General features: G+C 66.3%; 58 protein-coding genes and 1 tRNA gene (1 of these 59 cut by a window edge). 28 read left to right on the forward strand and 31 right to left on the reverse strand.

Features of this window, described 5'->3' with window-relative positions; translation table 11 throughout:
• Positions 1–262: 262 nt before the first annotated feature.
• Both H6G99_RS07680 and H6G99_RS07685 read left to right on the forward strand, forming a co-directional pair.
• On the forward strand, positions 263–1,210 hold the full coding sequence (locus H6G99_RS07680; protein WP_190610856.1) for an HAD family hydrolase: 948 nt from the start codon (positions 263–265) through the stop codon (positions 1,208–1,210).
• 5 nt (positions 1,211–1,215) lie between these two features.
• On the forward strand, positions 1,216–1,953 hold the full coding sequence (locus tag H6G99_RS07685; protein ID WP_190610858.1) for a pentapeptide repeat-containing protein: 738 nt from the start codon (positions 1,216–1,218) through the stop codon (positions 1,951–1,953).
• Between the two features lie 7 nt (positions 1,954–1,960).
• Here the strand turns inward: H6G99_RS07685 and H6G99_RS07690 are convergent, their stop codons facing one another.
• Positions 1,961–2,299, reverse strand: coding sequence for a PilZ domain-containing protein (locus tag H6G99_RS07690; RefSeq protein ID WP_190610860.1), 339 nt, complete (start codon positions 2,297–2,299; stop codon positions 1,961–1,963).
• Positions 2,300–2,639: 340 nt separating this feature from the next.
• Between H6G99_RS07690 and H6G99_RS07695 the strand changes: the two genes are divergently transcribed.
• Complete coding sequence (locus H6G99_RS07695; RefSeq protein ID WP_190610862.1) at positions 2,640–2,810, forward strand: hypothetical protein; 171 nt, start codon at positions 2,640–2,642, stop codon at positions 2,808–2,810.
• 29 nt (positions 2,811–2,839) lie between these two features.
• On the opposite strand, the gene H6G99_RS07700 is transcribed toward H6G99_RS07695, so the two are convergent.
• The 5 genes from H6G99_RS07700 to H6G99_RS07720 all read right to left on the reverse strand — a co-directional run bounded on the left by H6G99_RS07700 (position 2,840) and on the right by H6G99_RS07720 (position 7,243).
• Positions 2,840–3,376, reverse strand: coding sequence for a hypothetical protein (locus tag H6G99_RS07700; RefSeq protein ID WP_190610863.1), 537 nt, complete (start codon positions 3,374–3,376; stop codon positions 2,840–2,842).
• Positions 3,377–3,420: 44 nt separating this feature from the next.
• Positions 3,421–4,386, reverse strand: a complete 966-nt coding sequence (locus H6G99_RS07705) for a histone deacetylase family protein (RefSeq protein WP_190610865.1) — start codon at positions 4,384–4,386, stop codon at positions 3,421–3,423.
• Positions 4,386–4,832 carry a DUF3598 family protein gene (locus H6G99_RS07710; protein WP_190610866.1) on the reverse strand — a complete coding sequence of 149 codons (447 nt, stop codon included), beginning with the start codon at positions 4,830–4,832 and terminating at the stop codon, positions 4,386–4,388. The genes H6G99_RS07705 and H6G99_RS07710 overlap by 1 nt, the downstream gene beginning before the upstream one ends.
• A gap of 79 nt (positions 4,833–4,911) precedes the next feature.
• Complete coding sequence (gene arsJ / locus H6G99_RS07715; RefSeq protein ID WP_190610868.1) at positions 4,912–6,195, reverse strand: organoarsenical effux MFS transporter ArsJ; 1,284 nt, start codon at positions 6,193–6,195, stop codon at positions 4,912–4,914.
• Positions 6,196–6,202: 7 nt separating this feature from the next.
• Positions 6,203–7,243 carry an ArsJ-associated glyceraldehyde-3-phosphate dehydrogenase gene (locus tag H6G99_RS07720; protein ID WP_190610870.1) on the reverse strand — a complete coding sequence of 347 codons (1,041 nt, stop codon included), beginning with the start codon at positions 7,241–7,243 and terminating at the stop codon, positions 6,203–6,205.
• A gap of 52 nt (positions 7,244–7,295) precedes the next feature.
• Between H6G99_RS07720 and H6G99_RS07725 the strand changes: the two genes are divergently transcribed.
• Both H6G99_RS07725 and H6G99_RS07730 read left to right on the forward strand, forming a co-directional pair.
• Entirely contained in the window at positions 7,296–7,670 is a 375-nt protein-coding gene (locus H6G99_RS07725; RefSeq protein ID WP_190610872.1) for an ArsR/SmtB family transcription factor, read from the forward strand.
• Positions 7,671–7,714: 44 nt separating this feature from the next.
• Positions 7,715–8,119 (forward strand): YccF domain-containing protein, encoded by a 405-nt coding sequence (locus H6G99_RS07730; protein ID WP_190610873.1) that lies wholly within the window; start codon positions 7,715–7,717, stop codon positions 8,117–8,119.
• Between the two features lie 41 nt (positions 8,120–8,160).
• Here the strand turns inward: H6G99_RS07730 and H6G99_RS07735 are convergent, their stop codons facing one another.
• The 5 genes from H6G99_RS07735 to H6G99_RS07755 all read right to left on the reverse strand — a co-directional run bounded on the left by H6G99_RS07735 (position 8,161) and on the right by H6G99_RS07755 (position 13,021).
• The gene (locus H6G99_RS07735; protein ID WP_190610875.1) at positions 8,161–9,300 is read right to left on the reverse strand and encodes a hypothetical protein; all 1,140 of its coding nucleotides are present in this window, start codon (positions 9,298–9,300) and stop codon (positions 8,161–8,163) included.
• 36 nt (positions 9,301–9,336) lie between these two features.
• Complete coding sequence (locus H6G99_RS07740) at positions 9,337–11,451, reverse strand: MAC/perforin domain-containing protein (RefSeq protein ID WP_190610877.1); 2,115 nt, start codon at positions 11,449–11,451, stop codon at positions 9,337–9,339.
• A gap of 652 nt (positions 11,452–12,103) precedes the next feature.
• Positions 12,104–12,622, reverse strand: coding sequence for a type II toxin-antitoxin system VapC family toxin (locus H6G99_RS07745; protein ID WP_199297067.1), 519 nt, complete (start codon positions 12,620–12,622; stop codon positions 12,104–12,106).
• 4 nt (positions 12,623–12,626) lie between these two features.
• Entirely contained in the window at positions 12,627–12,860 is a 234-nt protein-coding gene (locus tag H6G99_RS07750; protein WP_190610879.1) for a hypothetical protein, read from the reverse strand.
• A gap of 87 nt (positions 12,861–12,947) precedes the next feature.
• Positions 12,948–13,021 (reverse strand) — tRNA-Arg (locus H6G99_RS07755).
• A gap of 83 nt (positions 13,022–13,104) precedes the next feature.
• Here H6G99_RS07755 and H6G99_RS07760 point away from each other — a divergent pair.
• On the forward strand, positions 13,105–14,004 hold the full coding sequence (locus tag H6G99_RS07760) for a hypothetical protein (RefSeq protein WP_190610880.1): 900 nt from the start codon (positions 13,105–13,107) through the stop codon (positions 14,002–14,004).
• Between the two features lie 4 nt (positions 14,005–14,008).
• Here the strand turns inward: H6G99_RS07760 and H6G99_RS07765 are convergent, their stop codons facing one another.
• A complete protein-coding gene (locus H6G99_RS07765) occupies positions 14,009–14,248 on the reverse strand; it encodes a hypothetical protein (RefSeq protein ID WP_094586156.1) in 240 nt (79 codons plus the stop codon).
• Between the two features lie 24 nt (positions 14,249–14,272).
• Positions 14,273–15,127, reverse strand: a complete 855-nt coding sequence (rsmI, locus tag H6G99_RS07770) for a 16S rRNA (cytidine(1402)-2'-O)-methyltransferase (RefSeq protein WP_353617196.1) — start codon at positions 15,125–15,127, stop codon at positions 14,273–14,275.
• Positions 15,128–15,159: 32 nt separating this feature from the next.
• Here rsmI and H6G99_RS07775 point away from each other — a divergent pair, with 32 nt between their 5' ends.
• The gene (locus H6G99_RS07775; RefSeq protein WP_190610884.1) at positions 15,160–16,092 is read left to right on the forward strand and encodes a 3'(2'),5'-bisphosphate nucleotidase CysQ family protein; all 933 of its coding nucleotides are present in this window, start codon (positions 15,160–15,162) and stop codon (positions 16,090–16,092) included.
• Between the two features lie 37 nt (positions 16,093–16,129).
• Here the strand turns inward: H6G99_RS07775 and H6G99_RS07780 are convergent, their stop codons facing one another.
• The 4 genes from H6G99_RS07780 to rseP form a co-directional block, all read right to left on the reverse strand.
• On the reverse strand, positions 16,130–18,259 hold the full coding sequence (locus tag H6G99_RS07780; protein WP_094586153.1) for a polyribonucleotide nucleotidyltransferase: 2,130 nt from the start codon (positions 18,257–18,259) through the stop codon (positions 16,130–16,132).
• A 130-nt stretch (positions 18,260–18,389) separates the two neighbouring features.
• Positions 18,390–18,692, reverse strand: coding sequence for a 30S ribosomal protein S14 (rpsN, locus tag H6G99_RS07785; RefSeq protein WP_043325519.1), 303 nt, complete (start codon positions 18,690–18,692; stop codon positions 18,390–18,392).
• Between the two features lie 75 nt (positions 18,693–18,767).
• Positions 18,768–19,415, reverse strand: a complete 648-nt coding sequence (gene nth / locus H6G99_RS07790; RefSeq protein ID WP_190610886.1) for an endonuclease III — start codon at positions 19,413–19,415, stop codon at positions 18,768–18,770.
• A gap of 1 nt (position 19,416) precedes the next feature.
• Positions 19,417–20,505 carry an RIP metalloprotease RseP gene (gene rseP, locus H6G99_RS07795; protein WP_190610888.1) on the reverse strand — a complete coding sequence of 363 codons (1,089 nt, stop codon included), beginning with the start codon at positions 20,503–20,505 and terminating at the stop codon, positions 19,417–19,419.
• Positions 20,506–20,619: 114 nt separating this feature from the next.
• Between rseP and H6G99_RS07800 the strand changes: the two genes are divergently transcribed.
• From H6G99_RS07800 to H6G99_RS07825, 6 genes are all read left to right on the forward strand, one after another.
• A complete protein-coding gene (locus tag H6G99_RS07800; protein ID WP_158219557.1) occupies positions 20,620–21,033 on the forward strand; it encodes a PilZ domain-containing protein in 414 nt (137 codons plus the stop codon).
• A gap of 84 nt (positions 21,034–21,117) precedes the next feature.
• A complete protein-coding gene (locus H6G99_RS07805; protein ID WP_190610889.1) occupies positions 21,118–23,850 on the forward strand; it encodes a type IV pilus modification PilV family protein in 2,733 nt (910 codons plus the stop codon).
• The gene (locus tag H6G99_RS07810; protein WP_190610891.1) at positions 23,850–24,470 is read left to right on the forward strand and encodes a hypothetical protein; all 621 of its coding nucleotides are present in this window, start codon (positions 23,850–23,852) and stop codon (positions 24,468–24,470) included. The genes H6G99_RS07805 and H6G99_RS07810 overlap by 1 nt, the downstream gene beginning before the upstream one ends.
• Complete coding sequence (locus H6G99_RS07815; RefSeq protein ID WP_190610892.1) at positions 24,467–25,072, forward strand: type IV pilin protein; 606 nt, start codon at positions 24,467–24,469, stop codon at positions 25,070–25,072. Before H6G99_RS07810 ends, H6G99_RS07815 begins: the two co-directional genes overlap by 4 nt.
• Position 25,073: 1 nt before the next feature.
• Positions 25,074–25,706 (forward strand): prepilin-type N-terminal cleavage/methylation domain-containing protein, encoded by a 633-nt coding sequence (locus H6G99_RS07820; protein ID WP_190610893.1) that lies wholly within the window; start codon positions 25,074–25,076, stop codon positions 25,704–25,706.
• An 11-nt stretch (positions 25,707–25,717) separates the two neighbouring features.
• Entirely contained in the window at positions 25,718–27,310 is a 1,593-nt protein-coding gene (locus H6G99_RS07825) for a class I SAM-dependent methyltransferase (RefSeq protein ID WP_190610895.1), read from the forward strand.
• Here the strand turns inward: H6G99_RS07825 and serS are convergent.
• Positions 27,258–28,583 carry a serine--tRNA ligase gene (gene serS / locus H6G99_RS07830; protein ID WP_190610896.1) on the reverse strand — a complete coding sequence of 442 codons (1,326 nt, stop codon included), beginning with the start codon at positions 28,581–28,583 and terminating at the stop codon, positions 27,258–27,260. The two genes, H6G99_RS07825 and serS, sit on opposite strands and share 53 nt — an antisense overlap.
• A 91-nt stretch (positions 28,584–28,674) precedes the next feature.
• Between serS and H6G99_RS07835 the strand changes: the two genes are divergently transcribed.
• Together H6G99_RS07835 and H6G99_RS07840 are read left to right on the forward strand one after the other, a co-directional pair.
• Positions 28,675–28,926, forward strand: a complete 252-nt coding sequence (locus H6G99_RS07835) for a type II toxin-antitoxin system Phd/YefM family antitoxin (RefSeq protein WP_094586143.1) — start codon at positions 28,675–28,677, stop codon at positions 28,924–28,926.
• Positions 28,923–29,390 (forward strand): type II toxin-antitoxin system VapC family toxin, encoded by a 468-nt coding sequence (locus tag H6G99_RS07840; RefSeq protein WP_190610897.1) that lies wholly within the window; start codon positions 28,923–28,925, stop codon positions 29,388–29,390. Before H6G99_RS07835 ends, H6G99_RS07840 begins: the two co-directional genes overlap by 4 nt.
• 2 nt (positions 29,391–29,392) lie before the next feature.
• Here the strand turns inward: H6G99_RS07840 and H6G99_RS07845 are convergent, their stop codons facing one another.
• From H6G99_RS07845 to H6G99_RS07870, 6 genes are all read right to left on the reverse strand, one after another.
• Positions 29,393–29,953: a hypothetical protein gene (locus H6G99_RS07845; protein WP_190610899.1), complete on the reverse strand. Its 561-nt coding sequence runs from the start codon at positions 29,951–29,953 to the stop codon at positions 29,393–29,395.
• 11 nt (positions 29,954–29,964) lie between these two features.
• Positions 29,965–30,522, reverse strand: a complete 558-nt coding sequence (locus H6G99_RS07850) for a PulJ/GspJ family protein (protein WP_190610900.1) — start codon at positions 30,520–30,522, stop codon at positions 29,965–29,967.
• 4 nt (positions 30,523–30,526) lie between these two features.
• A complete protein-coding gene (locus H6G99_RS07855; protein ID WP_190610902.1) occupies positions 30,527–31,117 on the reverse strand; it encodes a pilus assembly FimT family protein in 591 nt (196 codons plus the stop codon).
• Positions 31,117–31,737 carry a type IV pilus modification PilV family protein gene (locus H6G99_RS07860; protein ID WP_190610904.1) on the reverse strand — a complete coding sequence of 207 codons (621 nt, stop codon included), beginning with the start codon at positions 31,735–31,737 and terminating at the stop codon, positions 31,117–31,119. Before H6G99_RS07860 ends, H6G99_RS07855 begins: the two co-directional genes overlap by 1 nt.
• A gap of 6 nt (positions 31,738–31,743) precedes the next feature.
• The gene (locus H6G99_RS07865) at positions 31,744–33,354 is read right to left on the reverse strand and encodes a hypothetical protein (RefSeq protein WP_190610905.1); all 1,611 of its coding nucleotides are present in this window, start codon (positions 33,352–33,354) and stop codon (positions 31,744–31,746) included.
• Between the two features lie 200 nt (positions 33,355–33,554).
• A complete protein-coding gene (locus tag H6G99_RS07870) occupies positions 33,555–33,812 on the reverse strand; it encodes a NifU family protein (protein WP_199297077.1) in 258 nt (85 codons plus the stop codon).
• 257 nt (positions 33,813–34,069) lie between these two features.
• Here H6G99_RS07870 and H6G99_RS07875 point away from each other — a divergent pair, with 257 nt between their 5' ends.
• Positions 34,070–35,545: a class I SAM-dependent methyltransferase gene (locus H6G99_RS07875; protein ID WP_286191076.1), complete on the forward strand. Its 1,476-nt coding sequence runs from the start codon at positions 34,070–34,072 to the stop codon at positions 35,543–35,545.
• Positions 35,546–35,621: 76 nt separating this feature from the next.
• On the forward strand, positions 35,622–37,430 hold the full coding sequence (gene lepA, locus H6G99_RS07880; protein WP_094586135.1) for a translation elongation factor 4: 1,809 nt from the start codon (positions 35,622–35,624) through the stop codon (positions 37,428–37,430).
• 187 nt (positions 37,431–37,617) lie between these two features.
• Here lepA and H6G99_RS07885 read toward each other — a convergent pair whose 3' ends face one another.
• From H6G99_RS07885 to H6G99_RS07895, 3 genes are read right to left on the reverse strand one after another with little or no spacing between them, the layout of a single operon-like run.
• On the reverse strand, positions 37,618–38,220 hold the full coding sequence (locus H6G99_RS07885) for a hypothetical protein (RefSeq protein WP_190610909.1): 603 nt from the start codon (positions 38,218–38,220) through the stop codon (positions 37,618–37,620).
• A 50-nt stretch (positions 38,221–38,270) separates the two neighbouring features.
• The gene (locus H6G99_RS07890) at positions 38,271–38,693 is read right to left on the reverse strand and encodes a putative toxin-antitoxin system toxin component, PIN family (RefSeq protein WP_199297068.1); all 423 of its coding nucleotides are present in this window, start codon (positions 38,691–38,693) and stop codon (positions 38,271–38,273) included.
• Positions 38,690–38,914: an AbrB/MazE/SpoVT family DNA-binding domain-containing protein gene (locus H6G99_RS07895; protein WP_094586133.1), complete on the reverse strand. Its 225-nt coding sequence runs from the start codon at positions 38,912–38,914 to the stop codon at positions 38,690–38,692. Before H6G99_RS07895 ends, H6G99_RS07890 begins: the two co-directional genes overlap by 4 nt.
• A gap of 103 nt (positions 38,915–39,017) precedes the next feature.
• On the opposite strand from H6G99_RS07895, the gene H6G99_RS07900 reads away from it, so the two are divergent.
• The 6 genes from H6G99_RS07900 (at position 39,018) to H6G99_RS07925 (ending at position 43,412) form a co-directional block, all read left to right on the forward strand.
• Positions 39,018–39,530 (forward strand): hypothetical protein, encoded by a 513-nt coding sequence (locus H6G99_RS07900; RefSeq protein WP_190610912.1) that lies wholly within the window; start codon positions 39,018–39,020, stop codon positions 39,528–39,530.
• A 75-nt stretch (positions 39,531–39,605) separates the two neighbouring features.
• Positions 39,606–40,757 (forward strand): ATP-binding protein, encoded by a 1,152-nt coding sequence (locus H6G99_RS07905; protein WP_353617197.1) that lies wholly within the window; start codon positions 39,606–39,608, stop codon positions 40,755–40,757.
• 154 nt (positions 40,758–40,911) lie between these two features.
• Positions 40,912–41,316, forward strand: a complete 405-nt coding sequence (locus H6G99_RS07910; RefSeq protein WP_190610914.1) for a hypothetical protein — start codon at positions 40,912–40,914, stop codon at positions 41,314–41,316.
• A complete protein-coding gene (locus tag H6G99_RS07915; RefSeq protein WP_190610916.1) occupies positions 41,303–41,797 on the forward strand; it encodes a GspH/FimT family protein in 495 nt (164 codons plus the stop codon). The genes H6G99_RS07910 and H6G99_RS07915 overlap by 14 nt, the downstream gene beginning before the upstream one ends.
• Positions 41,798–41,828: 31 nt before the next feature.
• On the forward strand, positions 41,829–42,407 hold the full coding sequence (locus tag H6G99_RS07920; RefSeq protein WP_190610918.1) for a PulJ/GspJ family protein: 579 nt from the start codon (positions 41,829–41,831) through the stop codon (positions 42,405–42,407).
• A 261-nt stretch (positions 42,408–42,668) separates the two neighbouring features.
• A complete protein-coding gene (locus H6G99_RS07925) occupies positions 42,669–43,412 on the forward strand; it encodes a hypothetical protein (RefSeq protein ID WP_190610919.1) in 744 nt (247 codons plus the stop codon).
• A gap of 74 nt (positions 43,413–43,486) precedes the next feature.
• On the opposite strand, the gene H6G99_RS07930 is transcribed toward H6G99_RS07925, so the two are convergent.
• Entirely contained in the window at positions 43,487–45,706 is a 2,220-nt protein-coding gene (locus H6G99_RS07930; RefSeq protein WP_190610921.1) for an O-linked N-acetylglucosamine transferase, SPINDLY family protein, read from the reverse strand.
• A gap of 247 nt (positions 45,707–45,953) precedes the next feature.
• Here H6G99_RS07930 and H6G99_RS07935 point away from each other — a divergent pair, with 247 nt between their 5' ends.
• Both H6G99_RS07935 and H6G99_RS07940 read left to right on the forward strand, forming a co-directional pair.
• A complete protein-coding gene (locus H6G99_RS07935) occupies positions 45,954–47,432 on the forward strand; it encodes an FkbM family methyltransferase (protein ID WP_190610922.1) in 1,479 nt (492 codons plus the stop codon).
• An 88-nt stretch (positions 47,433–47,520) separates the two neighbouring features.
• A complete protein-coding gene (locus H6G99_RS07940) occupies positions 47,521–49,707 on the forward strand; it encodes an O-linked N-acetylglucosamine transferase, SPINDLY family protein (protein WP_190610924.1) in 2,187 nt (728 codons plus the stop codon).
• 21 nt (positions 49,708–49,728) lie between these two features.
• Here the strand turns inward: H6G99_RS07940 and H6G99_RS16340 are convergent, their stop codons facing one another.
• Positions 49,729–50,160: a pilin gene (locus tag H6G99_RS16340; RefSeq protein WP_286191063.1), complete on the reverse strand. Its 432-nt coding sequence runs from the start codon at positions 50,158–50,160 to the stop codon at positions 49,729–49,731.
• Between the two features lie 301 nt (positions 50,161–50,461).
• On the opposite strand from H6G99_RS16340, the gene H6G99_RS07950 reads away from it, so the two are divergent.
• Positions 50,462–51,853 (forward strand): sensor histidine kinase, encoded by a 1,392-nt coding sequence (locus H6G99_RS07950; RefSeq protein ID WP_190610925.1) that lies wholly within the window; start codon positions 50,462–50,464, stop codon positions 51,851–51,853.
• Here the strand turns inward: H6G99_RS07950 and H6G99_RS07955 are convergent.
• Positions 51,822–52,538 (reverse strand): response regulator transcription factor, encoded by a 717-nt coding sequence (locus H6G99_RS07955; protein ID WP_190610927.1) that lies wholly within the window; start codon positions 52,536–52,538, stop codon positions 51,822–51,824. The genes H6G99_RS07950 and H6G99_RS07955 overlap by 32 nt on opposite strands.
• Before the next feature lie 2 nt (positions 52,539–52,540).
• Positions 52,541–53,236: a response regulator transcription factor gene (locus tag H6G99_RS07960; protein ID WP_094586123.1), complete on the reverse strand. Its 696-nt coding sequence runs from the start codon at positions 53,234–53,236 to the stop codon at positions 52,541–52,543.
• A gap of 442 nt (positions 53,237–53,678) precedes the next feature.
• On the opposite strand from H6G99_RS07960, the gene H6G99_RS07965 reads away from it, so the two are divergent.
• Positions 53,679–54,542 (forward strand): ABC transporter permease, encoded by an 864-nt coding sequence (locus H6G99_RS07965; protein ID WP_190610928.1) that lies wholly within the window; start codon positions 53,679–53,681, stop codon positions 54,540–54,542.
• A gap of 228 nt (positions 54,543–54,770) precedes the next feature.
• A protein-coding gene (locus H6G99_RS07970; protein ID WP_353617200.1) for an O-linked N-acetylglucosamine transferase family protein crosses the window boundary here: on the forward strand, positions 54,771–54,880 show its start. It continues 2,305 nt past the right edge of the window; only the first 110 of its 2,415 coding nucleotides appear in the window; the start codon lies at positions 54,771–54,773; its stop codon lies off the right edge, out of view.

Raw genomic sequence — 54,880 nt, forward strand, 5'->3', positions numbered from 1 at the left:
AGTGATGCACGAGCGCAACGCTCACAACTTCCCCCTCGACCTGGCTGCTGCCAGCGCCACCCCCGTGGCCCTGACCGCCCCGGCGATCGGCTGATCCAGCCCCTCCGGTTTTCCGTATACGGCGAACCCTCTGCGTAAGCAGGGGGTTTTTTCATGGCGACGCGATCCGGCTGCGCGAGGCTGGGCTTCTCCGTCGCTGTGCCAGCGTGGGCCGGCGGAACTCCGCTGCCGGCGGTTTCCCTCCAGCCCCAGCCTTCGCCCCATGACCGCTGACGCTGGCCCCGATCCCCTGCCCTCCTGGCGCGAGGGCAGCGTCAAGCGACGCCTGCTCGCGTTCGCCCTGGCGGTCAGCACCCCCGGGGACCCCGCCTGGGTGGCGCCCCAGGAGAGGATCGCCGTGTTCGACAACGACGGCACGCTCTGGTCGGAGCAGCCGATGTACGTGCAGCTGGCCTTCGCCCTCCAGCGCGTACGGACTCTGGTGGCGGACCGCCCCGAGCTGGCCCGCCATCCCCTGGTGGCGGCGGCCCTGGACGACGACATCAAGGCCCTGATGGGCCACGGCCTGGAAGGGCTGCTGGAGCTGGCGGCGATCACCCACGCCGGCATGACCGACGCGGCCTTCAGCGACCTGGCCCGCGCCTGGCTGCGGCAGGCCCTCCATCCCCGGCTGGGGGTGCCCTACACCGGGCTCGTCTACCAGCCGATGCTGGAACTGCTGGCGCTCCTGCGGGCCAGGGGGTTCCGCAGCTGGATCGTGACCGGTGGCGGTGTCGAGTTCGTGCGGGTGTTCGCCGAGGAGACCTACGGCATCCCTCCGGAGCGGGTGATCGGCTCGACGCTGCAGCTGCGCTACGGCGAGGAGAACGGCCAGCCGACGGTCTGGCGCGAAGCCATGGTCGATTCCATCAACGACGGGGAGGCCAAGCCGGTGGGGATCGCACGGGCCATCGGCCGGCGCCCGATCGCGGCCTTCGGCAACTCCGACGGCGACCTGGCGATGCTGCGCTGGACCACCGCCGGTCCCGGCCAGCGGCTGGGGTTGCTGCTGCACCACGATGACGGCGAGCGGGAGGTGGCCTACGACCGCGCCTCCCCCTTCGGCCGCCTGGATCAGGGCCTGGAGCTGGCCGGGCGCCACGACTGGAGCCTGGTCAGCCTGCGGCGTGACTGGGACCGGATCTTCCCCTCACCTCCAACCCAGGACTGACCCGGATGCGCAGGCCCTCCTCCACCTGGTACGCACGCCAGAAGCGGCGGCGTGAATCGCCGTTCTTCCGGCTGCTGGACCGCTCCTTCGGTTTCCGGGTCCTGATGGCCGCCGCGCTGTCCTTTGCGTTGCTGGCCGTGGTCAACCGTTTTGAGAACTGCTATGCCAAGGCCGGCCAGGCCGATTGCCTGACCAGCAATTTCCTGGAGATCATCAGCGTCGGCACGGTCGAATCGTTCAGCATCGTCACGGCGGCGATCTTCTATCTGCTCGAAGCCGGGCAGCGCAAGGAGAAAGAGCACCAGGAGATGTTCGAGCTGCTGCTGGCCCAGCGTCAGGCCGGGGCCTCCAACAGCCTGGGCCGCCTGCGGGCCCTGGAGATGCTCTCCGCCGATGGCCTCTGGCAGGACGGCTTCGATCTGGGGGGCGTGGATCTCGAAGGTCTGAGGATCCCGTTCAGCCGTTGGCGCGGTGCCAACTTCTCCGGCACGGTGCTGCGCAACGCCGATTGCCACGGCGCTGATCTGGCCGAGGCGGATTTCAGCCGCGCCGATCTGAGCGGGGCCAATTTTCGTGGCGCCGATCTGCGCGGGGCCAACTTCACCGGGGCCGATCTGAGCCGGACGGATCTGCGGGGCGCCAGGGTCGATGGCGCGGAGTTTCGGGGCGCCCAGCTCAGCCGGACGCTCACGGACGGTCCGCTACCGGGTCAGGAGGCTGAAGCGGGCGCCGAGGAGGGCTGATCCTGGTTCAGGCGACCAGCCTGGTGAGGGCGTCCTGGGGGAGCGAGGCGTTGAGGAAGGAAAGGCCCACGTAGGTGTTGAAGCCGGTGTTTCGCACCCAGCGAACCTTGGAGCGCAGGGTCACCTTCGAGCCGGCGTCGTAGTTGCGGGCTTCGAAGATGACGGTGTCGTCCTCCTGAACGTCCAGGCTGCCCTGACGCAGCACGCAGGCCCCCTGCTCGCTGACATCGCGGAGATTGACGAACACCGATTGCTTCGTGGCCAGGGTGAGGCTCACCGAGACGCCGACAGGGACGTGGTGCCGTGTGCTGGCACGCTTCCCTTCGGGATGCTGATCCTGTGGCATGAAACGGGCACGGCACGCCCCTGCCATGAAGCGCGAACAGGGGTAGTGCCAATTCTAGGTCCGGTTGTTGTCTGCGTCACCACCTCTTCGCCTGGTTTCTGCGATCTGCCGCGATGGGGCCGCCAGAGCATCGGCTAGGGTGAAACGATCCGGCAGAAGCCGGCGAACCTGTTGTTCGCCTTCGTCGGAGCCAGCACCGAGCCGCCCCGCGCTTCCTGGGGTCGGTCCACCAGGTCCAACGTCGGTCCATAAGGTCCAACATCGACTGCCGTGTGCGATTCCCCGCGGGGGATCGGCAGTCTCCCGGTGCGAGATCCATATCCCCCTGTCCACCTTTCCGATGAACACCCTCTCCAGGCGGCCCTCCGCCGCGACCCGCCCCATCCCCGGCCCCGCCGTCTCCGGCCGCGGTCCCCATGCCTACCCCTGCTGCCCTTTGGCGGCCAGGCCGCACCGCCACGACCCGGCCCAGCATCCCCTCACCTGGGAGGACCTGCTCGGCCGCCGCTGAGTCGGGCGGCGGCCACGGCCGGCGCTGACTCAATCGTCGTCGTCGTCACTGTCGCGCCGCTTCTCCAGCACGTAGACGCGGCCGTCGGGCGTCACCAGCCGTTTCCCCTGCTCACGGGAGGCACGCCAGCGATCGCGTGCCTCCGCGGCGCGCCGGGCCTGCCGGGCCGCCTGCCGGGCCTGCCTGGCCTGGGCCGCCCGCACCTTCGGCGCATAGGTGTTGCGGTACCAGTCGTCCTGGACGAACAGGACCGGCACGTTGCAGGCCTGGTACAGCGCGCAGTAGCGGCCCCAGTCGCGGGCCTGCTGGGGGGGCACCCTCAGATAGATGGGCTCGATCGCGGACGGGTTCCAGCGGTCGCTGCCCAAGGGCTGCCAGCCGATCACTGGGCCGTAGCCGAGCACCGGCGGTGGGGCCTGGTTGCCGATGCTGATCCGGCCGTAGTACCCGGACTGCCCCAGGGGCACGGTCAGGGAGGTCTGGGCCTGGACCGGGGCGTAGACGATTCCGGCGCCGCAGACCACCACCAGGGCGGCGTGGAGCAGGCGGGAGGAACGGCTGATCATGGTCGAAGCTCCGTGGCCCCACCAGGAAACCGCCCCCGTATGACTCAGCCCTGACCGGGGCGGGGGCCATCTGTGACCGGACGTGACAGCTCCATGCCGGTGGCGTGGATCCGGGCGAGCCCAGCGGCGGCCCTCACCACCAGGGTGTGGCGCTCCACCAGGGCCGCCAGGTCGTCGTAGCCCCCGCCGATGACGGTGGCCACCGGCAGGCGGCGCCGCAGGGCGGCATCGATCACCAGTCGGTCGCGCCGGTACAGGCCGTCGTCGCTCAGCTCCAGCCGGCCGAGGCGGTCGTCCCGGTGGGGATCGACGCCGGCGTTGTAGAGCACCAGATCCGGACGCACCTGATCCAGCAGATCCGGCAGGGTCCGCTCCAGGGTCCGCAGGTAGGCGTCATCCCCGACGCCGTCCTCCAGGGCCAGGTCGAGGTCGCCCGTCTGCTTGTGCAGGGGGAAGTTGCTGGCGGCGTGCATCGAGAAGGTGAACACCCGGGGGTCGCCGGTGAAGATCGCCGCCGTGCCGTCGCCCTGGTGCACGTCCAGATCCACCACCAGCACCTGCCGCACCAGGCCCTCGTCCAGCAGCACCCGGGCCGCCACGGCGCAGTCGTTGAAGATGCAGAAGCCGCTGCCGTGCAGGGGGAAGGCGTGGTGGGTGCCGCCCGCCAGGTGGCAGGCCAGACCGTGGCGCAGGGCCAGCCGGGCCGTGAGCACGGTGCCCCCCACCGCCAGCCAGCTGCGCCGCACCAGGGGCTCCGACACGGGCAGGCCGATGCGGCGCACCTCCTGGGGGGTCAGCAGCCCCCGGGAAAAGGCCTCGTGGTACTGGCGGCCATGCACCTGCTCCAGCCAGCGGCGCGGCGCCGGCAGGGGCTGGTGGATCTGCTCCGGGCGGGCCAGCTCCAGCTGCTCCAGCCGCTCCTTCAGCAGCCGGAACTTCTGCATCGGGAAGCGATGGCCGCTGGGCAGGGGGACCGCGTAGGCCGGGTGGTAAACCAGCGGAGGCCCCATCAGTCCGGCGACAGCGGCTCCAGCAGACCGTAGGGGGTGTAGCGACGCTCGATCCGGCAGAGGGGGCCGCCGGCGTCCCCCGATTCGATGCTCTCGGATCCGAGGCTCTCCACGCCATGGCGCAGCACCACGCGCCGGCGCCGCTCGCCGTGGACGACGCACAGCTCGGCGATCCAGGGCCACGGTCCCATTCGGTCCATGCCCAGGCTCCAGTGGCCGGAATCGCTGATCTGCATCGCCGCCGGCGGCTCGCTGAAGCGCATCGGCACGACGCGGCCGGTGTTCAGGTAGGTGAGGGCGGCTTCGATCGTGCCGTCCTCATCGCTCACCCGCAGCCGGGTGGGGAAGCGCTCGATCTCGCGGCCGTCGGGGTCGAGCCGGTGGAACAGGCCCTCCCAGCAGCCGCCGTTCGCCTCCAGCAACCTCTGGCGGGGCGGGGCGCTCAAGGGCATGGCCGACGGGACAACGGGATCCAGCATGGCGACAACAGCCCCGCCGGCGCGGGCTGCGCTCGGGGGTCAGCGCTCAGCCGATGGCCAGGGGTCGGCTCTGGGCCTGCCGTGGCGGCGCCGGCAGCCGGGTGCTCACCAGCCAGGCCAGACCCACCAGCAGGGCCGAGCTCCACAGGCAGGCCTGCAGGCCGCCCACCAGGAACAGGGCACCCGAGAGCACCGTGCCGAGCAGGCGGCCGCCGGCGTTGGCCATGTAATAGAAGCCCACGTTCAGGCTCACCGATTCGGCATCGGTGTAGGCCAGGATCATGTAGCTGTGGATCGAGGAATTCATGGCGAACACCACCCCGAAGGCCGCCAGTCCCACCACCACGGCCACACCGGGATTCCCCACCTCGCGCCAGAGGGCGATGGCGATCAGGGCCGGAATGGCGGTGAGCAGTCCGCTCCAGAAGGTCACGGCGGAGACGCCCGGCGGCGCGGTCTGGCCCCAGCGGCGCCGCAGGGCCGGGGCCGATCCCTGCACGAGGCCGTAGCCGATCACCCACAGGCCCATGAAGCCGCCCACCTCCCAGTAGCGCCAGCCGAGGGTGGTCTGCAGGAACACCGGCAGGGCCACCACGAACCAGACATCCCTGGCGCCGAAGAGAAAGAACCGGGCCAGGGAGATGCGATTGATGCCGGGGGACTTGGAGAACAGGGAGCGGAAGGCGGGCTTCTGCTTCATCTGGCCGATCTCCCCGGGCAGCACCAGGGTCAGCAGGAAGGCCAGGAACAGTCCCGCCGCCATGGCGCCCACGGCGGCGTTGAAGCCGATCGTGGCCAGCAGCAGGCCGCCGAGGAAGAAGCCCACCCCCTTGAGGGCGTTCTTGGAGCCGGTGAGGATCGCCACCCACTGGAACAGCTGGCTCTCGCCCTTGTCGTGGTCGTCGGGGGTTTCCGGAACCACGGACTTGATGGCGCTTTTGGCGCTCATCTTGTTGAGATCCTTGGCGATGCCGCTGAGCGCCTGGGCCACCATCACGTAGGCCACGCTCCACCATTTCGGCCAGCTGTCGGCGACGGGCACCAGCATCAGCAGGGCCGCCACCTGCATCAGGGTGCCGGTCCAGAGGGTGAGGCGCAGGCCGAAGCGGGCCCCCAGCCAGCCGCCGCAGAGGTTGGTGATGATGCCGAAGAACTCGTAGAAGAGAAACAGAAAGGCGATCTCCAGCGTGCTGTAGCCCAGCGAGCGGAAGTGGAACACCACCAGCATCCGCAGGGCGCCGTCGGTGAGGGTGAAGCACCAGTAGTTGGCCGTGACGATGGCGTACTGCTGCAGGGCCGTGAGCGGCCGGCCGGAGAGGGTCGGAAGCATCGGCCCCTCACTCCGCCCCGGCGGCGTCCAGGGCGACCACATGGCAAGCCAGATCCGCCATCCGGCAGCTGTAGCCCCACTCGTTGTCGTACCAGGCGTACACCTTCAGCTGGGTGCCGTTGATCACCATCGTCGAGAGGGCATCGACGATCGAACTGCGGCTGTCGTTGAGATAATCCACCGACACCAGGGGCCGCTCCTCGTAGCCCAGGATGCCCAGCAGGGGGCCCGCCGCCGCCGCTGCGAAGGCGCCGTTCACCTCCTCCACCGTCACCTGGCGCTCCAGCTCGAACACCGCATCGGTGAGCGAGGCATTGAGCAGGGGCACGCGCACGGCGTGGCCGTTGAGCTTGCCCTGCAGCGCGGGGAAGATCATCCCGATCGCCTTGGCCGAGCCGGTGGTGGTGGGGATCAGGCTCTGGCTGCAGGAGCGGGCCCGGCGCAGATCGCTCTTGAAGCTGTCGATCACCACCTGGGTGTTGGTGATGTTGTGCAGGGTGGTGATCGAGCCATGGCGGATGCCGAAGCTCTCGTGCACCACCTTCACCACCGGCGCCAGGCAGTTGGTGGTGCAGGAGGCGGCGGTGAGGATCCGGTGCCGTTCCGGCACGTAGGTGCCGTGGTTGATCCCGAAGACGATGTTGGGGATTTCGATGCCGTCCAGCTCGCCCTTCACCGGGCAGGCCACGATCACCCGCTTCACGCCGACCTGGTGCAGGTAGGGGGCGAGGGTTTCGGGGGTCTTGACCTTGCCGCTGCACTCGAGCACCAGCTGCACCCCCGCTTCCTGCCAGGGCACCAGCGCCGGATCGCTGCCCCGCGACCAGCCAACGCGGCTCCCGTCGACCGTGAAGCCGCCGCCGTCGACCTCGGCTGCCACCGGCCGGCTCCAGCGGCCGTGCACCGAGTCGAATTCCAGCAGGTGGGCAGCGCCGGCGGCGTCCCCGGTGCTGTCATTAACGTGAACCAGCTCCAGGCCCGGCCGCCCCCAGAGGGCGCGGAACACCAGGCGACCGATCCGCCCGAACCCGTTGATGCCGATCCTCACAGCGCTTGCCCTGACTGGCCCCACCCTTGCATCAACCAAAGTTGATTGATTTATGGCCGGGTTAAGGACTCCTGTCGCTCCGCCGACCCCCGGCGCTTCTGGGCCGATCGCCAGTGCGCCGGCCCCCCTGGAGGCCGAGGAGGCGCGCCTGCTGCTGCGGGCCCTGGCCGATCCGATCCGTCTGCAGGTGATCGAAGCCCTCGGCGGCGGTGAGCGCTGCGTCTGCGACCTCACCACCGACCTGGGCCTGGCCCAGTCGAAGCTGTCGTTCCACCTCAAGGTGCTGAAGGAAACAGGCCTGCTGGCCGACCGCCAGAGCGGCCGCTGGGTGTACTACCGCCTGCAGCCCCAGGCCCTGGAGCGCCTGCGGGGCTGGCTCGCCGCCCTGGCCGCCAGCTGCACGGCCCCGGCCGAACCCTGCGGCTGAAGGACCCAGCGGCGTCATGCTGGAGCGCAGCACCGGCTCTCCCCATGCTGCGCTTCCTGCTCAACCTGCTCTGGTTCCTGCTGGGCGGCTTCGTGATGGGCCTGGGCTGGTGGCTGGCCGGCCTGGTGGCGGCGATCACGATCGTGGGGATCCCCTGGGCCCGGGCCTGCTTCGTGATCGGCAACTTCTCCTTCTGGCCGTTCGGCTACGAGGCCGTCAGCCGCCGGGAGCTCACCGGCCGCATGGACTTCGGCACCGGTCCGCTGGGCCTGGTCGGCAACGTGATCTGGTTCCTGCTGGCCGGTTGGTGGCTGGCGATCGGCCACCTCAGTTCGGCCCTGGCCTGCTTCGTGTCGATCGTGGGCATCCCCTTCGGCATCCAGCACATCAAGCTGGCCCTGATCGCCCTGGCGCCGATCGGCATGCAGGTGGTGCCGGTGCGGCGCTGAGGGAGGGGTCAAGGCCACGGAGCCCTTGGTCGGATCGAGGGTTACCCCCCCTGCTCGTTCTGGGGGTTGCTGGTTCCTCCCCCCGATTCTGAATGCTCTGGATCCGTCGTTCCTGGTTGTTCTGGATCGGGCGGTGGAGGATCGGTCGATTCGGTCGAAGTGGGGTCTTCCCATGGGTCCGCCCATCGGATATTCACGAATGACTCGACAGCAGCAAGTTGCTTAGCGGCCTCTTGAAAGACCGCTTGGGTTTTCGTGAGTGTCTCAACGCGTTTCCCTAGTTGATCTCGCAATGCAACGGCTCCTCTTCCTCCAATGCTCTGGGTTCTTGAATTATACGGAATGACAGCTAAAACTTCCTTTCCAGAACGAACAGTGAGCGTGCCAAAGCCTAAAGCACTCTTCGCTTTATCTAATTTCCCATCATTGACGGTTACATCCGGATCTGGAATGCCCGCTTGATTAAGCATGGTGGCAAGTTCTGTGACGGGAAATGATTGCTTGTCGGAACTAGGGGTACGTTCTAGGACGGCCAGATACAGTTTGCCAACGGTGTCTTGATTCAATTCTTTTTTAATGTTACTAGATAGCTTCTGGTCATCCCCAATAGTCTCCCCCAAGGCGCCAATCATGCTCTCCATTCTGGCGTCAGAGATCAATGAGGATTGTCTGGCGAAGCTGGCAGGAACAGCCGCAGGCCTTCCGTCGGCGATCCACTGCTCAGACACGGCATCCATCACGCTGTCGAACACTTCACCTTGTGAAGCATTTTTGCCTCCCTGGATCTCCCCTACCTGAGAACCTCCTGCGGTGAAAAGTCCACTCTGTTGTTCGTCCAAAGGTACCTCACGGAAGCCAAGATCCTTAAGAAGTTTAGATACGTCTGCGCGGTCTTGGCCAAAGGTGCTCAAAGCCCCGATGGCTTCCTGCTCTTCAGGCTCTGCTGGGTTCGCAACTTCTTTGAGCCAGCTAACTGCCTTGTTAAGCTCGTCGCTTGAGATGTTTCCGTTTTCTGGGGACAGCACGAGCGGCGAAACGTCATCATTGTTGGAATTGTCTTGATGTTCAAGTTGAATGCCTGTCGCTTGCTCTGCTGACGTATCAGCAGGCGATAAATAGATAATGATCTTAGATTGGAACGCATCTTTGATTTTAGCGATGAAATTAACCGAGCTGATCATGATGGAAGTTCCTCGTCTGGATGGCTGTTATCAAAGTTACTTCGTGACGCCGAGTAATGAACCGAGATTCACAGACTCAATTGTCAATTGGAGCGTCGGGGTGAATACGCTACCGCCATAACCGCCCTCAGCCCCATACGCAATTGGGAGTGAAGTGCTTCCAGCCAACTCGAAGGATTCCAGGGCGTGCTGGCTCGAGACTGAGATTGTTAGCGGTAAGAATGATCCATTCCAAGGGGCCGCTTGCCCCTCTTCCGAAGGTCCTGTTCCACCTTGTCTGGAAATGGTATTAAAGTAATCCCAAGAAATTAGACTGTAAGTGACGTTGATTGTGATGGTATTACCTTCGGTGAAAAGAAGCGCTTCAGGAAGGCCATCATTGAAGTTCGCTGCGAGGGCGGAGGGATCAGACGCTAAGTGAGTGAAGTTGGATTTCGGGATGAGTTTGCAGCCAGAGTCAACAGAAAGATTTATCTCTCCCCACTTAAGGTTACCAACCCAAAAATCTTTAATGTCGATCCGATAGCTTGGTGGTTGAAGCTTTATCTTGAATATCCCGTAAGCGGGTGAGCCTTCCGGCAGCTTGACGAACGCGTATGCTTGGATAGCGTCATGGACACGATCGCGAAGCTCCAGAACAATCTTTGAGTCCTCCGGGTCATGGTAAAAAGGTGGGCCCAAAAGTTGCGAGATGGGCCGCAGGTCCAGGTAGATGGGAACCTTGGGGTCGCCCGTTGGTTTTCCGCCTTTTTCACAACTGGCTCCTCCAGTACAGATGTAGTGATCCTTGCTGTCTTGGACAATGTCCGAGAAGGTGCTCTGCATCTCTTGGTCGGTTGCGCTTGAGGAGCCACCGCCGATGGAGCCACCTGATCCCATGACCTTGACTTTGGCATTCGCTTGCCAGGCTTGTGAATAATTCACACCTTGCTCCACCATCTTGCTCATCTGATCCTCGGAAAGGGAGTATGTGCCCGTACCTTGGCTACCGTAGGTAACGGCATATGCATAATGCGTGCCCCAGGTGTCCAAAAAGTCAGTCAGGACTTGGCCTGACAGCGTGCCGGCCACTAGGTCATCCTGTAGAAGTCCAATCGCTTCTTGGAAGTTGTTGGATAAAGGCAGGTCAATCTTATTGACCACTATAGCGTATTCAGTGTGACTGTACTGGCTCAGGGTGAATGCAGTCTTGTCCGCATGCATGTTGTTGAACTTCGTCATATTTGCATCGGTGCTGTTGTAGCTGAACGATGCTTCAGCTTCAGCAATGCCGTAGCTGACGTCAACGGAGCCAGAAATATTGAAGCCGGTGGTTCGCTTCATCGCGTTCATGAGATCGCGGCTCGTGCTAATCATGGTTGTTAGAGTGTCATCGCTGCTGTAATCTGTGAGGTCGAAAAACCAGCCCCAAGGCATGGAAAGCGCACCTGTTGCTTTCCACCAATTTCTGGAGGGCTTTTGTGGCAAAGCAAACAAATCAATCCTTTCAGTAGCTTCATGCTGATAGTCAATATAGCGGAGCTTTGTGACATTCCAGCTTCCGGTCAGATAGTAGAGTGGCTCGTAATGATCCTGAGGTGTGAAGGAGCTGCCCCAAGGTGAGATGTCATGATCCAGAACTTCGTCCGGAGTCGGCTTCTTCAAGCGATAACAGTTGAGGGAGTTACTGCCTGAGGGAAGATCAGGGTAATGGTCAGTCTCGCTGATGTCCGTTCCGGTGGGGTCAGTCTTGGTGATCAAGAAGCCTTCCACCTCGTCGCCGCAGGCCGGGTCATTAAACGACAGGATCGTCGTACCTGGACTCGGCATAGCTCCGCCATCGCTGCGTAGAATATCGACCCTGTACTTGGCAATCTGCTGTCTAGTTTTGCCATCTTTCCTATATCGAAAACCCGGACCTGGGATGAGTGTAAGCTGACCCAATAGGCGCCCATCTGATACGATGAACTTTTGGCCATTGTCTTCAAGGAAGGTATAATAAGGATAGGATTGATACGTGCCGTGTTTGGATATGTCAACATCTGGAATGTCGAGCTTTTGTGGTTGTGACTTAAAATCGCGAATGGCGTGGCGATATTGTTGATAAACAAGGCCAGCGGGAAAGAATCCATCCCCTTCTTGAGGCTGGCCCTGGGCAGGACTTGTTGTCATGGTCGCCTATTGGACGAATAACGAGAATGATGATGTGACTGTCCGCTGGCCTCTCTGTCATTGTTGTGAGCTGTAACGTGTTGATGGGTTGTGTCAGGTTGCTCCCGGCAAAGCGGCGCAGCTCCTGTCGCAGTGTTTCGATCGCTGTGTATAGGAGGCTGCTGAAAAAGCAGGCCAGCCGCGGCAAAATGTTTTCTTCGTCACTGAGAGCATGTGCGGCCAGCAGGAGCGAACCGGCCCTTTGTTCTCTATCTGCATCTCCACGGGAGCCGCTGTCGCTGGCCCTGATGCTGCAAGTGATCATGGCATTCACTCCGAGCGTATGTCGTAGTCGAAGGCTTCTGTTCAGCCGTAGGAACAGGCGGACGACGACCTGCTGTTTGGATGGTTTGTCGGGCGCAATTCCGATGCCCCGCTGTGGCACCCGACCACGGTCTCCATCAACCGAAACTGGCTGCTCAACGAGGCCCTCGTGGCCGGCTCCCTGGATCTGCTTCTGGCTACATCGGAGGCCAAGCCATTGGCGAGCTCTGAGCATGGATCGATGCATGGCAGCCTGCTGCGGCTCTCCCACCCACCAGATTGACCGCTCCAGCCGAAAGGGGGTAGACGCCGTCGTCCCTGAAGGAGCCGGTCGCCTGCCCCGTCCGCCCTACGGGCGGCGCCCCATCCATCCAGGCCAGGAAGCGGATAGGGCAGGAGTTCGCCTGGAACTGGCCGACATGGGTAGGAGCGGTGTTGCGGCTGCATATTGTGGCCGACCACCTGTTCCGCCTGGCCTGCAGGTGGTGCCGGTGCGGCGCCAGTCCAGCACTGGAGCCAGGCCCAGAGCGGCGACGGCCTGTCGCATCAGGCCGTTGAAGCTGGCCAGCTGGGAGCAACGGCTTTGCAGGGCCACCGCCAGGTGCAGGGCATCACCGGCGCGCAAGCCGAGAGCGGGATCCTGCAGCAGTCGCTCGACATGCTCTCCTGCGGCGGTGCGGGCCTCCGGGCTGAGGCCGTGGTGGCGCTGCTTGAGGCCCAGGGCGCTGTGGGTTTCGGTGATCAGCCAGTCGCTGCTGATCAGCGTGTCGCGGCACTGCTCCAGCCATTCCAGTGCCCGTGGGCTGGACGCTTCCGGGTTCAGCAGGGCGACCACGACGCAGGTGTCCAGGTAGATCACGGCGGGCATGGCCTCACCAGCGCTCCTGGGCCCGGCACGGTTCGATCACCGAAGGGGTGATCGGCATGGTGGCCTGAAGCTGGCGCAGGTCGGCGGCCAGCGCACGGCGGTCCAGCCGTTGCAGGGGCTCCAGGCTCAGTCGGCCGTCGGGTCCGACGACGATTTCGATCGGGTCACCTTCCCGCAGGCCGGGCTGCGGGTGACCGGACCCGGGAGGAGGGGGCTGGGAGGAGGCCAAGGCGCCCATGCCAGTCGGCGCCGGTTAACAGTAGATACACAACTCTACGTGGCTTGATCGGGCTTGAAGCCCAGGATCCCCACCCGTTTCTGCCAACGCCCCCTGATGGATTCGAACCATCGACCGGCTGCTTAGAAGGCAGCTGCTCTATCCAGCTGAGCTAAGGGAGCACGGTGCGCATTGTGCCAGCGTTCGGCGGCCAGGCCACTCCGGTAGCCCCCCCTACAGTGGACGACCGCGCTTGAACCGTTCCATGGCCGCCACCCGGCTCAGCGACAGCCAGAAAACCGAGCTGGTTGGGCGATTCCGGGAGGGTTCCAGCAGCCAGCAGCTGGCGGACAGCTACGGCTGCAGCGCCAACACGGTCATCCGCGTCGTTCGCACGGAGCTCGGCGACGAGGAGTACGAGCGCCTCAAGGCGGAGCGCTCCCGCCGGCGCAGCCGCACAGCCACAGGTGATGGCGACCCGGCCGCCGCCCCGGAAGCCCTGCAGACGGCCCTCGCCATCAGCACCCCCGAGCCGGAAGCGCCGGCTGAGCCGGAGCCCGCCCTGGAGCCCGCCCCCGAGGCGACCACCACCACGGCACGCAGGACCATCCCCGCCCCGCCCCGCCGCCTGACGGTGGCGGCCCCGGCGCGTGCCGAGGCGGTGGCGGAGGACGGTCCTGCGGTGCTGGCCATCGAGGATGCCGACGACTTCGGTGCCGATGACGACGATCTGCTCACCAGCGACGACGGCGACGACGAGGGCTCCGACGACGGCACCGACGGGTCGATCAATCCCTTCCAGCCGATCCCCGTGGTGCTGCTCGATGACGGCGCCCCGGCGGGGGCCGACGGCCGGCTCCAGCCCCTGGCCAGCGCCGCCCTGCCCTCCAGCGCCTACATGCTGGTCGACAAGACCGTGGAACTGCAGGCCCGGCCCCTGAGCGAGTTCCCGGAGCTGGGCCGGCTGCCGGACGCCGAGCTGGAGCGCCAGGCCCTGGTGGTGTTCCTCAACCCCCGCCAGGCCAAGCGCCAGTGCGGCCGCACCCAGCGGGTGATCAAGGTGCCCGACCTCAAGGTGTTCGAGCTCACCGCCCCCTACCTGCTGGCCCAGGGCATCAGCCGGGTGGTGATCGAGGGTTCCCTCTACGCCCTTCCCGGCAGCTGAGGCCTCAGCCCTCGTCGGCCGGGCCGTTGCCGGGCAGCAGCAGGGCGGCGCTGGCACCGCCGCTGATCACCCCCAGCACCAGGGCCACGCCCACGATGAAGCCCGCCGGCAGCGGGGCGCTGCGGGCAAAGCCGAAGCGCAGCTGGGGCCGCACCTCCAGGTTCTGGGCCCCGAGGCAGAGCAGGGTCAGCAGCAGGGTGCCGCCCAGCAGGCTGCCGCACAGGAGGCGCAGGCGCAGAAGCATCGGGGGGTCGCAGGGCCGGCTGCCTCAGTCTGACGGCTCGCGGTGCAGCAGGGCATAGAGGTCCCGGCGGCTGTGGCCGCTGCGCTCGGCCAGGGTGCGGGCGGCTTCCCGGTTGCTGAGGCCGCCCGCCACCAGCTCCCCAAGGGCGCGGCGCAGGTCGGCCTCGTCCCAGACGGGGGCCGCCGCCGGCGGGGCGCCGCCCAACACCAGGGTGCATTCCCCCTGGGGCGGGGTGCGTTGGAAGTGCGCCAGGGCCGCCGCCACCGTGGGGCCCACCTGCTCCTCGTGGCGCTTGGTGAGCTCCCGCGCCACCTGCAGGGGCCGGTCGCCGAGCACCGCCAGCAGGTCCTCGAGCAGGGCCAGCAGCCGGTGGGGGGCTTCAAACAGCACCATCGTGCGCTCCTCGGCGGCCAGGGCCTCCAGCCGCTGGCGTCGGGGGCCGCCCTTCGGCGGCAGGAAGCCCTCGAAGCAGAAGCGGCCCGAGGGCAGGCCGCTGCTCACCAGGGCGGTGGTGACGGCGCTGGGGCCGGGAACGCAGATCACCTGGCGCCCAGCGGCCCGGGCGGCGGCCGCCAGCTCCTGGCCGGGATCCGACACCCCCGGCAGGCCGGCATCACTGATCACGGCGATCGCTTCGCCCGCCTCCAGGGCCGCCAGCAGCTGGGGGATGCGGGCCGTCTGGTTGTGCTGGTGGAAGCTCAGCAGCGGCGCCTTGATGCCGAGGTGGTGCAGCAGCAGGCCGCTGCGGCGGGTGTCCTCGCAGGCGACCCGGTCGGCCCCCGCCAGCACCCGCCGGGCCCGGGGGGAGAGGTCGTCGAGGTTGCCGATGGGGGTGCCCACCAGATAGAGAACGCCGGCGGCGGGTTCGTGCTCCTGCACTGATTCCTGCACAATGCCGTTTTCCGGTCTCCATGATGCCGTCTTCCTTCGCCCTGCCCGACGGCGTCGGCCGTGAGCCCCTGCTGGCGGAACTGCGCCGGCTGGCCTGGGGGGCGGCCGACATCCTGCGGGCCTATGCCCGCGGCGAGCAGCCCCCCTACGGCTTCCCGCCGGCCATGAGCGTCGACCACGGCGGCGAGGGGCCGGTCTCGGCGGCGGATCTGGCGGTCAACCGCTGGCTGCTCGACGGCCTGGCGGCGGCCTTCCCGGCCGCGGGCTGGACCTTGCTGAGCGAGGAGACCGCCGCCGAGATGCTGGTGCCGGGCCAGCCCCTGGACGCCGAGTGGCTGTGGATCCTCGATCCGCTCGATGGCACCAAGGACTTCCTGCAGGGCACCGGCGAGTACGCCGTCCACCTGGCCCTGGTGCACGACCAGCGGCCCGTGCTGGGGGTGGTGCTGCTGCCGGAGCCGGAGGAGCTCTGGTTCGGGCTGGTGGGGGCGGGCGACGCCGGCACGGGCGGTGAGGCCTGGCGCGAGAACCGGGCTGGTGAGCGCACCCCCGCCACCCTCAGCGGCCGCGGCGAGGAGCTGGTGCTGGTGGCCAGCCGCAACCACCGCGACGACCGCCTGGAGCAGTTGCTGGCCCAGCTGCGGCCGGCCCGCAGTACGGCGATCGGCAGCGTCGGCGGCAAGGTGGCCACGATCCTGCGGGGGGAGGCCGACCTCTACATCTCCCTGTCGGGCCGCAGTGCCCCCAAGGACTGGGACATGGCCGCCCCGGAGGCGGTGCTGGTCGCCGCCGGCGGCGCCTTCAGCCATGCCGATGGCCGGCCCCTCACCTACAACAGCGGCGACGTGCGCCAGGCGGGCTGCCTGATCGCCAGCCACGGCCCGGCCCACGCCGATCTCTGCCGCCGGGCGGCGGCGGCGATGGCGCTGATCGATCCGGGTTTCGCCGTCTGAGCGGGGGCCCGGCCGCACGGCCAGGCCCCCGCAGCGATCAGACCGCCGCCGGCTCCTGTTGGGGAACGCCCCGCAGGGTGAGGTTGATGCGGCCGCGGTTGTCGATCTCCCGCACCCGCACCGTCACCTGGTCGCCGACGTTGACCACATCCTCCACCTTCTCGACCCGGGCTTCGGAGAGCTGGGAGATGTGGATCATCCCCTCCTTGCCGGGCAGGATCTCGACGAAGGCACCGATCGGGATCACCCGGGTGACCGAACCGTTGAACACCTCCCCTTCGCTGACGCGACGGGTGAGGCCCTCGATGATGCGCTGGGCCTCCTCGGCGGCGGCGCCGTCATGGCTGGCGATCGTGACGATGCCGCCGTCCTCGATGTCGATCTTGGTGTTGGTGCGCTCGGTGATGCCCTTGATGGTGCGGCCGCCGGGGCCGATCACCGTGCCGATCAGTTCCGGATCGATGCGGAAGCTGAGCAGGCGCGGGGCGTGGGGGGAGAGGACGTCGCGGGGCTTGTCGATGGCCTCGAGCATCTTGCCGAGGATGTGCAGCCGGGCCGGACGGGCCTGGTTGATCGCGTCGGCGATGGTCTTGACGGCCAGGCCGGAGATCTTCATGTCCATCTGCAGGGCGGTGATTCCCTTCTCGGTGCCGGCCACCTTGAAGTCCATGTCGCCGAGGAAGTCCTCGATGCCCTGGATGTCGGTGAGGATCCGCACCTCCTCGCCCTCCTTGATCAGACCCATGGCCGCGCCGCTCACCGGAGCCGCCAGGGGCACGCCGGCGTCCATCAGGGCCAGGGTGCTGCCGCAGACCGAGCCCATCGAGGTGGAGCCGTTGGAGCTGAGGCACTCCGAGACCACCCGCAGCACGTAGGGGAAGCTCTCCTTGGAGGGCAGCACGGGGATCAGGGCCCGCTCGGCGAGGGCGCCGTGGCCGATCTCCCGCCGACCGGGGGAGCGCATCGGCCGCGTCTCACCGACCGAATAGGGGGGGAAGTTGTAGTGGTGCAGGTAGGTCTTCTCGCTGATGGGGTTGAGGTCGTCCATCTCCTGGGCGTCGCTCGGGGTGCCGAGGGTGGCGCAGGAGAGCACCTGGGTGAGTCCCCGCTGGAACAGGCCCGTCCCGTGCACCCGCTTGGGCAGCACGCCGACGGCCGCCTGGATGGGACGCACCTCGTCGAGGCTGCGGCCATCGACCCGCTTGCCCTCGACGATGATCTGCTGGCGCATCAGTTTCTTGGTGAGGCCCTTGTAGGTGTTGCCCAGCAGCTTGCCGTTGCTGCTCACGGCCACCTTGATCGGGTCCTCGCCGCCGAGGGCGGCGATCTTCTCGCCCACCTCGGCCTTGATGGCGTCGAGTTTCTCGTCCCGTTCGGCCTTGGTCTGGCCGAACTGCTTGAGCACCTCACCGATGCCCTTGGCGCATTCCTTCTCCAGGAACTCGGGCAGGGCGGGGTCTTCGCTGCGCTCCTCGGGCAGCACCTGCTCGATGCCGAGCTCCTTGAGCAGGGCCAGCTGGGCACGGATCAGTTCGCCCACGGCTTCGTAGCCGAAGTCGATGGCCTCGATCACGTCCTGTTCGGGCAGCTGGTTGGCGCCCGCTTCCACCATCACCACGCCGGATGGGGTGCCGGCGACCACCAGGTCGAGCTCGCTGCGCTCGATCTCGCGGAAGCTGGGGTTGAGCACGAAGTCGTCACCCAGCAGGCCCACGCGCACGGCGGCCATGGGGCCCATGAAGGGGATCTTCGCCAGCAGGGTGGCCATCGAAGCGCCGGTCACGGCGAGCACGTCGGGCGGAACCCGCTCATCGAGAGACATGCAGGTGGCGACGATCTGCAGGTCGTCCCGCAGCCAGCCCGGGAACAGGGGCCGCATCGGCCGGTCGATCAGGCGGCAGGTGAGGATGGCCCGCTCGGGGGGGCGGGCCTCACGGCGAAAGAAGCTGCCCGGGATGCGCCCGGCGGCGTAGAGACGCTCCTCGTAATCGCAGATCAGCGGCAGGAAATCGATGCCTTCCCGGCCTTTCGAGCGGGTGGCGGTGACCAGAATCGCTGTATCGCCGCATTCCACCATCACCGAGCCCCCGGCCTGGGGCGCAAATCGGCCGCTGGTCAGCCGGATCTCCCGACCATCGAAGGAGATCGACTGAGTGTGTCCTTGCACTGGGCGTTATGTCCGTTTTGTTGTCGCCGACCATTCTCGCATCCGCCGTTCCAGGCCATGAAGAAGGCGCCCTCGCGGGGCGCCTGATGCGACCGAAAGCCGTTGCGGCGGCTGAGCTGGAGCCCCCGGCTCACCAGCTGGACTTGACCACGCCGGGAAGCTCACCCTTGTGGGCGCGCTCGCGCAGCTGGTTGCGGCAGAGGCCGAAATCGCGGTAGTAGCCGCGGGGCTTGCCGGTGGCCCAGCAGCGGTTGCGGATGCGGTTGGGGGCGCTGTTGCGGGGCAGCGACTGCAGCTTGCGGTGGATCTCCAGGCGCTCCATCGGATCGCCGGCCGCATCGAAGGCCTCCTTGAGGGCAGCACGGCGCGCTGCGAAGCGCTCCACGATCTTGCGGCGCTTCACGTCACGCGCGATCATCGACTTCTTCGCCATGCGGCCGGAGGAGGGGGAAACTTCAGCCCGCCATCGTACCGTCTGGCCCGCCCCGTCCAGCCAGGCCGACCCGGGTCAGGGGCCCGGGTGGCTGGGGCAGAGGTCGGCCAGGCCGCAGCCGGCGCAGCGGGGCTTGCGGGCCACGCAGACGGCCCGGCCATGGAAGATCAGCCGGATCGAGAGGGTCTCCCACTCCGGCCGCGGCACCAGCTTCATCAGGTCTGGTTCGATCTTCTTCGGGTCGCTGTGGCGGGTGAGGCCGAGCCGGTTGGCCAGCCGTTTCACGTGGGTGTCGACGGTGACGCCGGCGTTGATGCCGAAGGCGTGGGCCAGCACCACGTTGGCGGTCTTGCGGGCCACCCCCGGCAGGGGCAGCAGCTCCTCCATCGATGCCGGCACGTCCCCGCCGTGGCGTTCCATCAGCAGCCGGGAGGCGGCCACGATGTGCTTCGCCTTGTTGCGGTAGAAGCCGGTCGACTGCACGTAGGGCTCCACGGCGTCGCTCTCGACGGCGGCGGCGGCGGCGGCATCGGGGAACCGCTCGAACAGGGCCGGGGTCACCTTGTTGACCCGCTCATCGGTGCACTGGGCCGAGAGCATGGTGGCCACCAGCAGCTCCCAGGGGGTGCGCCAGTCGAGGGAGCAGGTGGCCTCCGGGTAGAGGACGCCGAGCCGCTCGAGGATCAGGGGCGCCCGGGTGCGGGGGCTGGGGAAGCGGGGCACCTCAGCGGCTGAGCAGCTGCTGGATGGCGGGCAGCTGGCTGGTGTCCTTGACGATCAGCACCAGGGAAAGGCCCACCAGGAAGACGAAGCCCGACTGCATGAAGGCCATCTGGTAGCGGTCGGCCAGGGGCCGGCCCCGCACCCCCTCCAGCAGCAGCAGGGCGAACTGGCCGCCGTCCAGCAGGGGCAGGGGCAGGGCGTTGAGCACCGCCAGGTTGATCGAGATCAGGGCGGTGAACAGGAACAGGCTGCTGCCCCCCTGGCTGGCCAGGGAGGCCCCCATCTCGACGATCTTCACCGGCCCCGACACCTGCGGAGCGGTTTCGCCGAAGTGGGTGAGCAGGGTGCCGAAGCCCTCCACGGTGCGGCGGGTGAGCACCATGAAGTCGTGGTTGGCCTGCAGGATCGGCTCCAGCGGGCTGGTGGGTGCCCGGAAGGATTCAGTGCCGTTCGGCTGCAGCTGGGCGCCGATGCGGCCGATGCCGCTTATGTCGGTGGGGGTGAGGGGCAGTTGCAGGAGGGTGCCGTTGCGGTCGGCCTGCAGGCGCAGGGTGCGGCCGGGGGCGTCCTTGATGCGCTCCACCAGGGCCATCACCGCGTCCTGGCCGCCGGCCAGGGGGGTGCCATCGACCGCCACGATGCGATCGCCGGGCTGGAGGCCGGAGCCGGCCGCCGCCTGGCCGGGCTGCACGGCGGCCACCACCACACCGGGGGTGGTGCTGAAGCCGGAGGGGATGCCGAGCACCAGCCCCTGGGCGAGCAGCACGCTCCAGGCCAGCAGCAGGTTGGCGATCACGCCGGCGGCGATCACCAGGGCCCGCTGGGGCAGGGGCCGGTTGCCCATCAGATCGGGATCGTCGGCGGCGATGGTGCTGTCGTCCTCGTCGTCGGGGAAGGCCACGAAACCACCCAGGGGGATGGCCCGCAGGGCGAACAGGACGCCGCGCCGCTTGCGCTGGATCAGGGCGGGCCCGAAGCCGATCGAGAACCCGCTGACCCGGATGCCCTGCCAGGTGGCGGCGAAGAAGTGGCCGGCCTCGTGCACCACGATCAGGCCCGCCAGGATCGCCAGCGCCGTCAGTACACCCATTCAGTTTTCCGGCTCTATTTGGCCCCATTCTGCGGGAACCGCCGCGGCACCGGGACGCTGGCGCTGCCGGAGGGGAGGGATAGCATGCCTTTGTCGATGGGCGGGTCTGCCTGCATGGCCGAGCAACAGACCGGTGGGCAACCAGCCGGTGAGCAACCGACCGGTGAAGAGCCTGAAGAACTGCGCACCTCCCTGCGCCACGCCCTGCCCGGGGGTGTCTCGGCCAGCATCAGGCTGTCCACGGGCCGCACGGTCTATGTGACGGTGGGCGACGTCAGCCGCACGGGCGCCTGCGTGGTGCGCCGGGGATCCCTCGAGGTGACGGCCGATGAGGAGGTGCTGCTCGACATCAGCGACTACGAGCAGCACCAGAGCGTCTCCCTGCCGGCGCGGGTCCAGTGGGTGAACAGCCGCAGCTACAACACCCTGGTCGGGCTGGCGTTCAGCGATGGCCCCCTGCTGCCCGGCACCATGCTCGACCAGTACTTCGACCAGACCCTGCAGACGCGCGGCAGCGTCGACGGCTGAGCCCGGAGGGCGAAATCGTTGCCGACCCTTCCGCAGCCCCGTGCTGCCTGCGCCCTCCGTGCTTAGGATTTCCGGATCGGCTGCATGGATGTTCAGCCCACCGTCGGTCCTGCCGTGAACGCCAGATTTCTGCTCCACCTGCTGACCACCGCGCCGAAGCGGCGCCAAGGTCAGGCGGGTTTTTCCATGTTCGCCGGCATCCTGGTGCTGCTGGCCCTGGTGGTCGGCACCGTGGGGCTCTCCAGCCTGGTGGCCAGCAACCTTCTGGGCAGCCGCGAACAGGGCTCCAGCAGTGAGGCACGCAGCGCCGCCGAGGCCGGCATCGACGAGATCATCGCCACCTGGAACCAGCCCCAGAACCGCAAGCTGCTGGTGTCGGGCCAGGCGATGAACACCTGGGCCGGCTCGACCACCACCCTTCAGAGCCCCTGCGTCACCACCGACGGCACCGCCACCAGGCCAGGCGGCACCGGCCAGCCCACGGCCCAGGCCAAGAGCTTCGGCGACGGTGAGTTCCGCGATCTGGCCGATCCGAGCAAGACCAACAGCGGCGACCGCCAGTTCGCCCTGGTGCGCGTCACCTACTCGGCCGGTCCCTCCGGCAATACGAACCGCCGGGCGATTTCGGTGGCCTCCACCAAGACCGGCGGGGTGACCACGGTGGGACCAAGCTTCACCGGCAACTTCAGCGACCTGATCAACCTCGACGACCCCGACGGCACCGGCGCAGCCCTGCCGGGGTCCAACGGGGGCTTCATCACCGTCGAGGTCCAGGGGCGTGTGATGCGGGGGGGCACAGCCGTGGCCACCGCCACGGTGACCCGTGAATTCGAGGTGCTGCCCAAGTGCTGCGGGGCCTCCTTTGGCTCCAACGCGGCCACCAACCTGGGCTCCGACAAGCGGGCCTGCGGCGTCGAGTTCGGCCTGATCACCGGCATCAACGGCGGCACCCATTTCTCCTACTGGGCCAACGACCGGTTCACCACGGTGAACAAGGCCAACCAGGTGGTGAACATCACCAGCATGATCGGCATCGTCAACAAGGGCGACACCACCTTCGACCGCGCCAACTGGCGGGTAGCGCCGAACAGCAAATCGGTGAACAGCGCCGCGCTCGGTACTCCCGACGATGCCAGCTGGTGGGGCAACATCAACTGCCCCCAGTGCGGCACCGCCAGCGACAAGCTGGGCCGCAGCATCTCCGGCATTCCCATCATCCCCGGCACCATCGCCCTGCCGACGATCGGCAGTGAGACCACCGCCGGCAACTACTACTACACCTGGAGTCCCAACGGCTGGGCGGCCGCCACGATCGGAAGCAACTACAACTTCCCTGCCAGTGCTCTGACCAACACGTCAACCTCGACGGCAAGCGTCACGCTGAATGCCTTCAACCCCAACCCGCTCATGCAGCTGCAGAGCTCGGGGGCGGCATGGCGATTCACCTTCCGCACCAACACCCCCACCACTCCCACGGCTGTCAATCGCCCCAGGGTGGAGGTCTGCACCCTCGCCACGTGCACCAGCACGTCCTGGGAGAATGTGTCGGATGATCGCATCGCCGATAACTTCGATGCCGGCACCTATTCCGGCAACACCGGCAACACCAACATCACCCCCGCCACCGCCCAGTGGCTCAACCCCAGTTCAGGGGCGGTGCTGGGGCCGTGGGTGGAAGTTGATCCGGCCGATGGCGCGCAGAGCACCACGGTGGGGAAGGTGCGCATCGCAGCAGCCACCAGTTTCGGCGCCTCAAGCAACGCACTGCGCATTGGCAGCGTCGATGGCAAATCCACTACCGCCAACGCGGTCAGTGTCAGCCGTGGCATCAATCTCACCGGCTTCGAGAATTCCGGGCCTCGCCTGAAGTTCCAGGCCATCGCTTTCAACTTTGATTCGTCGACAGCTGACACCATCACCGTTCAGGCGTCCAGCAACGGCACCACCTGGGCTGACATCGGCACCATCACGACCAACAGTGCCAATACAGCCAGGACCTACATCACCAGTCCCATTCAGCCGGCCAACGTGGGTGCAAACACCCGCATCCGCTTCATCAACACCACGGCCCTCGCGGCCGATGAAACCGTCACCATCGACAACGTGCAGCTGGCCCCTCGGGGCGGGGTGAACAGCTTCTGCGAATACACCACCACCTCCCCCCAGACCGTCCTGCCTGGGTTCCACTGCGTCGGACCGCTCATCAACCTCAACAGCGGTGGCGGCGTGAGGATGGACACCACCGGTGGGCCGATCTCCTTCTATTACAGCCAGACCGGTGACATCCGCGGTTCCACGTTCGGAAATCCGCTGATCTCCACCAGCGACACGGCCACGATCCAGCATTTCCGCTGCGCCACCCTTTCCGATAACTGCACTACAGAGATCCCCGATTCCGATCCCTATTCGGATGTGGGGGTTCCCGATCGCCTCAACTTCTTCGGACGTGATAACGGCTCCCTGACCGGAACGCCCGGCCAGCAATTCATCACCATGGCCGCCACCGGAACGGCCACAGGCAAGATCTCCCGTGCCTGGTTCTACTTACCCTGGGGCAACCTGCGGCTGAGGTCCGATGGCTGTCAAACCGGTGTTGATCCGCCGGGCTTCGCCACCAACCCCAACAACTGGAGCATCAACGGCAGGATCTGGGTGAGCAGCTTCCGGCCCTGCGGCGCCTTCCACTTCCGGATTCCGCCGTCTTCCTCGGTGGGCCTGTCGGCGGCGTTCTCCACCGGTTTCAACCCCGACTACGTCCAGTGGACCGGCGTTGACTGGGTGGCGCGGGCCGTCTCCTCCTCCCGCAACTACCAGTGATGGCCGCCCCGGCGCGCCACGGAACCTCCAGGGTGTGGGCCCGCCAGCCCCGGGTCTGGAGGGCCGGGGGTTTCACGATCGTCGAACCCCTGGTGCTGGTGATCCTGCTCGCGATTGTCGTTTCCGGAACGGCGGTGGTGCTCACCAGCGTCAACCGGTCGTCGGCGGAAGCCCGCCGGGTGGTGACGATGGATCGGGAGATTGATTCCCAGCTCGCCGAGATCAAGCAGCTCAGCGGACGGCTCACCTGCTGTTCCTCCGTCTGCACCGTGACGCCGCCCACCACCTTCGGCCCCACCGCGAACTGCGCCACCAACAATCCGCTCGATTCCCGCTACTTCTATCCCCAGCGGGACGACCCGGCCACCACCGCCACCATCGTCGGCACCAGTCCGGCCACCTCCGATGAGCGGGCTGCCGTCGACCAGCTCTGCGCCAGCGGGGCCTTCCTGAACCCCCTGGTGACGGCGGTGAATGCCCTGGCCCAGCCCGCAGGGGTGACCCGGACCGCCGCCGCCCAGGCCAACAGAACCATCCGTGTCATCTACACCGACACGGTCAATGCCCGGGTGACCCGGGTGGCCAACATCACCCCGCCGATGGCCCGCTGGTGCCCATGAGAGCGCTCCTGCCGAAGGCACCCGTCGCTGGCCTTGCCCGTGGGTTCACGGTGGTGGAGCTGATGGTCACGGTGGCCATCATCGGTGTGGTCAGTTCGGTGCTGTTCACCGTCTCCCAGGACAGCTGGCGCCGCGAGCGCGCCAACGCCGCCACGGTGGAGCTCGCCGCCTGGCTGGATCAGATTTCCCGCTCCCCGGAGCAGAACGGCGTCAGCTGTCGCGTGACCGTGAACACCGGCACCCTGGCGCCCGGGGCGGTGCTGGCCTCCGTCAACCCCACCAACTGCGCCACCGAGGCTGACGTACGACTGCCGGGCATCAACATCAACCAGAACTTCCAGGTGGCCGCGTCGGTGGCGACGACGCTGACCACCACGGGCACCCTGCAGTGGTGGTTCACCCCCCGCGGGGCGATCAGCACCACCGCACCTGCCGTCAATGCCGGCAGCGCCGCCACCGACATCAGCGTGCGCATCAGCGTGGCCGGCCAGGTGCCGGTGCGCTGCGTGCGGCTCTCCGGCACCCTCGGCCTCCAGCGCATGGGTCGCAACAACGCCACCGGAAACCCCAACACCGACTGCACCGCCTGGAGCGTCCGTTGACATGAACCGAACCCGCCTACGCCCCGTACGCCCCTCGGGCTTCACCCTGGTGGAGCTGCTGATCGGCACGGTCCTGGGGGGAATCGCGGTGGCCGCCGCCGCCTCGGTGATCGTCTCGCACCTGAATTCCACCAACGCCACGATCTGGTCGGTGCAGCTGCAGCGGGATCTGAGCAAGTTCAACTACCTGCTCAATTCCGAGGCCGTCGAGGCCTGTCGGATGCAGGCCGGCACGCCTCCCGCCAACGACACCGCCTGCGTGCCGGGCACCTTCGCCACCCCGCTCAGCTGTGCCACGGTCACCGGGCCGGCCACCAACTTCAGCCTGCTGGTGCCCCTGGATGTGGCCAACGCCGACCCGGTGGAGCGGGTGATCACCTACCGCTTCGATGCCGGCACCGGCCGGGTGCTCAGGGATGGTCCGCGCATCCTCACCAGCGGCCGCCTCGACCCCACCGTCGCCAGCAACCAGAACAACGCTGTGGTGCTCGATGGCGTCACCGCCTTCACCCCCACCGTGTCGGCCGACTGCCGCTCGGCGACGATCGCCGTCACCCTGGCGGTGCCCACCTACGCCATCACCCGGAACCAGACGATCAGCGTGGCCGCCGGCGCCGCGCACTACATCCGCTGACCCACGCCTCCATGCACTGGGATCGCGGCTACTACTCGCAATCCACCTACACCTGCGGCACCTACCGGGAACTGGCCCCCAACTGGCTGGATTTCGCCTCCCTCGTCAAGGGCCACACGCCGCCGCGGCCGCGGGACGGCAGCCCGTTCTCCTACCTCGAGCTCGGCAGCGGCATGGGTTTCGGCCTCGCCCTGCTGGCGGCCAACTACCCCGAAGGATCGTTCGTCGGCGTCGATTTCCACCCCGAGCACATCAGCCATTCCGAGTGGCTCGTGGCCCAGCTGGGCCTCACCAACATCCGCTTTCTCGAGGCCGATTTCGTGGCCCTGCAGCGGGATCCCTCGCCGCTCGGCTGGCTGCCCGGGCACACCGGCCCGTACCACTACGTCACCGCCCACGGCATCGCCACCTGGATCGGCGAATCGGTGCAGGAGGCCCTGCTGGAGCTGGCGTCCCTGGCCCTGAGGCCCGGGGGGCTGTTCTACTGCTCCTACAACACCCATCCGGGCTGGCTGGCCCGCTCGGCCTTCCAGAAGCTCTACGCCCTCGAATCGGGCCGCAGCGACCCCAGCCAACCGCTGGCGACGATCCACCGAACCGTCGCCAGCCTGCGGCGGCTGATCGGAACGGCGGACGCGCCCACGCCCCTGGGCAGCGCCTTCCCCTCCCTGGATGGGGAGCTGGCCTGGATCAGCCAGGACAATCCCGACTACCTCTGCGGTGAGTACGGCTGCGAAGGCTGGCAGCCCCTCTATGTGGCCGACATGCACCGGCGCTGCAGCCGCCACAAGCTGCGCCATCTCGGCAGCGCCACCCTGCCGGAACTGTTCGACGAGCTGCTGGCCCCCTCCCTGAAGGAGGCGGTGCTCGAGGAGGAGAACCCCCTGATCCGCCAGACCCTGATCGATCTGGCGACCAACAAGGCCTTCCGCCGCGACCTGTTCGTCAAGGGGGCCCTCCCCCTCACCCGGCTTCAGGCCGAGGAGCGGCTGGCGGCGCTGGCGGTGCAGAGGCTGGAGGGTCCGCCGGCGGCTGCCGCCGAGGACAAGGACGACGACCCCTATCTGTTCACCACCACCTTCGGGCAGGTGGTCGGCGATCCGAAGGTCTACGGACCGATCGAAGCCGCGGTCCACGACGGGCCGCGCACCCTGGCCGAGCTGGTGGCCCTCAGCGACAAGACGCCTGAGGGGGTGTTGCTGATCGCGGCCATGCTGCTCCACGTCAGCCGGATCGGCCTCGATCGCGGCGACGCCGGGGAGGCGGCGGCCCCCGAGGCCCAGCGCGTCAACGCCGCCCTGTTCCAGCTGATCGAACAGGGCCGCTCCTACGGCTCCCTCCTGCTGCCCCGCCTGGGGGCGGTGACCTCCATCTCCCCGGTGGAGGTGCTGATCCACCGGGCCCTCTCGGACGGCCTGGAGGGGCCGATGCTGGGAACCTGCGTGCTGCTGGGGCTGCAGCAGATGGGCGTGCAGCTCCTCGAGGCCGACAAGACGGTCGTCGAGGACCCCCAGGCCCAGATGCGCTCGATCGAACGCATCACCGCCGACTTCATCGCCCTGCGGCTGCCCCAGCTGCGGCGGCTGGGGGCCCTGCCGGCGTGAGGGCCTCGGCCCCGAAGTAGGGCACCAGCGCCGCCGGCAGACTGACGCTGCCGTCCGGCTGCTGGCCCGCCTCCAGCAGGGCGGCCATGGTGCGGCCCACGGCCAGGCCGCTGCCGTTGAGGGTGTGGAGCAGGCGGGTGGTCTTGCCGTCGCGGAAGCGGATCGAGGCCCGCCGGGCCTGGAAATCGCCGCAGGTGCTGCAGCTGGAGATCTCCCGGTAGGTGCCGGCGCCCGCCAGCCACACCTCCAGGTCGTAGGTGCGGGCGGCGGAGAAGCCCAGATCGCCCGTGCACAGCTCCAGGCGCCGGTAGGGAAGCTCAAGGGCCTCCAGAATCGCTTCGGCATCCAAGGTGAGCTGCTCATGGGCCGCCTCGGAGTCCTCCGGGGCCACGAACCAGTAGAGCTCCACCTTGTTGAACTGGTGCAGGCGGATCAGGCCGCGGGTGTCGCGGCCGTAGGAGCCGGCCTCGCGGCGGAAACAGGGGGTGTAGGCGGCGTACTTCAGCGGCAGCTGCTCGGCGCCGAGCACCTCGCCGCGATGCAGGGACGTGACCGGCACCTCGGCGGTGGGGGTGAGCCAGAGGTCGTCGTCGGCGCAGCGGAAGCTCTCCTCGGCGAACTTGGGCAGCTGGCCGGAGCCGGTGAGGCTGGCGGTGTTCACCAGCACCGGCGGCAGCACCTCGGTGTAGCCGCGCTGGCCGTGGCGATCGAGCATGAAGCTGATCAACGCCCGCTCCAGCCTTGCCCCCTGGCCCAGCAGGGTGACGAAACGGCTCTGGGCGATGCGCACCGAGCGCTCGGTGTCGACAATGCCGAGCCGTTCGGCGATCTGCCAGTGCTCCTGCAGCTCCTCGCCCCCGGCGGCAACGCGCGGCGTGCCCCAGCGCTTCACCTCCACGTTGTCGGCCTCGCTGCGGCCGCTGGGGCAGAGGGGCGAGGGCAGGTTGGGCAGCACCATCAGCTGCTCCAGCAGCTGGGCCTCGATCCCCTTCTCCTGCTCCTCCAGCTCCCCCACCTGGCGCTTGATGCGGTTGCCCTGCTCCCGCAGCTCCTTCACCTCCTCGCCGCCCGGGGCGGCGCCGGCCCGGATCCGCTCTCCCACCTCCTTGCCGATGCGGTTGCCCTCCGCCTGCAGCTCACTGCGCCGCTGCTCCAGGTCGCGGGCCTCCAGGGCCAGCTGGCGCAGGCCTGAGAGGTCGGTGGCCATGCCGCGCCGCGCCAGGGGGCCGGTGATCAGCGTCGGGTCGTTGCGCAGCAGGCGCTGATCCAGCACGGGAGGGCCAATCGTCTTGGGGGCAGCCTACGGACCGGCGTCCCAGGTGGACACCGGCCCTACAGTTGGCGGACCTTCTGACCACCTGACCATGCGATCTGTTGGTCTGGCTGAAGCGAAAGCGCAGCTCTCCGCCCTTCTGGATGCGGTCGAGATGGGCGACGAGGTGGTGATCACCCGCCGCGGCCAGCCTGTGGCCCGGCTGGTGCGGGAAAGTCCTGCCCCAGAGGAGGAAGGTCCGCTGTCTTGGCCGGAGCGGCTGCGGCGGTTCCACGACCACCAGCCCCCCTTTGCGGGGAACGCGGTGGCCCTCGTCGATGAGCTGCGGCGGGATCGGGGATGACGCCCCGACGCCGGGACCCGATGGTGGGGACCTATGTCGACACCTGCGTGTTGCTGTCGCTTTTCCTGAACGACACCGGTTTCCCTGCGGCGGAGCAGTGGTTTCTCAGCCAGGGCAATACGCCCCTCTGGATCAGCCACTGGGTGCTGGTGGAGTTCGCCGCCGTCGTGGCCCTCTGCGTACGCCGGGGTGACCTCACCGAAGACCGTGCCGGGGCCGTTCATGCCGAATTCGAGTGTTTCCGCCGCGAGCGCCTGCGATTGCTGGAACCGCGGGGAACCGATTTCCTGCAGGCCAGGCAGTGGTTGCAGGAGCTGGGGAGCCTGCCGCTGCGCGGCGGGGATGCCCTCCACCTGGCCATCGCCAGCCGGGAGGTGTTGGTCCTCGCCACAGCCGACCAGGCGCTGATCAGGGTCGCCGCCGCCCTGGGCCTGAGCCACCACGCGATCAGCCCTGACCCTTAGCTCTACGGACCGGAGGTTCCTTCGATCACCTGGCGATCGCAGCGGCTGTAGGCCTCGGCGGCGGTGGGCAGCAGATCCATGCCGTTGCGGATCTCCGGGGGCAGCAGCCGTTCCAGCTCCGCCACCGCCGCGTCGTAGGCCTGCTGGGCGTCGCGGTACTCCTCGCTGCCGGGGGCGTGGCGCTTCTGGGCCACCATCCAGGGCTTGGCGGCGTTGGTGAGCCGGGCCGAAGCGGCCTGCACATCCTCCTGGTGCACCCGGCAGTAGCGGTAGCGATCGATGGGCGCCGGGGCCGGCGGCGCCACCACCGCCGGCGGCTGTACGGAAGGAGCCGGTGGTTTGTCGTGGTCCCGGAGCGCGGCGGCCAGGCAGTCGGCGTTGCGCCGCAGCGCCTCCTCGGGGGTGGCGGCGCTCTCGGCCTCACCGCGGCAGGCGGCCCGCTGGCTCTCGCTCACCTCCACCGTGGGCCGCCGGCACGCCGGCAGCAGCAGCGGCAGCAGCAGGAACGGCAGCAGGAACGGCAGCAGGAGCGCCGGCCGCGGGGCCGGGGGGCGGGCACGCATGGGGGCGGCGGTCAGGGGAAGCTGGAGGTGCGCGAGCGACTGGAGCTCGACAGTCCAGTGAACGATGCCCCCAGCCCGTCGCTGAGGGCCAGGGTGTAGGCCGGTTCGCGGCTGTTGTTGAGGGTGGGCGCGAAGGCGTCGACGTTGGTGAGCAGCACCGAGGACACGTTGGCCGTGCCACCGGTGAGGTTGAGGGTGCCGTTGTCGTTGATGGGCGGGCCCGTCCGGGTCATGGTCCGGGTGCCGCCGTTGTAGGCGTAGGTGATCGTCTGTCCCCCCGCCAGGGTGAGGGTGAGGGACGTGCCGGGGACGGCCGTGGCCGAGGCCGATTCGGTGATCTCGCTGTCGAGCAGGTGGTTGATGCGGCCCCAGTGGTCCTGCAGCCGCCGCAGCGATTCCTGCTGGGAGGACACCCGGATCTGGGTCACCATCACGTTGCTGCCGGTGGCGAAGATCACGCCCATGATCACGGAGGTGATCAGCAGTTCGACCATGGTGAAGCCCCGGTGCCGGGGGCGCCGCCGCTGGTGCCGGCGTTTGCGCTGAAGGTGGGAGGTGGGGTGGTTCATGGCGTCAGAGGGTGCCTCCGTAGCTGCTGTCCGGGCAGGTGCCGCCGCTGGAGTTGCTGGCGCCCACACTGATCAGGCCGAGGCCTTCGGAGATGCGCACACAGCGCATCGGCCCGCTGCTGCCCGCCAGGGAGATCTGGATCACCACCGGGGCGTTGAGCTGGGCGTCGGCGGCCGCGGCATTGACCGTGCCGCGGGGGGTGAACTTGAAGCTGGTGGTGCCGCCCGGGGCGATCGTGTAGGTGGAGGAGCCGAGGGTTTCGCTGATCTGCATCGGCTGGCCGGTGAGGCAGTTGTTGGCGATGGTCGGGTTGGCGATGGCCGTGCCGGCGATCAGCTCCGAGGCGCTGGCGAGGATGGCGCCGCCTGTGAGGTTGCCGCCGCTGATGGTCACCTGGCAGGCATTGCCCTTCAGCGATGTGCGCCGCACCCCCTCCAGCCAGCCCGCCAGTTCGGTGGCCACCGCATTGACCCGCTCGCGCCGCCATTCATTGCCGGAGGCGGCGAGGCCGACGGCGGCGAGGATGCCCACGATCACCACCACCACGGTGGTTTCGATCATGGTGAAGCCGGCGTTGGAGGGGTGTTTTTTCATCAGGGGCACCAGGCGACGGTGGTGGGCACGAGCGTGACCCGGCGCAGCAGTTCGCCGCTGCTGCTGTTCGTGTAGGAGATCGTGTAGCGGTGAAGGTTGCGCACCACGTTGGTGCCGAATTCACTCACGGTCTGCTGCCCCTGGTTGGCGGCGTCGATGCTGTAGGTGATGCCGGCCGCCGTGAGGGTCGAGGGGGTGGCGCCGATGTCGGCCACCAACTGGGTGATCAGGCTGGTGGAGTTGCACAGGGCCTCGAAGAGCTGGCCGGCGCTGCTGTTGCCGTTGGCGGCCGTGGAGGTGGGCGGCGGGAAGAAATCGTTCTTGGAGAGCTCCACGCTGCCCAGGCTGGTGCAGGTGCCGGTGCTGCAGGTGTAGCGATCGTTGAGCCGCCGCACCCGGGCCAGATCGGTGTCCACCAGGGCCTGCTGGCGGTAGCGCGTCTCCGCCGCCGCCGAGGAGCGGTTGGACTCCACGAACAGCACCGAGGTGCCGGTGAGGGCCAGCACCAGCAGCACCGACGACACCATCAGTTCCACCAGGGAGAAGCCACCGGCGCCGCGGCTGCGGCGGGGCGGGGGAAGGGGGGGTGGATGGAAGGCAGTGGGATGGAAGGCTTTCACGGTGGCTCAGGAGTAGGTGAGACGTCTGACGGCCCTGGTGACGTAATCGATCGCAAAGGACTCATAGAGGGAATCGTCGCCGCCGCAGAACTTCATCAGCCCGCAGACGCTCTCCAGATCGGTCGGGGAGATCGTGACGGTGATGTTGCCGTTGGCCCGGAAGTCGTTCGTCCAGATGACCCCCTTGAAGTCCGGGGTGCCGCCCATCTCGATGCTGCCGAGGGGGAAGTACAGGAACATGCTCTGGGAGGCGCCGTTGCCGTTGCCCAGGTCGAGGAACTGGGCCCCGCAGGGGGCGGGCGCCCCGGGGCGGCAGCCGAACAGGGCCAGGTCGGCGGCGCGGGGGGCGCCCTGGGTGCTGGTGGAGCAGGTGATGGCGCCGGCATCGGAATCGCACTGGAAGATGCCGGAGGAGCCGTTCCCCCGGGTGACGCTCTTCTGCCCACTGGTGGAGGCGTTGGGGAAGTGCAGCCGCACCGGGATCGTGCTGGCGGCGGTGCTGCCGCTGGTGTCGAAGAACAGTTCGACGTTGTTGCCGGTGCTGAGGCGGTTGAGGCTGCAGGAGATGGTCTGGAACGTGCCGGGGGGTGAGGCGCCGCCGTTCTCGTCCTCGCGGGTGCAGAGCGTGTTCCAGGGGGCGGGCCAGCTGGCGAAGTTGCGGCTGGCCAGGGTCAGGTCGCTGGTCACGGTCACGTTGCAACTGGCCGGGGGCGAGGCGCTGCGGCAGGTGGCGTTGGCGGTGGGCAGCGGTGGCGGCAGGTTGACGTCGACCACGTTGACGCTGGTGTGGGCCAGGCCGTCGACGCAGCCCCCGGCAAAGGACGCAATGCAGGTGACCGGATCAACGTTGAGGTTGTAGGCGCCGCCGGAGATCACCAGATCGCCGGTGTTGTCGTCGGCGGCACCGGCCACGAAGCCGAAGCCCGGCGCCAGGCTGCAGCGGCGGATGTCGTTGCCGAAGCTGTTGCCCAGGCCGCGCAGGCTGCGGTCGAGGCACTTGGGCACCACCTCCAGGGTCTGCTGCAGGGTGCTGGCGGCCACGACGGAGCCGCCGCGGAGGGCGAAACCGCGCACGGTGAGGGTGAGCTGGCCGGCGGAGGGGGGCACGGCGGCGACCCCGGTCATGGGGTTGGCCAGGGTGCCCTGGCGCACGCTGGCGGCGGTGGCGGCGGAGCAGTCCACATCCACCAGCCGCCAGCGCTGCTGGGAGCCGTCGCCGACGTTGATCGTCTGGGCGGTGGGGAGGGCCCCGGCGGTGGGGAAGGTGGCGCCCACGTTGGCGAAGGCCCGGCCATCCGGCACCTTGACGGCGTTGTTGACGGCGATGGCGGCGGGCGTGGATGTCTCGAGCAGGCAGGCGTTGACCAGCAGCTGGCGGTTGCGGTGGCGGTTCAGCTCACTCACCACCGCCGTCATGCCGATGTCGGCCGCGGCCCGGGCATCCCGGGCCTGGCTCTGGTACGCCGAGGCCAGCTCCGCCATGGAGGATCGCTTCGCCACGGCCAGCCCCCCCAGGAGCACGGCCATGATGATCAGGAAGCAGGCGACCATGAAGCCCCTGGCATCGCGGGGCCTGCGGGTGCCCGCCAGCGTCAGCAGCAGCAGCCGACCCGTCATCGCTCCAGGCCTCCTCCGACGTGGACAGGAACCCCATTCGCCGCAGCACTTCTGCTGCCCCTTCAACGTACCCCCGGATCACCCGGAGGGATTGAGAACCGTGACGTAATCGGCTGGGGGGATCGGAAGAGAACGCTGACAATCGGCCATGAAAAAAGCCCCCCGGACGGGGGGCGGTTCCAGGTTCATTCCGGCAGGGTTCAGAGCACCTGCACCACCTCGTTCACTTCGGGGATCGCCTCGCGCAGCTTGCGCTCGATGCCCATCTTCAGGGTCATGGTGCTGCTGGGGCAGGAACCGCAGGCGCCCTGCAGCCGCACCTTCACCACCGGACCGTCGATCTCGACGATCTCGACGTTGCCGCCATCGGCCATCAGGTAGGGGCGCAGCTCGTCGAGCACCCGCTCCACGTTCTCGATGGTGAGGGCGCGGGGGTCGCTCTCCACGGCGGACGCCATGGTCCCGGCGTCGGCGGTCTCGGGGCTGGCAGTTTCGGTGGTCATGGCTCGGTTACGCACTGAAACGAGCTTAGGCGCCGTCTCCGTGGGGCCGACGAACCCTGCACCAGGTGGCAGGGCCCGGTTCCTGAGGCATCCTGCTCGCACAGCACCGCATTGCCGGGATGGACCCCACCCCCACCTATCCCACAGAGAAGACCTATCCGGCCTTCCTGCACCGGGAGCTGTCCGTGTCCTGGCTCGTGCTGGCCACGCTGATGGGGGGACGCCACCGGCTTGACCCCCGCCTGATCGGCAGAGGCTTCCAGTACCTGGATTTCGGTTGCGGCCACGGGCTGAACCTGCTGTTCAACGCGGCCGCCCACCCCGAGGCCAGTTTCTACGGCGTGGACCTGAACCCGACCCACATCGCCGCTGCCACCACCAAGGCTCAGGAGCTGGGCCTCAGCAACGTGCATTTCGCCCTGGCGGATCTGACGGCCTTTGCCGGCGGCCTGCCCAGCAGCGGCCCCTGCCGGGGCTGGCCTGAGTCCTACGACTTCGTCGTCGCCCACGGGGTGGCGAGCTGGGTGGGGGGGGAGGTGAGAAAGGCTCTGATCGCCGCGGCAAGCGAACTGCTGCGGCCCGGTGGGATCTTCTATTGCTCCTACAACACCTATCCGGGTTGGCTGCGTCGCAGCACCCTGCAGATGCTCAGTGTGGAGGAATCGCTTCGAACAGGAGGAAGCACCACACCAGCCGGGATCAGGAAGTCGGCGGAGCTTCTGAACAGGTTGACCGGTGCTGCCGCAGACCCCTGGCCGCTCGGCCAGGAACTCCCAGGATTGCGGGAGGACATGAGGGCGCTGCAGGGGGCATCAGAGGCCTACCTGGTTGGTGAGTTTCAGGCTGCCCATCAACCCCTGTATGTGGGACCCATGCATCGGTTGTGCTCCACCCACAGCCTCTCCTACGTGGGTTCGGCCAATCTGCCTGAGCTGTTCCCAGAACTGCTTGATCCCGGCAGGCGCTCGCTGGTGATGGAAGCATCGGACCCCTTGATGCGAGAGGTGCTCCTGGATCTGGCGATTGTCCAGTCATTCCGCCGTGATCTTTTTGTTAAGGGACCATGCCTGCCGTCCCCTGCCTGGCGACGCGAGCGACTCGCTGAAGTAGGACTGGTTTCATTGACTCAGAGCGGGGAAGACCCCCATGACTTTGACATCGCTTTAGGCCGCTTTTCCCTGGATCCTGCGTTCACTCAGCAGTTGAAGAGTCTCCTCGGCGAATTCCGTAGGCCACTGGGTGATCTCATGGAGCAGCTGTCGCTTGACTTCGATGAGCTGCTAAGGCGGCTGTCCTTGCTGCTTCACGGTGGTGTCATCGGCTTCAGCTTTTCAGGCGCAGGCAGGGAGGCCCTTGGTACGGCCACCACCGGGTTCAATCAGCGCTGCCTCGACCAGATCACGGCGGGCGAGGAGATCGGTGCCCTGCTCTCGCCTGTCCTGCACCAGCCGGTCACCATCAGCACGCTGGAGTCGTTCTTCCTGCAGGTGGCCGATTCGGGCCTGCCGTCCGAGGGGGTGGCCCAGATGGTGTGGATGGGCATCACCATGGCGGGCGGCAGCGTGAAGGATCCCGAGGGGCAGCCGATCGAGGACCCTGACGTGGCCCTGGGCCAGCTCCAGGAGTTCTGGGACTCCTTCGCCTCAGGGCGCCTGCCGGTGCTGCGGCGCCTCGGCCTCGGCGCCTGATCGCCGCCGAGGCCCCCCGGGGGCTCTGCCTAGGATCGGACCCTTGTTCCCTTCGCGGCTGAGCCTCCGGGCGCCCATGACCGACGTTCCCGCCCAGCGGATCCGTAACTTCTGCATCATCGCCCACATCGACCACGGGAAATCGACCCTGGCCGACCGCCTGCTGCAGGACACCGGCACCGTGGCCGCCCGGGACATGCAGGCCCAGTTCCTCGACAACATGGAGCTGGAGCGGGAGCGGGGCATCACGATCAAGCTCCAGGCCGCCCGCATGGAGTACAAGGCCGCCGACGGCCAGACCTACATCCTCAACCTGATCGACACCCCGGGCCACGTCGATTTCTCCTACGAGGTGAGCCGCAGCCTGCTGGCCTGCGAGGGCGCCCTGCTGGTGGTGGATGCCAGCCAGGGGGTGGAGGCCCAGACGCTGGCCAACGTGTACCTGGCGCTGGAGAACGATCTGGAGATCATCCCGGTGCTCAACAAGATCGACCTGCCCGGGGCCGATCCCGACAGGATCAAGGCGGAGATCGAAGCGATCATCGGCCTCGACACCTCCACGGCCATCAACTGCTCCGCCAAGACGGGCCTGGGGGTGCCGGAGATCCTCCAGGCGGTGGTGGACCGAGTGCCGGCGCCGCCGGACCAGGCGGATGAACCGCTGAGGGCCCTGATCTTCGACTCCTACTACGACCCCTACCGGGGCGTGATCGTCTACTTCCGGGTGATCAGCGGTGTGATCGCCCGCAAGGACAAGGTGCTGCTGATGGCCAGCGGCAAGGTGGTGGAACTCGACGAGGTGGGGGTGATGGCGCCGGACCAGCGCCAGGTGGACAGCCTCCATGCCGGTGAGGTGGGCTACCTGGCCGCCTCGATCAAGGCGGTGGCCGATGCCCGCGTCGGCGACACCATCACCCTGGCGGCCAACCCGGCGAGTGAACCGCTGCCCGGCTACGCCGAGGCCACGCCGATGGTGTTCTGCGGCCTGTTCCCCACCGACGCCGACCAGTACCCCGACCTGCGGGAAGCCCTCGACAAGCTGCAGCTCTCCGATGCGGCGCTGCAGTACGAGCCGGAGACCAGCAGCGCCATGGGCTTCGGCTTCCGCTGCGGCTTCCTCGGCCTGCTGCACATGGAGATCGTGCAGGAGCGGCTGGAGCGTGAATACGACCTCGACCTGATCGTCACCGCGCCCTCGGTGATCTACCAGGTGAACATGATCGACGGCAGCACCATGATGGTGGACAATCCCGCCACCCTCCCCGATCCCCAGAAGCGGGAATCGATCGAGGAGCCCTATGTGAAGCTGGAGATCTACACCCCCAATGTGTACAACGGCGCCCTGATGGAGCTGTGCCAGGAGCGGCGCGGTGAGTTCATCGACATGAAATACATCACCACCGACCGGGTGACGCTGCACTACGAGATGCCGCTGGCGGAAGTGGTGACCGACTTCTTCGATCAGATGAAGAGCCGCACCAAGGGCTACGCCTCGATGGAGTACAGCCTGATCGGCTATCGCAAAAATGAGCTGGTGCGCCTTGACGTGCTGATCAACGGCGAGAAGGCCGATCCCCTCACCACCATCGTGCACCGTGACAAGGCCTACAACGTGGGCAAGAGCCTGGTGGAGAAGCTCAAGGAACTGATCCCCCGGCAGCAGTTCAAGATTCCTATCCAGGCCTCGATCGGCAGCCGCATCATCGCCAGCGAGAGCATCAGCGCCATCCGCAAGGACGTGCTGGCCAAGTGCTACGGCGGCGACATCTCCCGTAAGAAGAAGCTGCTCAAGAAGCAGGCCAAGGGCAAGAAGCGCATGAAGGCCATGGGCCGGGTGGAGGTGCCCCAGGAGGCCTTCATGGCGGTGCTGAAGCTGAATCAGTGAGCTGGCTCTGAAGCGGCGGGCCGGGCCTGAATCGGAAGGCTCCGCGCCCTTTCGTGCAGCGGTTGGTCTCACCCTTTTGCAGCGCCAATCGGATTCTGTACAGGATGTACAGATCTGGACATCATGCTGGCCGCGCCTCAATGTCCCCCAGCCGATCGCGCGATTCCGCCCGGCCCACCACCCGTACCTAGTCCGTCGAGCGGCGCCGGTGGTGATGGACGGGCCCGGTGGCGTCGGTGCGGAAGAACAGGCTCGGGGTGAGGCCCACCCGCCGCATCTGGCGCCGGCCGCGGAGCTGCATTACCACCAGCCCGGCGCCGGTGACCCCCTGCAGCAGCAGGGTGGTGATCAGGCGCACGGGGTTGAGCAGGTGCTGCTGCAGCGGTGTGACGGGGGCGAGCTGCCGCTGGCTGAACAGGGTGGCGGCGTCATGGATGGTGACCGCCGGCAGCAACAGCAGCAGGATCAGCCCCAGGGGCAGCAGGGTGCGGTGCAGCGCTCCGGTCCAGGGTTGTTCGCGGGGGTGGCGCCGATGGCCGCCGCCGATGAGATAGAGGCCGAAGCCCACCGGCAGCAGCGGCAGGGCGGGGGAGAGGCCGATCAGGCCGTTGAGCCGGCCGGCGGGAGCCTCGACGCTGGCGAAGCTGCCCGCCAGCAGCAGGGTGCTCAGCTCCAGCACCAGCAGCAGCAGCCCCACCAGCCGCAGCTGGCCCAGGGAATAGTCCAGCTGGTGGCGATTGACGATGCTGTCGACCTCATCGCGGGTGTCCCTGTGCCGGCGATCGTTCATGGGGCGCTGGTGCGTCATTCCCATGGCAACACTGACAGGCGAAGCCCGGATCAGGGATTTTCAAGCCAGATCTGAAACTCTGCCGGCGTCAGGATCAACAAGGGGAGCAAGGGGTTCCTCAGGGCGAGGAGATCGGCATCGCCGCTGACGAGGACCGGCACGTCAGCCGCCAGGGCCAGGTCGAGAAACACCTGACCTTTCGGGTCGCGAACCTGGATCTGACAAGTCTTGAGGGAGCCGGCATGGGTTTCACACCACGGCAGCACATCCGCCAGCAGCCGATCAACGTCGGCCCGCGTGAGCCGAAATTTGGGGTAGGCGAGCACACGGATCAGTTCGCGGGCTGAGGATTCGCTCAGCACAGGCGTGATGGCGGCTGTCTGCCAGGTCCGGCGCAGCCAGGCCAGGCGGCCGTTCTCAAACAACAGCGCCGAGACCAGCACATTCGTGTTGTGAACAACGCGGATCGTCACGCCTGGCGGGACCATGCCACCGCGGCGGCCACATCCTCTTCTGTGATTCCCAGCTCCTCCAGGCGGGATCGAACCTGGGAGGCCGCATTCGGGTGGACAGGGGTGAGCACGATGCGACCGTTCTCGGTCGCCACGTCGTAGTAGTCAGCGATCCCCACGGCCTCCACCACGGCCTTGGGCAAGGTGAGCTGGTTCTTGCTGGTGCGCTTGGCCAGGACCATGAACGCCGCCGGCTTTGTCCGGAATAAAGGATTCCTTACTTTGGGCCGGCGGCAGCCCGTGACCCCTCGGGGGAACCCTGAAAAGGCGTTCGCTGTCATCGCCATGCGCTCGTTGCACCGCCACCGATCCGGGGAGCGGGGATTCGCCTTGCCCCTGGCCATGGGGGCGTCCCTGGTGCTGCTGCTGGGGAGCCTCTCGGCCCACACCGCCAGCCTGCAGCTGCGTCTGCAGGGGATCCGGGAGCAGCAGCAGCGCCGGGCGGAGGACCGGCTGGCCTCGGCGGGCCAGCAACTGCTGGCGGAGCTGCACCGCAGCCATCCCTGTCTGCTGGCGCTGCCGCTGCCGCAATGGGATGTCCAGGGTCTGGCCTGCGCTCCGGCCCAGGCGATCGCGGCCCTGCGGCAGGGCCAGGTGCTGGGGGGCTCCTACCGCCTGGTCGCCTGGCGCCCGGAACTGCAGCCGGCCGAACTGCTGCTGGAGCTGGCCGCCGGCGGGGGCCAGCCGGCGCGGCAGGGGGCCTTCACGGTGCAGCTGGCGCCGGCCCAGCCACCGGCCCAGCCCCAGCCGCAGATCACCGACGTGCGGCTGGTGGGCCTGCGGGGGGTGGCGCCATGAGCCTGATCGAACTGCTGACCGGATCGGCAAGGCAGAATTGGAGCTGATACCTCCAGAAAGGCGGCGGATTTGGCGGTGGTAGGGCGATTTCTGCAGGAACCTGCCGGAAGCTTTTTCCTGTTCGGTCCCCGTGGCACCGGCAAGTCGACCTGGTTGCGCCAGGCCCACGGCAGCGCCTACCGGCTCGACCTGCTCGATCCCGAAGCTCAGCGCCTCCACCAGGCCAGGCCGGAACGCTTGCGCGAGAGGGTGGCCGCCGAACCCGGCATCGCCATGGTGGTGATCGATGAGGTGCAGAAGGTTCCGGCGTTGCTGGATGTGGTCCATGCTCTGATGGAGGAGCATCCCGGTCTTCGTTTCGTGTTGACCGGATCCAGTGCGCGAAAGCTGCGCCGCGGCAGCTGGAATCTGCTGGCCGGGCGCCTCGTGTCGGCGTCAATGCACCCCTTTCTGGCGGCGGAGCTGGGGGGTGATTTCAGTCTGGAACGGGCTCTGCGCTTCGGGCTGGTGCCCCTGGTCTGGGAAGCGAAGGATCCGGAGCAGACCCTGCGGGCCTACGCCTCGCTGTACCTCCGGGAAGAGGTGCAGGCCGAGGCGCTGGTGCGCGATCTTGGCGGCTTTGCCCGGTTCCTCGAAGCGATCAGCTTCTCCCATGGCTCCACCCTCAACCTGTCCGCCGTCGCGCGGGAGTGCCAGGTGGGCCGCAAATCCGTCGAGAACTATCTGGCGATCCTGGAGGACCTGCTGCTGGCCTTCCGGTTGCCGGTCTTCAGCCGGCGGGCAAAGCGCCAGGTGGTGGCCCATGAGAAGTTTTTCTACTTCGATGCCGGTGTGTTCCGATCCCTGCGGCCGGCCGGCCCGCTGGATTCCCCTGCCGAGATCGAGGGCATGGCCCTGGAGGGTCTGGTCGCCCAGCATCTGCGGGCCTGGATTGCCTACCGCTGCAGCGGCGATCAACTCTTCTACTGGCGCACCAAGGCGGGTCGGGAGGTGGATTTCGTGCTGTACGGACCCGACAGCTTCACGGCCCTGGAGATGAAGCGCAGCCGCCAGATTCACTCCAGGGATCTGCAGGGTCTGAAGGCTTTCCAGGCTGACTACCCGGAAGCCACGGTGGCCCTGCTCCACCTGGGCGCGGAGCCGCTGCGGATCGATGGGATCCTCTGCCTCCCCTGCGGGGATTTCCTGAAGGGGGTGGATCCGCGGCAGCCGCTGCCGATCCATTGACGAGCACCGACATGCCAGCAGGGTCCTCCTGTCGATGGCTTCCGCCGCTGTCCTCGGCTGGGAACTCTGGAGAAGTCGTTGCTGCCATCGCCATGCCCAGACGTGTTTGTTGGCTTTGTTTTGATCACCCCCCACGGTCGTGGAGGGTGGCGCCATGAGCCTGATCGAACTGCTGACCGGATCGGTGCTGTTCACCGCCGCTGCGGGATCCTCCCTGCAGCTCTGGGCCCTGGCGGGCGCCGCGGCCGTGGCCGAGCAGCGCCAGCAGGAGCGGCTCGAGCAGGCGGAAGCCGCCCTGTCGCGGGCTGAAACCTCCCTGCGCGCCCTGGCCCCTTCGGCTGGCGACTGCACCACGGCGGCGGCCCAGCTCCTGCAGGCCCTGGCGGCCCAGCCCCTCGCCCCGGGGCTGGCGCGCCAGCTGGAGGTGTCCCCCAGCGGCGACGGGGTGGTGCTGCGGATGGCGGTCGCCGGCGAAGCCGAACCGCGCCAGCGGCTGTACGCGCCGGCAGCCCTCGGGCGTTGCGGCATCCCGCAGGGAGGGGGCGGTGGCACACCCTGAGCCGGGGGGCTTCACCCTGCCGGAGACCCTGCTGACGCTGGTGCTGGTCGGACTGCTGGCCCAGCTGGGGTTCAGCTCCGCCAGCCGGGAGCTGGCCCTGGCTCGGCTGGAGGGGGCCAGCCGCCGGGTGATGGTGGGGCTGGAGCGGGGCCGGGATGCCGCCCTGCGCAGCGGCCAGCCCTGTGCCCTGAGCCTGGAGGCCACGGGCTGGCGGGAGCCCCAGGCGGGCAGCCTGCCGGCCTGCGAGGGGGCAGCCCTGGAGCTGGGGGAGGGGATCGGTGGGCTGGATGTGACGGTCAGCCACAACCTGCCGGCGGCGGTGCGCTTCACCAGCAACGGGCTGATCATCGACGGCGGCACCGTGCTGCTGAGCACCGAGGGCACCGATCTGGTGCGCTGCGTGGTGGTGGCCCTGCCCCTCGGGGTCACCCGCCTGGGACGTCAGGGGCCGGGCGGCTGCCTGCCGGATCCCCACAGCTGAGCCGCCCTGTTCTCTTCACCGGAGTTGCGCCATGGCCTTGCTGTGTTCCCACGGCCGTTCCGTCAGGGGGCCGGCGGGTTTCTCGCTGGCGGAGCTGCTGGTGGCGATGAGCCTCGGGTTGCTGCTGTGGGGGGTGGTGCTGCAGGCCCTGGTGGCGGATGGCCGCCAGGTGGAGCGGATGGTGCGCCAGGTGCGGGAACGGGGCCAGCAGCGGCGGGTGCTGGCCCTGCTGCGGGGGGATCTGCAGCGGGCCACCCGGGTGGACCTGGCCCTGGGGACCGGTGCCGCCTGCGCCCTGGGGGGCCGCGATCCGGTGCTGCAGTTGCAGACACCGGCCGGCCCGATCACCTACACGGTGGGCAGCCCACCGAGCGCCATCTGGCGCCGGCGGGTGCTGATGCGTTGTGGTCCGGCCTTCGGGCTGGATGGGGAACCGAGCACCGGAGCGGCCCAGAACCGGGTGCTGCTGGATGGGCTCACCCAGCCGGGGCTGGAAGCCACCGTGGAACCCGACGGCCTGCTTCACCTGCGGCTGCGGCAGGAGTTCGAGCCCGCGGGCGGCGGAAGCCAGCGGGTGGAGACGGAGACGCGGGTGCTGGCGGGAAGCTGAGAGGCAGGATCCAAATCCATCAGGTTGGCCAGAGATCAGACCTGCCAGATCTCTGCGAGCTCCACGCCCAGCCCAGGCCAGCAGACGCAGCAGCAAGCGGCGGTTACGGAGCCCGTTCCCCGCCTGCATCCCGTCGTCATCCGGTTGACGACGGTGGCCGTGCCGCCGGCGTGGTGGGGCTGGAGGCCGCCGCGGAGCCGGACGGGCTGACGCACCGGCGGATCGAGACGCCGCTACATTCGCCCAGGCAGTGGTCTTGGCATGGACGTTGACTTGTTTCGAAAATCAATCATCACGGCCGGTCTTGATGCAGGTACGGATAAGACGTCTGCCCATCATTACGACATTCCCTACTCCAAAGCCCTCCATCGCTTCCGAAAAAAGGAGGCGTTTTCCATGCTCGAAATCGGCTATGGATCCGGGGCTGGCATTGAGTTCTGGAGAAAACTTTTCCCTGATGTGTTTATCTACTGCTTTGATCGCGATGTCGAAGGGGAAGAAGATGGCGTCAAGGTTATTAGGGCTGATCAGTCTGATCTTCAGAGCCTGCAGTCGGCAGTCGAGAACATAGGGCACCCGATTGATTTTATTGTTGATGATGGCTCCCACCACCCATCCCACCAGATTCTGACGTTCTCCAGTCTGTTCTCGTCCTTGCTTGAAAGTGGCGGCTTGTATGTCATTGAGGATATCGAGACTTCCTATTGGCGGAACGGTATGCTCTATGGCTACACCATGAATTATGGCCTCAATGATCCTTGGTCGACCATGGAGGCATTCAAAGTTGCCTTAGATTATCTCAATCGGCATTTTCTGTGCGAAGAGGATAAATCGCTCCTGCAGTACAGAATGATGAGCGTTGGCCTGGATCCGCAAGCCATCGACATGGCTGAAAGTATTCTCTTTTCGCGGAACTGTATCCTGCTGGAAAAACAAGATGATCTCGTGGAGGATCAACAGCCCTACGCGCATTCTCCAGAGTCATCCAGGTTTCTCCAGAATTGACTTTCCGTCCCGTAATCGGGCAAGCGTGATTGGCCGCTGTGCCGACCGGCTTCGCTCGGAACGCTCCATGATGGTCAGACCATGTTGGCAGTGTCCAAAGCATTCAACGCAGGCTGGGCCAAGGAATGCCGCCTGGACTGAGCAGCCTGAAGGCAGAATGCTTCGAAGTTTCGGACATAGTCCAGCCGGTTAAAGATGCGCTGATTGCTGAGCCGAATGCTCTCCCGGATTCGGTCTCTCCGGGCGGGGTCGTTGATCAGCTGGCTGGCCAACATGACGTATCCTTCCGGCGATGTTGCAATTGGCGGGTCCTCGATGCCCATCTCCCTGTATCCGCAGGCGACAACCCTTGAGCGAAGATTGTGGCCTTCCAGGGTAAGGATCGGTGTGCCAGCAAAGGAGGCTTCAAAGAAGGTGATTCCACACCCGTAGTAGATAGGGTCCAGCAGCAGGTCGATGCAGTGGCAAAGCGCGTGATAGTCCTCCCGACGCATGGAGGCCAGCGTGACGCATCGTGCGCGTACTGATGGAGCGGTTCTGCTGAGTCTGGCCAAGAAGGCTGCCGTCCGGGCTTCAATGGTGTCTTCGACAAAGACGAAGACAACCTCAGGATTCTGTTGAGCGATCTGTTCGAGGACATCGTCGAAGTCGGGATGGAGCTTGTGAAGACTCTGCAGGCAGCCAACGAGAGTGTGCTCGGGGGGAAGGAAAAAATACTCACGGGGAACCGGGATCAGCTCCACGTCTGGGAGGGAAAAGCAGCAGGGCAGCCCCCCCGGCAGCCTGACGAGGGACTCCGTGTAGGACGCTTCGGATCCGGTGGGTTCCAGATCATCAGCTGAAACGTAGTAATCGATTTCCCGGATACCAGACGTGTGGGGGACTCCCCACCCGGTCAGCTGTATGGGAGCAGTTTTGAACAGCGGCAGAAGGTGTGAATAGGGATTCATGCCGATATCCGTGAAGAAGAGAATGTCAAGATCCAGGTTTCGCAGAGTGCCGGCTGACGCGACAAGATCGTCTGGTAAATGAATGACCCGTTCAGCAGCAGCGTCCAGACTGTCACGGCTCTGATCCTTCCTGGCGTGGGCCGTGTGAATAAGAATCACCTCGAATCTTCGGCGGTCGAGATTTCGAATGAGCCCCTCGAAGGCCAGTGCATTGCTATGTCCGGTGAAGAACTGAGAGAGAAAGCCGATCCGTAGGCGGTCTCGAGCCAGGCCGTTCGTTGCGCCCCTTTCGCTGTCGTTCTCCTCCTCCAGGAACTGGCTAAACAGGGGCCTCGCGAGCTTCCGCATCACGTCGACATAGCGCTCCAGCACAGCACGATCCTGCTGGTTGTGGTAGGTGAGTGTAAAGGTATGGGGCACCGCCTCATCGAGAAAGTCAAGCTCCAGAGTCCGGTCCTCCTCGGCGCAGACCAGACCTCTAACGAAGCGAACGCGAGCCTTCTCGATTTCATCCCGACTCTCGGGAATTCCTGGCAGACACAGGTGCTGATTGAGGAATAAATTGGCGGATTGCGGTGACAGTGAGAACGCCTTCCCAAACCAATCGGAGGCTTCTTCCCAGCGTCCCATCAGCCATAGAATCTGAGCCTTGCGGGAGCGGTTCCTGACAGACTCCGCCTGGATGGCAAGGGCCTTGTCGATGTAGTCAAGGGCGGCATCATGACGGTAAAGCATCATCATCACGACGCTCAGATGGGCGTAGACCTTCTCTGCGGCGGGGTTGATTCGAAGGGCCTGGCCGAAGGGTCTGATGGCGTCCTCGAAGGCCCCCTGCTGGTAGAGGAGTTCCCCCTCCGTCATCTGCGCCAGAAAGCTGTCGGGGAGCTGGGCTTGCCAGCGCTTGACGACCTGCAGCGCCGGCTCCCTCTGCTGGGTGTGAAGAAGGGATCGGACCCAGTGCTCCCAGGCTGCCTCATCGGTTGGGTCGTCGCGAAGAATCTGCTGGCAGACAATCTGAGACTCCTCATGCTGCTGTTGAGCCTGGAGCGCCTTGACGCGATTGAGAAGGGCGGGGATGTAATTCGGATCCTGTTGAAGGGCTCGATCGATGTAGCGTGTCGCCGCCCGCACATGGTTCATCATCAGCAGGCAGCTGCCGATGTTGGAGGATGCACGTACAGAGAATCTCTCATCGGAAAGGATTCTGCTCAGGGCTGTAATCGCCTCTCCGTAGGATCCCGCCAGAAAGTGCCGCCTGGCGCAATCGTAGAAGGTCTGCGGATCCGCTGACGGCGTCGGGCCGCTGGCATGGAGATCATCGAGGGAGTCCTTGGAAGGCCTCATCGGTCTCGGGCAACGAAGGTCGGCGAAGGCGAGCGATCCGGTTGGACGGGGGTCACCATGGGCTTGTGCAGCGCAACGGGTCCACAGTTTCTTTCTCTCTCGGGCAGACGACTCCTGAAATCCCCAGTGCTCCGATGTTCCAGTATGACGCCCCTTCCGAAGCCTTCAGGAGGGTCAGCGTGATCCCGGGGCATTATGGTGGCGACCGGAAGGGCCTGGTATCTTCGATTCTGTGGGAAGTCTCTTCTTGGCCGGTACCGACAGCGAAACGCCGATGTCAGCCACTGCCCTTCTGACGCTGGTGGATGGCGTGAGGATCGTCGTCCCGGACTCCCTGGATCTGATCACGGCTTACGTGCTGAAGGAACAGCAGGACTGGTTTGAGGACGAGATCAAGTTCGTGCGTTGTCTGTTGCAGCAGGGGGATCATGTGATGGATATTGGCGCCAACTATGGTGTCTATGCCCTGTCCATGGCACGGGCTGTCGGGCCTGCGGGACGTGTCTGGGCGTTTGAGCCCGCTTCCGCGACAGCTGATCTGCTGGCGGCTGGCATCTCCGCCAACGCTTTCCAACAGGTTGTGCTGGAGCGCTGCGCGGTCTCCAGCACGGTCGGTGTGGCCACGCTGTCCTTGAACGACAACGCTGAGCTGAACGCTCTTGTGGTCAGCCCGTCAGAGGGCGGTCGCTGTGAGGAGGTCCCACTGATCACGCTGGATGCGTTCATGGAGCGCGGTGGGCTCCAGCATCTGGATTTTCTGAAGATTGATGCGGAAGGAGAAGAAGCCAGCATTCTGATGGGAGGGAGCCGCTTCCTTTCCAGGTTGTCCCCTTTGGTCCAGTACGAGGTGAAGGCTGGCGCGGTGGTGCATACGGAGCTGGCTGAAAACTTTGAACGTCTGGGATATCGGACCTATCGTCTGGTTCCTGCGTTGAACCTGCTGGTGCCGTTCCCGGCGGGCTCCATGCCGGATCCTTACCTGCTGAATCTGTTCAGCTGCAAGCCGGATCGTGCCCGGCAGCTGGCCGACCGAGGATTCCTGCTCCCGGAGGACGACCCTGCCCTTGCCTCTGAGCCGCAGGTCCGGCGGGCCGGGCTCCAGCGTGCCTTGTCCAGCGGCCATCACGACTGGATGCACACCCTCGCCCGACGCCCCTATGGCGAGCAACTCTCCACCCTGTGGCGGGACACCGTGAAGCTCGGGAACAGTGAGGAGCTGCTGCAGTCGCTATCCCTCCATGAACTCAGTCGGGATCAGACCGCGAGCGCCTCCGAGCGTTTCGCTGCGCTGACCGCCAGCCTTGAGCTGCTGCAGACCTTGTGCGACCGTGAGCCTGCCTTCCTTCGTCTGGCTTGTCTGGCACGGGTGGCCGCGGATTGTGGGGAACGACAGCTGGCGGTCAATGCCTTGCGTCAGCTGTCCATGCAGATCATTCAGCAGCAGCGAGCCGATCCCAGCGAGCCGTTTCTGGTCCCCGGCGTGCGATTCGAGAGCCTTGTTCCTCGTGATGGGGCCATTGGCAACTGGATCCTGGCGGCGGTTCTGGAGCAGTTGGAGCGGCTTGAGTCCTATTCCTCCTTTTACATGGGAACTGCATCCTTACAGCGCCTCGAGCTCATCGCCAAGCTTGGCTACGGGGATGAAGAAATGGCACGTCGTCTCTGCCTGGTCCAGGAACGATTTGGCCAACGGGCGCCCCATTCGCCCGCCAGTGAGTGTCTCTGATCCGGCCCTGGCACCGTCACTCTCCGCAGGCCACGGCCGCATGCCAAAGACTTGAATGGTACGATTATTCTGATGCTTGATTGGAACCGTGGTGGTTGATTCTGGCTCTCTCGGTTCTGTTGAGCACCCCGAAAAGCCGTCTGCGCTGGCCTGCATTCTGCCCTCTCTTGATGCAGCTCTCACAGCCGGTGGTGAACAGGCTGCCCGTGAGCTGTCGGAGTTGTTCGCCACACGCTGCCACGCCCCCCACGCGTGGCTTCAACTGATGGCGCTGGTGAGCAAGCACCATCTGGCGTCCCTTCTGCCGGCGGCTCTCGAGGCAGCCCTGCGGCTCGGGCCTGTTGAGCCCTCCTTCTGGGAGGATTGTGCCAAGGCAGTTGCCGAAGCCTCAGAACAGTCCGCCGCAGACGATGTGTTCCGTCGGGCCCTTTCCGTTCATCCCTTTGAACCTCGACTGGTCGACGCCTATGGCTGCTTCCTTCTGCAATCGAATCAGCCGGATTCCGCTGCAGAGCTTTACGCCTCCTGTCTCCAGCAGGAGGCCGACACCGTTTCCTCCGGCGTCCATGAGCGTCTATGGCTCCACTACGCTCAGGCCCTGCTGCGATCGGGCCAGAACGCGTCTGCACTGGAAGCTCTCCTTCAGCTCGCCATTCTCTCTCCCGGGTTGCCGGAGGTGGATATCCTGGTGGCCACGGCATTCAAGAATCTCGGAGATCATGAGCAGGCCATTGACTACTTCAGGCGTGCCCTTGCAACGCATGCCTGCCCAACCGACGTCGTTCTGGATATCGGAGATTGCTACAACAGCCTTCACCGGCCTGATCTTGCGATTCTTGAGTACAAGCAGGCACTGAAGTGGGAACTGAGCGCTCGGGAAAGAGAGCTGCTCCAGCTCAGTCTTGCCCAGATGCACTTCAGGGTCGGCGAACACGACGCGTCCATCCGTCTCTACCGAGAGATTTTAAGGGCTGATCCTGGGCATGTGATGGCCCACTACTTCCTGCTGATTTCCTTGTCCGTTGTCGGCCGTCCGCAGGTGGGCCTGATGAAGGCCACGGCAGATTCCCTGTGGAACAGCTATCGCAAGGCCCAGGATGCCCCGGATCCTGACGCTGAACCTCACCTGGGTCAGTCTTCGCTTGCGTTCAGCGGCACGGGCGAGCGCAAGACCAGAATCGGCATCCTGTCGGCCGAGATCAAGGAGCATGTGGTTGCCTTTTTCCTGACGCCCTTTCTTGAGAACTATGATCGCAGCCGATTCCAGGTCGACCTGCTTCTTGTCTGCTCCCATGATGAGCCACGCAGCCGCTATCTCAAGGGCCTGGCCGATGCGGTGGTGGATCTTGGTGGCCTCGATCAGTTCCAGGCACGCCAGGTTGTCAGGGATGGGGCCTATGACGTCGTGGTTGAAACATCTGGCTATCTCCACTCAGCCAGCCTGTTCATCCTGTCGCAACGCTGTGCGCCTGTGCAGTGCCATTACATCGGCTTCCATGCCACGACGGGGCTTGACACCATGGATTACTTCATTGGTGATGCGGAAACGGTACCCGACGACTTTGAAGACGACTTTTCAGAGACTCTCTGGCGCCTTCCCCGCCCCTGGCTGGCGCGAAGTCTCTCCGACTGTGTGCCGATTGCCCAGTCCTTGGCCACCCATGAGGCACCCGTGTTTGGTTGTTTCAGTTCCCTCCATAAACTCAACAGGAAGACTTTGAGCTTTTGGGGCCGCGCTCTTCAGGATGTTCCGAATAGTTGCCTGATGATCAAGGATCGACTGAGTGGCGTTTCTTCGATTCGGAAGCTCATCCATGACGAGCTTGGTACGTTTGGAATTGAATCTTCCCGTGTCTCCTTTCTTGGCATCACGCCAAGTTGGCAAGAGCATATGAATCACTTTAACTTGATTGATATAGCATTTGATACGACTCCATGGAGTGGCGCTACCACAGCATTTGATACCCTTTCAATGGGTGTTCCATTGATTGGCATTCGTGGCGATTGCACATCAGCTCGGATGAGCTCCTCTGTACTGAAGGCCATAGGCGTTGATGGATGGATCGCAGAGACGCCAGAGGAGTTTGCAGCGATAGCCCGACAACTTGCTGCTGACTATTCCTCTGTCCGCTCTGAAAAGAAGGCGCTACAACAGCGAGTGCTCACGAGTTCTCTGTACGATGCTGCTGGTCTGACAAGAGATTTGGAGACCTGTTTTGAGACCATGGTTCAAACATCCCCAAAAAAAAGGCGGGAAGGATCCCGCCTGCATTGAAATTATCGAAGGGTATGTTGCTTATGAGAAAGCACAAGTCAACGCACCGGTGTTGCCGGCAATCGTAACAGTAACGGTCGTGTTGCCGGCTGCATTCGTTTTGTCCAGGCAACGCACACCACCTGCGCCTGAGGTGAAGGTTCCAGACACTGTGCCGCCTGTAACTTCGCAGGCCACAATGGTTCCGCCAGCAGTGGCTGGTGCCACGCCTACGCCCCCGGATGCCACAAAAGTGGCACATTCTTTGGCGATGCCGATCACCTCACCCACCCGAGCACCGGCGGAGGCGGCGGCCCGTGCACCCAGGAAGTTGGGCAGAGCCACGGCGGAAAGAATGCCCACGATCGCCACGACGATCATCAGCTCGATCAGGGTGAAGCCCTTCTGGAGGGGGTTCTTCTTTTCGCGCAGGCTGCGCATCAGGGCCAGTTTGGTCTTGGGGGAGATGTTCATGGTGGAGGCAGGAAAGCTCATGGCTCAACTAATCTTATGCACCAGGGAGGGGGTTGTCGATGCGACCGCTGCCGTGGTGGGCCCTGGGCAACGGTGTAGACCCTAAGGTGCAGATCCAAGGCCTCGTCAGGGATCTGGGGCCTTGCGCGCTCGTTGCAGGGCCCAATCATGGCGGGTCTTTCATTGGCCACTAGGATCGATAAGGGACCGAATCTTCCCGAGGCCTAATGGACCTCTAATGAAATTGTCGGCCTTTTCTCGGAAGCTGGGCCGGCTGGGCTCTCCCCCCAGTGGTTTTTCGATGCGCCGGCGCCTGTTGGGGCTCAGCCTGCTGGCGGTGCTTGGGGGGTATGCGCTCCTGATCGGGGCCACGGCCCTGCTGGCCAGCCAGGAGCGGCGCGACCAGCACCGTGCCACCGCCGCCAGTGTGCGGCAGGTGCTCCTCTCACGCCGGCCCGTGCCACGCACGCTCGACGAGATCAGTGACGCCCTGGCCCGGCTGATCAGCCCCAACTTCCTCGGCTGGGTCGAGACCGACCAGGGCGTTCCCTATGGCGCGGCCGGCCAGATCCGTCTGTTCTCCATTCCCACCGGCGTGCCGCTGACGCGACTGCCGGCCCAGGGGAACCGCCCCGGGCAGGTGGCCGTGCTGCAGTTCGGAGAGCTCACCTATCTCACCAGTTCGGAGCAGATCCATCTCGGGACAAGCACGGTGCGCCTCCGCTTCCTGGAGGACATCACCCAGAAGCTGGCCCAGCAGCGGCTGCTGATCACCGTTCTCATCGTGGCCGCCGGGCTGGCCACCCTGTTCACGGGCCTCCTGCTGCGGCCGGTGCTGGTGCGGGGCCTGGCCCCCTTGCATGATCTGGGTCTGCGCATGCAGGCGATCAGTTCCGACACCCTCGACAGCCAGCGGGTGTCGGTGGCGGCCCAGCCCCGGGAGCTGGCGCCGATCGCCGTGGCCTTCAACGATCTGCTGGATCGCCTCTCGGCCTCCTGGGAACGCCAGCGGGGCTTCGCCAACGGCGTGAGCCATGAGCTGCGCACCCCCATCAGCCTCATCCGCAACTACGCCGGGCGCCTGCGCCGCCGCTCCCACGGGCTCTCGGAGGAGGATGCCGCCCAGCTGGCTCTGATCGAGGAGGAGGCAGGCCGGATGGGGAAGCTGGTGACGGATCTGCTGGCTCTCAGCCGCATCGATGCCAACCGCACCTTGATGCCCTTCGAGCCCTTCGATGTGGCCCAGGCGATCGAGCGGGTGGCGGAGCGGCTGCGCTCCCGCTGCCACGGCCGCCTGAGGATCTGCCCCGGCGCCACCCAGGGCTCACGCACCTTCGCGCTCGGGGATGCCGACCGCTTCGAGCAGTGCCTGGGGAACCTGATCGAAAACGCCCAGAAATACGATCCCAGTGGCGGCCCGATTCAGCTGCGGCTCGATGCCAGCCTTGATCGGGTGGTGGTGCACGTGATCGATGCCGGCCCGGGCGTTCCCGACCGCGAGAAGACGCTGGTCTTCGAGCGTTTCGGCCGGGGGCGCAACACCGGTGCCATCCCCGGCAGTGGGGTGGGCCTGGCGGTGGTCAGGGCGCTGATGGAGGCGATGGGGGGGAGCGTGTCGGTGGCGGATGGGCCGGAGGGGGGCGCCGATTTCCAGCTGCGCCTCAAGGGCGCGGCTCCCCTTCACGCAGCATGAAGCCCACGCCGCGGACCGTCTGGATCAGGGTGGGAAGCCCTTCCGGCTCAATCTTGCGGCGCAGGTAGCGGATGTAGACCCCCAGCAGGTTCTCGTCGCCGAAGTGGTTTTCACCCCACACCTCGCGCAGGATCTCCTCCCGCTCCACCACCCGTCCGGTGCCGCGCAGCAGGCAGAGGAGCAGGTCGTATTCGCGCACCGAGAGGGAAATCGCCTGGCCCGCACGGATCACCTCCCGGGTGGCGGTGTTCACCGTGAGGTCGGCGCAACGCAGCAGATCGGATTCGGCCACCCCGCGCCAGTAGGCGGTGCGCCGCAGCTGGGCGCGGATGCGGGCCAGCAGCTCCTCGATGGAGAAGGGTTTGAGGATGTAATCGTCGGCCCCGGAATCGAGCGCTTCGACGCGGTCGCGGATGTCGTCGTGGCAGGTGAGCATCAGCACGGGGGTGATGTCACCGCTGGAGCGCAGCCGCCGGCAGATCTCGACGCCGCTGAAATCGGGCAGCGTCCAGTCGAGCAGCACCAGATCGGTGCAGGCGTCCCTCAGGTGCATCAGCGCGCCCTGGCCGTCTTCGGCCTCGGTGACGTCGTAGCCCTCGCAGTTGAGTTCCCCGGCAAGGAACGTGCGCATCCGCTGGTCGTCCTCGACGATCAGCAGCCGCGACTGGGAGGTGGCCTCCGCCATCCTCAGCGGGGCGGCCCTTCCTTCAGCATGAAGCCGACGCCACGCACCGTCTGGATCAGGGTGGGCTGGCCGGCCGGCTCGAGCTTGCGGCGCAGGTAGCGGACGTAGACATCGAGGAGATTGTCGTCGCCCAGCCAGTTCTCACCCCAGAGCGCATCGAGGATCGCCCGCCGCTCCTGCACCTGATTGGGATGCCGCAGCAGATGCATCAGCAGATCGAACTCCTTGGCCGTGAGGTGAATCGACTCTCCGCCCCGCGCCACTTCCCGGCTGGCGGGATTCACCTCCAGATCGGCCATCCGCAGCAGGCCGCCTTCCTGTTCATCGATGCCGCTGCGACGCAGGCGGGCCCGCACCCGGGCCAGCAGTTCCTCGATCGAGAACGGCTTGATCAGGTAGTCGTCGGCGCCGGAATCGAGCGCCTCCACCCGTTGCTGCACCTCATCCCGGGCCGTGAGCATCAGCACGGGGGTGGAGATGCCGCCTTTGCGCATGCGCCGGCACACCTCGACGCCGCTGAAATCGGGCAGGTTCCAGTCGAGGAGCACGAGATCCCATGTCTGGCTGCGGATCCGGCCCAGGGCCTGCTGGCCGCAGGAAGCTTCTTCACACTCGTAGCCCTCGACCGCCAGTTCGGAGGTGAGGAAGCCGCGCATTTCAGGGTCGTCGTCGACGATCAGGAGGCGGGCGCTGGTCATCTGATCGGGAAGGCTGAACGACGCTCGGCCACGGTGGAAATCAGCACTCTGGAGTTGAGTGGCGCATATGATGCACATTATACCAGCGTGAGAATTCACCTGCAAGCTCACCTGCAGGTACTCTTGCAACGCGGTAGAAATCCCATCGCATCGCTGCCACCTTCCGGAGGATGCGGTGAGTACGGGCCGAAGCCGGACCTGATGACAAACCTTGACGTCGGCGGCGTCAGAGGCATAAATTCCGCCGGATTTCACGGACGCCGGGACGCCTCATACGTACGCCTCACTTATCGGAGGCTACGCCGAGCGCCCCCCGCCACATCGGCAACCACCGAGGTTACTCTTCAAGCCATCCTGATCCGCGTCCGTTTCAGCGCAGATACGCACGAATCCTGGCCCTGACCGTCAACTTGTGATACGGAAGTCCACTGGTGATGCCGACATGGAGGCCCCCCTGGTCGGAGGCGCCACCCTCGCGGAACGGATGGCGCGCTGGGGCCTGGCGCTCGTGGTCGTCTATGGGCTGATCGCCCTGGCCACCCCGCTGCTGGTGCACTGGGGCTTGCTGAGCGATCCCAATGCGGGCCTGGAGAACCCCATCTACGCACCGCCCTCCTTCGGCCATTGGTGCGGCACCGATCGCCTCGGCCGTGACGTCTGCGTGCGCACGCTCTCCGGCAGCAGCGTCGCCCTGCAGGTGGTGCTGACCGCCCTGGTGCTCGCCCTCGCCATCGGCGTTCCCCTCGGCATGGTGAGCGGCTACCTCGGCGGCGGGGTCGACCGTCTGCTGGTGCTGGTGATGGACACCCTCTATACCCTGCCGGTGCTGCTCCTCTCCGTCGTGCTCGCCTTCCTGCTGGGCCGGGGCCTGCCCAACGCCGCCGCCGCCCTCTGCGTGGTCTACGTGCCCCAGTACTTCCGGGTGGTGCGCAACCAGTCGGCCCAGGTGAAGGCGGAGCTGTTCATCGAGGCGGCCCGCTCCCTGGGGGCCGGCCCCGCCTGGATCATGCGCCGCTACCTGTTCCGCAATGTGATCACCTCCGTGCCGGTGCTGCTCACCCTCAATGCGGCCGATGCGGTGCTGGTGCTGGGGGGGCTGGGTTTTCTTGGGCTCGGCCTGCCGGAGACGATCCCGGAGTGGGGCAGCGATCTGCAACAGGCGCTGACCGCCCTGCCCACCGGCATTTGGTGGACCGCCCTGTTTCCGGGGCTGGCCATGTTCGTCCTGGTGCTCGGCCTGTCCTTCCTGGGCGAGGGCCTGGAGAACTGGTTGTCCGGGGGCTCAGCCACGCCTGATCGTCAATGACATTGATGTGAGATGAATTTGTCTCACATTGCCGCAGGCGGATTGGTGTCTCGAATGATCTCGAGCACGAGGCGTCACTGAATCGAGATTACGTTTGGGCCTTTCCGAGACTGCCTTGGGCGGTGGCGTGGGGGCGCCTCGGTTGGTTTTGCTTGGAGCGTCTTCTGTGGAGCACGCTCCTGGTCTGGGTCAGCAGGATAAGGTCCGAGGATCGCCGCCGTGCATACGATGAATACCCACGCGCCGGATGAGGTAGACCCACCGGAACGGCGGGTGCTTGTGTTGCACCGGCAACGGGTTCTGGTTCCCCTTCTGCGTAACAGCTGCTCGAGGCTGCT

Source organism: Synechococcus sp. FACHB-909, assembly GCF_014698945.1.
Taxonomy (GTDB): Bacteria; Cyanobacteriota; Cyanobacteriia; order PCC-6307; family Cyanobiaceae; genus Cyanobium.

Coding starts and splice junctions, on each gene's coding strand:
- H6G99_RS07815 (WP_190610892.1), top strand. CDS start 24,467: ATGAGAGCGCTCCTGCCGAAGGCACCCGTCGCTGGCCTTGCCCGTGGG.
- H6G99_RS07925 (WP_190610919.1), top strand. CDS start 42,669: ATGGACGTTGACTTGTTTCGAAAATCAATCATCACGGCCGGTCTTGAT.
- H6G99_RS16340 (WP_286191063.1), bottom strand. CDS start 50,160: ATGAACATCTCCCCCAAGACCAAACTGGCCCTGATGCGCAGCCTGCGC.
- H6G99_RS07760 (WP_190610880.1), top strand. CDS start 13,105: ATGGCCGCCACCCGGCTCAGCGACAGCCAGAAAACCGAGCTGGTTGGG.
- H6G99_RS07725 (WP_190610872.1), top strand. CDS start 7,296: ATGGCCGGGTTAAGGACTCCTGTCGCTCCGCCGACCCCCGGCGCTTCT.
- H6G99_RS07735 (WP_190610875.1), bottom strand. CDS start 9,300: ATGATCAGCTCGGTTAATTTCATCGCTAAAATCAAAGATGCGTTCCAA.
- H6G99_RS07820 (WP_190610893.1), top strand. CDS start 25,074: ATGAACCGAACCCGCCTACGCCCCGTACGCCCCTCGGGCTTCACCCTG.
- H6G99_RS07810 (WP_190610891.1), top strand. CDS start 23,850: ATGGCCGCCCCGGCGCGCCACGGAACCTCCAGGGTGTGGGCCCGCCAG.
- H6G99_RS07745 (WP_199297067.1), bottom strand. CDS start 12,622: ATGCCCGCCGTGATCTACCTGGACACCTGCGTCGTGGTCGCCCTGCTG.
- H6G99_RS07840 (WP_190610897.1), top strand. CDS start 28,923: ATGACGCCCCGACGCCGGGACCCGATGGTGGGGACCTATGTCGACACC.
- rpsN (WP_043325519.1), bottom strand. CDS start 18,692: ATGGCGAAGAAGTCGATGATCGCGCGTGACGTGAAGCGCCGCAAGATC.
- H6G99_RS07775 (WP_190610884.1), top strand. CDS start 15,160: ATGATGCCGTCTTCCTTCGCCCTGCCCGACGGCGTCGGCCGTGAGCCC.
- H6G99_RS07950 (WP_190610925.1), top strand. CDS start 50,462: ATGCGCCGGCGCCTGTTGGGGCTCAGCCTGCTGGCGGTGCTTGGGGGG.
- H6G99_RS07930 (WP_190610921.1), bottom strand. CDS start 45,706: ATGAGGCCTTCCAAGGACTCCCTCGATGATCTCCATGCCAGCGGCCCG.
- H6G99_RS07900 (WP_190610912.1), top strand. CDS start 39,018: ATGCGCTCGTTGCACCGCCACCGATCCGGGGAGCGGGGATTCGCCTTG.
- H6G99_RS07805 (WP_190610889.1), top strand. CDS start 21,118: ATGGATGTTCAGCCCACCGTCGGTCCTGCCGTGAACGCCAGATTTCTG.
- H6G99_RS07870 (WP_199297077.1), bottom strand. CDS start 33,812: ATGGCGTCCGCCGTGGAGAGCGACCCCCGCGCCCTCACCATCGAGAAC.
- H6G99_RS07695 (WP_190610862.1), top strand. CDS start 2,640: ATGAACACCCTCTCCAGGCGGCCCTCCGCCGCGACCCGCCCCATCCCC.
- arsJ (WP_190610868.1), bottom strand. CDS start 6,195: ATGCTTCCGACCCTCTCCGGCCGGCCGCTCACGGCCCTGCAGCAGTAC.
- H6G99_RS07895 (WP_094586133.1), bottom strand. CDS start 38,914: ATGGTCCTGGCCAAGCGCACCAGCAAGAACCAGCTCACCTTGCCCAAG.
- H6G99_RS07965 (WP_190610928.1), top strand. CDS start 53,679: ATGGAGGCCCCCCTGGTCGGAGGCGCCACCCTCGCGGAACGGATGGCG.
- H6G99_RS07960 (WP_094586123.1), bottom strand. CDS start 53,236: ATGACCAGCGCCCGCCTCCTGATCGTCGACGACGACCCTGAAATGCGC.
- H6G99_RS07800 (WP_158219557.1), top strand. CDS start 20,620: ATGGCCGAGCAACAGACCGGTGGGCAACCAGCCGGTGAGCAACCGACC.
- H6G99_RS07765 (WP_094586156.1), bottom strand. CDS start 14,248: ATGCTTCTGCGCCTGCGCCTCCTGTGCGGCAGCCTGCTGGGCGGCACC.
- H6G99_RS07685 (WP_190610858.1), top strand. CDS start 1,216: ATGCGCAGGCCCTCCTCCACCTGGTACGCACGCCAGAAGCGGCGGCGT.
- H6G99_RS07750 (WP_190610879.1), bottom strand. CDS start 12,860: ATGGGCGCCTTGGCCTCCTCCCAGCCCCCTCCTCCCGGGTCCGGTCAC.
- H6G99_RS07955 (WP_190610927.1), bottom strand. CDS start 52,538: ATGGCGGAGGCCACCTCCCAGTCGCGGCTGCTGATCGTCGAGGACGAC.
- H6G99_RS07825 (WP_190610895.1), top strand. CDS start 25,718: ATGCACTGGGATCGCGGCTACTACTCGCAATCCACCTACACCTGCGGC.
- H6G99_RS07850 (WP_190610900.1), bottom strand. CDS start 30,522: ATGAACCACCCCACCTCCCACCTTCAGCGCAAACGCCGGCACCAGCGG.
- H6G99_RS07700 (WP_190610863.1), bottom strand. CDS start 3,376: ATGATCAGCCGTTCCTCCCGCCTGCTCCACGCCGCCCTGGTGGTGGTC.
- H6G99_RS07885 (WP_190610909.1), bottom strand. CDS start 38,220: ATGAACGATCGCCGGCACAGGGACACCCGCGATGAGGTCGACAGCATC.
- H6G99_RS07910 (WP_190610914.1), top strand. CDS start 40,912: ATGAGCCTGATCGAACTGCTGACCGGATCGGTGCTGTTCACCGCCGCT.
- H6G99_RS07705 (WP_190610865.1), bottom strand. CDS start 4,386: ATGGGGCCTCCGCTGGTTTACCACCCGGCCTACGCGGTCCCCCTGCCC.
- H6G99_RS07740 (WP_190610877.1), bottom strand. CDS start 11,451: ATGACAACAAGTCCTGCCCAGGGCCAGCCTCAAGAAGGGGATGGATTC.
- H6G99_RS07855 (WP_190610902.1), bottom strand. CDS start 31,117: ATGAAAAAACACCCCTCCAACGCCGGCTTCACCATGATCGAAACCACC.
- rseP (WP_190610888.1), bottom strand. CDS start 20,505: ATGGGTGTACTGACGGCGCTGGCGATCCTGGCGGGCCTGATCGTGGTG.
- H6G99_RS07865 (WP_190610905.1), bottom strand. CDS start 33,354: ATGACGGGTCGGCTGCTGCTGCTGACGCTGGCGGGCACCCGCAGGCCC.
- H6G99_RS07845 (WP_190610899.1), bottom strand. CDS start 29,953: ATGCGTGCCCGCCCCCCGGCCCCGCGGCCGGCGCTCCTGCTGCCGTTC.
- H6G99_RS07920 (WP_190610918.1), top strand. CDS start 41,829: ATGGCCTTGCTGTGTTCCCACGGCCGTTCCGTCAGGGGGCCGGCGGGT.
- lepA (WP_094586135.1), top strand. CDS start 35,622: ATGACCGACGTTCCCGCCCAGCGGATCCGTAACTTCTGCATCATCGCC.
- H6G99_RS07690 (WP_190610860.1), bottom strand. CDS start 2,299: ATGCCACAGGATCAGCATCCCGAAGGGAAGCGTGCCAGCACACGGCAC.
- H6G99_RS07730 (WP_190610873.1), top strand. CDS start 7,715: ATGCTGCGCTTCCTGCTCAACCTGCTCTGGTTCCTGCTGGGCGGCTTC.
- H6G99_RS07680 (WP_190610856.1), top strand. CDS start 263: ATGACCGCTGACGCTGGCCCCGATCCCCTGCCCTCCTGGCGCGAGGGC.
- H6G99_RS07835 (WP_094586143.1), top strand. CDS start 28,675: ATGCGATCTGTTGGTCTGGCTGAAGCGAAAGCGCAGCTCTCCGCCCTT.
- H6G99_RS07875 (WP_286191076.1), top strand. CDS start 34,070: ATGGGGGGACGCCACCGGCTTGACCCCCGCCTGATCGGCAGAGGCTTC.